This is a genomic window from Mesorhizobium sp. LEGMi-168a, from assembly GCF_058312955.1.
Genome location: NZ_JBZEGV010000001.1, coordinates 56,652 through 110,528, shown reverse-complemented (window position 1 = coordinate 110,528; position 53,877 = coordinate 56,652). Strand labels below are relative to the sequence as shown.

Annotated in this window: 62 protein-coding genes and 1 tRNA gene (2 of these 63 running past the window's edge); 16 read left to right on the top strand and 47 right to left on the bottom strand. The window is 62.9% G+C overall.

Annotation, left to right across the window (positions count from 1 at the left end; all coding sequences use genetic code 11):
• The 4 genes from AC4FWB_RS00565 to AC4FWB_RS00550 all read right to left on the bottom strand — a co-directional run.
• A protein-coding gene (locus AC4FWB_RS00565; RefSeq protein WP_491023856.1) for a DUF1489 family protein crosses the window boundary here: on the bottom strand, positions 1–186 show its start. It extends 252 nt beyond the left edge of the window; 186 of the gene's 438 nt are visible here — the first part of the coding sequence; the start codon lies at positions 184–186; its stop codon lies off the left edge, out of view.
• A 73-nt stretch (positions 187–259) separates the two neighbouring features.
• Complete coding sequence (locus AC4FWB_RS00560) at positions 260–598, bottom strand: type II toxin-antitoxin system HicB family antitoxin (RefSeq protein ID WP_491023854.1); 339 nt, start codon at positions 596–598, stop codon at positions 260–262.
• Positions 595–849 (bottom strand): type II toxin-antitoxin system HicA family toxin, encoded by a 255-nt coding sequence (locus AC4FWB_RS00555; RefSeq protein ID WP_491023852.1) that lies wholly within the window; start codon positions 847–849, stop codon positions 595–597. The genes AC4FWB_RS00560 and AC4FWB_RS00555 overlap by 4 nt, the downstream gene beginning before the upstream one ends.
• 63 nt (positions 850–912) lie before the next feature.
• Positions 913–2,316 (bottom strand): L-serine ammonia-lyase, encoded by a 1,404-nt coding sequence (locus AC4FWB_RS00550; protein WP_491023851.1) that lies wholly within the window; start codon positions 2,314–2,316, stop codon positions 913–915.
• A gap of 175 nt (positions 2,317–2,491) precedes the next feature.
• Between AC4FWB_RS00550 and AC4FWB_RS00545 the strand changes: the two genes are divergently transcribed.
• Positions 2,492–3,235 (top strand): DUF599 domain-containing protein, encoded by a 744-nt coding sequence (locus tag AC4FWB_RS00545; RefSeq protein ID WP_491023850.1) that lies wholly within the window; start codon positions 2,492–2,494, stop codon positions 3,233–3,235.
• On the opposite strand, the gene AC4FWB_RS00540 is transcribed toward AC4FWB_RS00545, so the two are convergent.
• The 6 genes from AC4FWB_RS00540 to AC4FWB_RS00515 form a co-directional block, all read right to left on the bottom strand.
• Entirely contained in the window at positions 3,184–3,981 is a 798-nt protein-coding gene (locus AC4FWB_RS00540; protein WP_491023849.1) for a YdcF family protein, read from the bottom strand. The genes AC4FWB_RS00545 and AC4FWB_RS00540 overlap by 52 nt on opposite strands.
• Before the next feature lie 231 nt (positions 3,982–4,212).
• Positions 4,213–5,778: an amidase gene (locus AC4FWB_RS00535; protein ID WP_491023848.1), complete on the bottom strand. Its 1,566-nt coding sequence runs from the start codon at positions 5,776–5,778 to the stop codon at positions 4,213–4,215.
• Positions 5,778–6,236, bottom strand: a complete 459-nt coding sequence (locus tag AC4FWB_RS00530; protein WP_491023847.1) for a GNAT family N-acetyltransferase — start codon at positions 6,234–6,236, stop codon at positions 5,778–5,780. The genes AC4FWB_RS00535 and AC4FWB_RS00530 overlap by 1 nt, the downstream gene beginning before the upstream one ends.
• Before the next feature lie 3 nt (positions 6,237–6,239).
• Positions 6,240–6,527, bottom strand: a complete 288-nt coding sequence (gatC, locus tag AC4FWB_RS00525) for an Asp-tRNA(Asn)/Glu-tRNA(Gln) amidotransferase subunit GatC (protein ID WP_292299349.1) — start codon at positions 6,525–6,527, stop codon at positions 6,240–6,242.
• Positions 6,528–6,628: 101 nt separating this feature from the next.
• Complete coding sequence (locus AC4FWB_RS00520; RefSeq protein WP_491023846.1) at positions 6,629–7,042, bottom strand: hypothetical protein; 414 nt, start codon at positions 7,040–7,042, stop codon at positions 6,629–6,631.
• Positions 7,043–7,072: 30 nt separating this feature from the next.
• Positions 7,073–7,780 carry a metal-dependent hydrolase gene (locus AC4FWB_RS00515; RefSeq protein ID WP_491023845.1) on the bottom strand — a complete coding sequence of 236 codons (708 nt, stop codon included), beginning with the start codon at positions 7,778–7,780 and terminating at the stop codon, positions 7,073–7,075.
• 107 nt (positions 7,781–7,887) lie between these two features.
• On the opposite strand from AC4FWB_RS00515, the gene ruvX reads away from it, so the two are divergent.
• Positions 7,888–8,370, top strand: a complete 483-nt coding sequence (ruvX, locus tag AC4FWB_RS00510; protein ID WP_491023844.1) for a Holliday junction resolvase RuvX — start codon at positions 7,888–7,890, stop codon at positions 8,368–8,370.
• Here ruvX and AC4FWB_RS00505 read toward each other — a convergent pair.
• The 3 genes from AC4FWB_RS00505 to AC4FWB_RS00495 form a co-directional block, all read right to left on the bottom strand.
• Positions 8,312–8,653, bottom strand: coding sequence for a DUF6105 family protein (locus AC4FWB_RS00505; RefSeq protein ID WP_491023843.1), 342 nt, complete (start codon positions 8,651–8,653; stop codon positions 8,312–8,314). The genes ruvX and AC4FWB_RS00505 overlap by 59 nt on opposite strands.
• On the bottom strand, positions 8,653–9,213 hold the full coding sequence (locus AC4FWB_RS00500; RefSeq protein WP_491023842.1) for a hypothetical protein: 561 nt from the start codon (positions 9,211–9,213) through the stop codon (positions 8,653–8,655). The genes AC4FWB_RS00505 and AC4FWB_RS00500 overlap by 1 nt, the downstream gene beginning before the upstream one ends.
• 155 nt (positions 9,214–9,368) lie before the next feature.
• Positions 9,369–11,033, bottom strand: a complete 1,665-nt coding sequence (locus AC4FWB_RS00495) for a DNA alkylation response protein (protein ID WP_491023841.1) — start codon at positions 11,031–11,033, stop codon at positions 9,369–9,371.
• A 140-nt stretch (positions 11,034–11,173) separates the two neighbouring features.
• Between AC4FWB_RS00495 and AC4FWB_RS00490 the strand changes: the two genes are divergently transcribed.
• The 4 genes from AC4FWB_RS00490 to dprA all read left to right on the top strand — a co-directional run bounded on the left by AC4FWB_RS00490 (position 11,174) and on the right by dprA (position 15,216).
• The gene (locus AC4FWB_RS00490) at positions 11,174–12,139 is read left to right on the top strand and encodes an aspartate carbamoyltransferase catalytic subunit (protein ID WP_491023840.1); all 966 of its coding nucleotides are present in this window, start codon (positions 11,174–11,176) and stop codon (positions 12,137–12,139) included.
• Positions 12,136–13,422, top strand: a complete 1,287-nt coding sequence (locus AC4FWB_RS00485; RefSeq protein ID WP_491023839.1) for a dihydroorotase — start codon at positions 12,136–12,138, stop codon at positions 13,420–13,422. The genes AC4FWB_RS00490 and AC4FWB_RS00485 overlap by 4 nt, the downstream gene beginning before the upstream one ends.
• A gap of 67 nt (positions 13,423–13,489) precedes the next feature.
• Entirely contained in the window at positions 13,490–14,071 is a 582-nt protein-coding gene (gene plsY, locus AC4FWB_RS00480) for a glycerol-3-phosphate 1-O-acyltransferase PlsY (protein ID WP_491023838.1), read from the top strand.
• Positions 14,068–15,216: a DNA-processing protein DprA gene (gene dprA, locus AC4FWB_RS00475; protein ID WP_491023837.1), complete on the top strand. Its 1,149-nt coding sequence runs from the start codon at positions 14,068–14,070 to the stop codon at positions 15,214–15,216. Before plsY ends, dprA begins: the two co-directional genes overlap by 4 nt.
• A gap of 21 nt (positions 15,217–15,237) precedes the next feature.
• Here dprA and AC4FWB_RS00470 read toward each other — a convergent pair whose 3' ends face one another.
• Positions 15,238–16,533 (bottom strand): glycosyltransferase, encoded by a 1,296-nt coding sequence (locus tag AC4FWB_RS00470; protein ID WP_491023836.1) that lies wholly within the window; start codon positions 16,531–16,533, stop codon positions 15,238–15,240.
• 167 nt (positions 16,534–16,700) lie between these two features.
• Between AC4FWB_RS00470 and AC4FWB_RS00465 the strand changes: the two genes are divergently transcribed.
• Positions 16,701–17,435 (top strand): hypothetical protein, encoded by a 735-nt coding sequence (locus AC4FWB_RS00465; RefSeq protein ID WP_491023835.1) that lies wholly within the window; start codon positions 16,701–16,703, stop codon positions 17,433–17,435.
• A 74-nt stretch (positions 17,436–17,509) separates the two neighbouring features.
• On the opposite strand, the gene AC4FWB_RS00460 is transcribed toward AC4FWB_RS00465, so the two are convergent.
• The 3 genes from AC4FWB_RS00460 to AC4FWB_RS00450 all read right to left on the bottom strand — a co-directional run bounded on the left by AC4FWB_RS00460 (position 17,510) and on the right by AC4FWB_RS00450 (position 19,535).
• Positions 17,510–18,652: a hypothetical protein gene (locus AC4FWB_RS00460; RefSeq protein ID WP_491023834.1), complete on the bottom strand. Its 1,143-nt coding sequence runs from the start codon at positions 18,650–18,652 to the stop codon at positions 17,510–17,512.
• A 101-nt stretch (positions 18,653–18,753) separates the two neighbouring features.
• Positions 18,754–18,936, bottom strand: coding sequence for a hypothetical protein (locus AC4FWB_RS00455; RefSeq protein WP_491023832.1), 183 nt, complete (start codon positions 18,934–18,936; stop codon positions 18,754–18,756).
• A gap of 59 nt (positions 18,937–18,995) precedes the next feature.
• On the bottom strand, positions 18,996–19,535 hold the full coding sequence (locus AC4FWB_RS00450) for a DnaJ domain-containing protein (protein ID WP_491023830.1): 540 nt from the start codon (positions 19,533–19,535) through the stop codon (positions 18,996–18,998).
• A 379-nt stretch (positions 19,536–19,914) separates the two neighbouring features.
• On the opposite strand from AC4FWB_RS00450, the gene AC4FWB_RS00445 reads away from it, so the two are divergent.
• Positions 19,915–20,805, top strand: coding sequence for an adenylate/guanylate cyclase domain-containing protein (locus AC4FWB_RS00445; RefSeq protein WP_491023828.1), 891 nt, complete (start codon positions 19,915–19,917; stop codon positions 20,803–20,805).
• 196 nt (positions 20,806–21,001) lie between these two features.
• On the opposite strand, the gene AC4FWB_RS00440 is transcribed toward AC4FWB_RS00445, so the two are convergent.
• Both AC4FWB_RS00440 and AC4FWB_RS00435 read right to left on the bottom strand, forming a co-directional pair.
• Positions 21,002–21,292: a hypothetical protein gene (locus AC4FWB_RS00440; protein WP_491023827.1), complete on the bottom strand. Its 291-nt coding sequence runs from the start codon at positions 21,290–21,292 to the stop codon at positions 21,002–21,004.
• Positions 21,293–21,578: 286 nt separating this feature from the next.
• Positions 21,579–21,654 (bottom strand) — tRNA-Lys (locus AC4FWB_RS00435).
• 284 nt (positions 21,655–21,938) lie between these two features.
• On the opposite strand from AC4FWB_RS00435, the gene AC4FWB_RS00430 reads away from it, so the two are divergent.
• The gene (locus AC4FWB_RS00430; RefSeq protein ID WP_491023826.1) at positions 21,939–22,409 is read left to right on the top strand and encodes a BA14K family protein; all 471 of its coding nucleotides are present in this window, start codon (positions 21,939–21,941) and stop codon (positions 22,407–22,409) included.
• A gap of 127 nt (positions 22,410–22,536) precedes the next feature.
• On the opposite strand, the gene glpK is transcribed toward AC4FWB_RS00430, so the two are convergent.
• The 15 genes from glpK to AC4FWB_RS00355 all read right to left on the bottom strand — a co-directional run bounded on the left by glpK (position 22,537) and on the right by AC4FWB_RS00355 (position 38,990).
• Positions 22,537–24,030: a glycerol kinase GlpK gene (glpK, locus tag AC4FWB_RS00425; RefSeq protein WP_491023825.1), complete on the bottom strand. Its 1,494-nt coding sequence runs from the start codon at positions 24,028–24,030 to the stop codon at positions 22,537–22,539.
• A 93-nt stretch (positions 24,031–24,123) separates the two neighbouring features.
• The gene (locus tag AC4FWB_RS00420) at positions 24,124–25,848 is read right to left on the bottom strand and encodes an ABC transporter substrate-binding protein (protein ID WP_491023824.1); all 1,725 of its coding nucleotides are present in this window, start codon (positions 25,846–25,848) and stop codon (positions 24,124–24,126) included.
• A 76-nt stretch (positions 25,849–25,924) separates the two neighbouring features.
• Positions 25,925–26,212, bottom strand: coding sequence for a DUF2160 domain-containing protein (locus AC4FWB_RS00415; RefSeq protein ID WP_491023823.1), 288 nt, complete (start codon positions 26,210–26,212; stop codon positions 25,925–25,927).
• Positions 26,213–26,215: 3 nt separating this feature from the next.
• Positions 26,216–27,130 (bottom strand): carbohydrate ABC transporter permease, encoded by a 915-nt coding sequence (locus AC4FWB_RS00410; protein WP_491023822.1) that lies wholly within the window; start codon positions 27,128–27,130, stop codon positions 26,216–26,218.
• A 1-nt stretch (position 27,131) separates the two neighbouring features.
• Complete coding sequence (locus AC4FWB_RS00405; RefSeq protein WP_491023821.1) at positions 27,132–27,998, bottom strand: carbohydrate ABC transporter permease; 867 nt, start codon at positions 27,996–27,998, stop codon at positions 27,132–27,134.
• The gene (locus tag AC4FWB_RS00400) at positions 27,999–29,066 is read right to left on the bottom strand and encodes an ABC transporter ATP-binding protein (protein ID WP_491023820.1); all 1,068 of its coding nucleotides are present in this window, start codon (positions 29,064–29,066) and stop codon (positions 27,999–28,001) included.
• A gap of 10 nt (positions 29,067–29,076) precedes the next feature.
• On the bottom strand, positions 29,077–30,156 hold the full coding sequence (locus AC4FWB_RS00395) for an ABC transporter ATP-binding protein (RefSeq protein ID WP_491023819.1): 1,080 nt from the start codon (positions 30,154–30,156) through the stop codon (positions 29,077–29,079).
• 39 nt (positions 30,157–30,195) lie between these two features.
• Positions 30,196–31,716: a glycerol-3-phosphate dehydrogenase gene (glpD, locus tag AC4FWB_RS00390; RefSeq protein WP_491023817.1), complete on the bottom strand. Its 1,521-nt coding sequence runs from the start codon at positions 31,714–31,716 to the stop codon at positions 30,196–30,198.
• Between the two features lie 124 nt (positions 31,717–31,840).
• Positions 31,841–32,611 (bottom strand): DeoR/GlpR family DNA-binding transcription regulator, encoded by a 771-nt coding sequence (locus tag AC4FWB_RS00385; protein WP_491023815.1) that lies wholly within the window; start codon positions 32,609–32,611, stop codon positions 31,841–31,843.
• Between the two features lie 166 nt (positions 32,612–32,777).
• On the bottom strand, positions 32,778–34,406 hold the full coding sequence (locus tag AC4FWB_RS00380; protein ID WP_491024323.1) for a thiamine pyrophosphate-dependent enzyme: 1,629 nt from the start codon (positions 34,404–34,406) through the stop codon (positions 32,778–32,780).
• Between the two features lie 110 nt (positions 34,407–34,516).
• Positions 34,517–35,248 carry a proteasome-type protease gene (locus tag AC4FWB_RS00375; protein ID WP_491023814.1) on the bottom strand — a complete coding sequence of 244 codons (732 nt, stop codon included), beginning with the start codon at positions 35,246–35,248 and terminating at the stop codon, positions 34,517–34,519.
• A 32-nt stretch (positions 35,249–35,280) separates the two neighbouring features.
• Positions 35,281–36,075, bottom strand: coding sequence for a transglutaminase family protein (locus AC4FWB_RS00370; protein ID WP_491023812.1), 795 nt, complete (start codon positions 36,073–36,075; stop codon positions 35,281–35,283).
• A gap of 20 nt (positions 36,076–36,095) precedes the next feature.
• Positions 36,096–37,037 (bottom strand): alpha-E domain-containing protein, encoded by a 942-nt coding sequence (locus AC4FWB_RS00365; RefSeq protein WP_491023811.1) that lies wholly within the window; start codon positions 37,035–37,037, stop codon positions 36,096–36,098.
• A 135-nt stretch (positions 37,038–37,172) separates the two neighbouring features.
• Positions 37,173–38,585 carry a circularly permuted type 2 ATP-grasp protein gene (locus AC4FWB_RS00360; RefSeq protein WP_491023810.1) on the bottom strand — a complete coding sequence of 471 codons (1,413 nt, stop codon included), beginning with the start codon at positions 38,583–38,585 and terminating at the stop codon, positions 37,173–37,175.
• Between the two features lie 168 nt (positions 38,586–38,753).
• Positions 38,754–38,990, bottom strand: a complete 237-nt coding sequence (locus AC4FWB_RS00355) for an Lrp/AsnC ligand binding domain-containing protein (protein ID WP_059185676.1) — start codon at positions 38,988–38,990, stop codon at positions 38,754–38,756.
• A 288-nt stretch (positions 38,991–39,278) separates the two neighbouring features.
• Between AC4FWB_RS00355 and AC4FWB_RS00350 the strand changes: the two genes are divergently transcribed.
• Complete coding sequence (locus tag AC4FWB_RS00350) at positions 39,279–39,698, top strand: DUF4864 domain-containing protein (RefSeq protein WP_491023808.1); 420 nt, start codon at positions 39,279–39,281, stop codon at positions 39,696–39,698.
• 10 nt (positions 39,699–39,708) lie between these two features.
• Here AC4FWB_RS00350 and AC4FWB_RS00345 read toward each other — a convergent pair whose 3' ends face one another.
• From AC4FWB_RS00345 to coaD, 8 genes are all read right to left on the bottom strand, one after another.
• Entirely contained in the window at positions 39,709–40,434 is a 726-nt protein-coding gene (locus AC4FWB_RS00345) for an SDR family NAD(P)-dependent oxidoreductase (RefSeq protein WP_491023807.1), read from the bottom strand.
• 60 nt (positions 40,435–40,494) lie between these two features.
• Positions 40,495–41,625 (bottom strand): tRNA guanosine(34) transglycosylase Tgt, encoded by a 1,131-nt coding sequence (gene tgt / locus AC4FWB_RS00340; RefSeq protein ID WP_491023806.1) that lies wholly within the window; start codon positions 41,623–41,625, stop codon positions 40,495–40,497.
• Positions 41,618–41,887, bottom strand: coding sequence for a hypothetical protein (locus AC4FWB_RS00335; protein ID WP_491023805.1), 270 nt, complete (start codon positions 41,885–41,887; stop codon positions 41,618–41,620). The genes tgt and AC4FWB_RS00335 overlap by 8 nt, the downstream gene beginning before the upstream one ends.
• Entirely contained in the window at positions 41,877–42,965 is a 1,089-nt protein-coding gene (gene queA, locus AC4FWB_RS00330) for a tRNA preQ1(34) S-adenosylmethionine ribosyltransferase-isomerase QueA (RefSeq protein ID WP_491023804.1), read from the bottom strand. The genes AC4FWB_RS00335 and queA overlap by 11 nt, the downstream gene beginning before the upstream one ends.
• Complete coding sequence (locus tag AC4FWB_RS00325; RefSeq protein ID WP_491023803.1) at positions 42,965–43,414, bottom strand: DMT family transporter; 450 nt, start codon at positions 43,412–43,414, stop codon at positions 42,965–42,967. Before AC4FWB_RS00325 ends, queA begins: the two co-directional genes overlap by 1 nt.
• Before the next feature lie 11 nt (positions 43,415–43,425).
• Positions 43,426–43,938, bottom strand: coding sequence for a peptidylprolyl isomerase (locus tag AC4FWB_RS00320; RefSeq protein ID WP_491023802.1), 513 nt, complete (start codon positions 43,936–43,938; stop codon positions 43,426–43,428).
• 29 nt (positions 43,939–43,967) lie between these two features.
• On the bottom strand, positions 43,968–44,558 hold the full coding sequence (locus AC4FWB_RS00315; protein WP_491023801.1) for a peptidylprolyl isomerase: 591 nt from the start codon (positions 44,556–44,558) through the stop codon (positions 43,968–43,970).
• 74 nt (positions 44,559–44,632) lie between these two features.
• Entirely contained in the window at positions 44,633–45,133 is a 501-nt protein-coding gene (gene coaD, locus AC4FWB_RS00310) for a pantetheine-phosphate adenylyltransferase (protein ID WP_491023800.1), read from the bottom strand.
• Positions 45,134–45,325: 192 nt separating this feature from the next.
• Here coaD and AC4FWB_RS00305 point away from each other — a divergent pair, with 192 nt between their 5' ends.
• Positions 45,326–45,478, top strand: a complete 153-nt coding sequence (locus AC4FWB_RS00305; RefSeq protein WP_127301494.1) for a hypothetical protein — start codon at positions 45,326–45,328, stop codon at positions 45,476–45,478.
• Positions 45,479–45,518: 40 nt separating this feature from the next.
• On the opposite strand, the gene gyrA is transcribed toward AC4FWB_RS00305, so the two are convergent.
• Both gyrA and AC4FWB_RS00295 read right to left on the bottom strand, forming a co-directional pair.
• Positions 45,519–48,311 carry a DNA gyrase subunit A gene (gene gyrA / locus AC4FWB_RS00300; protein WP_491023799.1) on the bottom strand — a complete coding sequence of 931 codons (2,793 nt, stop codon included), beginning with the start codon at positions 48,309–48,311 and terminating at the stop codon, positions 45,519–45,521.
• Between the two features lie 192 nt (positions 48,312–48,503).
• Positions 48,504–49,364 carry an AraC family transcriptional regulator gene (locus AC4FWB_RS00295; RefSeq protein ID WP_491024322.1) on the bottom strand — a complete coding sequence of 287 codons (861 nt, stop codon included), beginning with the start codon at positions 49,362–49,364 and terminating at the stop codon, positions 48,504–48,506.
• Between the two features lie 86 nt (positions 49,365–49,450).
• Here AC4FWB_RS00295 and AC4FWB_RS00290 point away from each other — a divergent pair, with 86 nt between their 5' ends.
• Positions 49,451–49,972: a hypothetical protein gene (locus AC4FWB_RS00290; protein WP_491023798.1), complete on the top strand. Its 522-nt coding sequence runs from the start codon at positions 49,451–49,453 to the stop codon at positions 49,970–49,972.
• Positions 49,973–50,303: 331 nt separating this feature from the next.
• Positions 50,304–50,933, top strand: a complete 630-nt coding sequence (locus AC4FWB_RS00285; protein ID WP_491023797.1) for a MarC family protein — start codon at positions 50,304–50,306, stop codon at positions 50,931–50,933.
• Between the two features lie 47 nt (positions 50,934–50,980).
• On the opposite strand, the gene AC4FWB_RS00280 is transcribed toward AC4FWB_RS00285, so the two are convergent.
• From AC4FWB_RS00280 to AC4FWB_RS00270, 3 genes are read right to left on the bottom strand one after another with little or no spacing between them, the layout of a single operon-like run.
• Positions 50,981–51,406: an OsmC family protein gene (locus AC4FWB_RS00280; RefSeq protein WP_491023796.1), complete on the bottom strand. Its 426-nt coding sequence runs from the start codon at positions 51,404–51,406 to the stop codon at positions 50,981–50,983.
• Between the two features lie 30 nt (positions 51,407–51,436).
• Entirely contained in the window at positions 51,437–51,835 is a 399-nt protein-coding gene (locus tag AC4FWB_RS00275) for a DUF2306 domain-containing protein (RefSeq protein WP_491023795.1), read from the bottom strand.
• A 34-nt stretch (positions 51,836–51,869) separates the two neighbouring features.
• A complete protein-coding gene (locus AC4FWB_RS00270; protein WP_491023794.1) occupies positions 51,870–52,394 on the bottom strand; it encodes a single-stranded DNA-binding protein in 525 nt (174 codons plus the stop codon).
• Between the two features lie 236 nt (positions 52,395–52,630).
• Between AC4FWB_RS00270 and AC4FWB_RS00265 the strand changes: the two genes are divergently transcribed.
• The 3 genes in view from AC4FWB_RS00265 to AC4FWB_RS00255 are tightly spaced (at most 25 nt apart) and all read left to right on the top strand, a layout consistent with a single transcriptional unit that may run on beyond the window.
• Positions 52,631–52,945 (top strand): ArsR/SmtB family transcription factor, encoded by a 315-nt coding sequence (locus tag AC4FWB_RS00265; RefSeq protein ID WP_491023793.1) that lies wholly within the window; start codon positions 52,631–52,633, stop codon positions 52,943–52,945.
• Positions 52,942–53,418 carry an SRPBCC family protein gene (locus AC4FWB_RS00260; protein WP_491023791.1) on the top strand — a complete coding sequence of 159 codons (477 nt, stop codon included), beginning with the start codon at positions 52,942–52,944 and terminating at the stop codon, positions 53,416–53,418. Before AC4FWB_RS00265 ends, AC4FWB_RS00260 begins: the two co-directional genes overlap by 4 nt.
• A gap of 25 nt (positions 53,419–53,443) precedes the next feature.
• Positions 53,444–53,877, top strand: partial view of an ATP-dependent Clp protease proteolytic subunit gene (locus AC4FWB_RS00255; RefSeq protein WP_292434080.1) — the 5' portion only. 172 nt of this gene lie beyond the right edge of the window; 434 of the gene's 606 nt are visible here — the first part of the coding sequence; its start codon is at positions 53,444–53,446; its stop codon lies beyond the right edge, outside the window.

The following is a 53,877-nucleotide window of genomic DNA, read 5'->3' as shown; positions in this document are numbered from 1 at the left end:
GATCACCCAATAGAGCGAGCCGCCATCGATGATCTCCTCGCCACGCGTCGGCACCATGCGCGTGGTGTGCCAATGCTCGGCCGGCTCGCCGGCGCGCCGCCGCTCATCGAGACGGAAGGCAATCCATTCTTCCAGATCCTCGACGCTGTCGCAGCCGACACAGAGCTTGATGAGATTGAGAGACATGCCCGCAATCTAGCGACTGCCCCCGGCGCGTTCAACGCCGGGCAACGTTATGCACAGGCCGGTAACTGCACGATCATGAGGCCAGAGCAGCCGTTTCGATTGCTTCGGCAACCCACTCGTTGAGACTTTTGTTCTCGGCTGCGGCAGCGATAACGGCCGCTTCGTGAGTGGCCGGATCAAGCCGAACGTTAAAGCGTCCAGAAAATTCTCGAAAAGGCTTGATGCCTTTCTCTTGGCACATATCGAGGAAAACTCGCAGTGACGTTGCGCCCTCGGCGTAGAGCTGTTCGACATTCTCGGCATAAAAATCGGCCCCCCCAGCCAGTCCGAGAAACTCGCCCCTGAGCATCCCGATCTCCGGGTCGAAAGACACCGATGCCTTGTGTCCGTCGATCTCGATGATGTTCTTCATGGTCTCACCCCGTGGCTTTCCAGCCATTTCCTGACGCTGGTAACCGCGCCCTTGTCAGTTTCCGGCGAAGGATGAGGCCGATGAAAGACCCGAATCTCGCCGAACAGGAACACGCCGACGCGTGATCCCTCGCGTTCACTCACTTCGGCGCCCAATGCCACGAACAAGGCTTCGATATCCGACCATCTGATTGTGCCACTTACCGGCCGCGCGAAAATCTGCGTCAGCGTTGCCTGGTGCTTTCGCTTCATCCCGGCTTAGTACTATAATATGGTATCATTTCGCAAGGATTCAATGAAGAGCTGCGTTCGCGCTCAGCACTCTACAACATTGACCGCCAGCCCGCCGAGGCTGGTTTCCTTGTACTTCTCGTTCATGTCGAGGCCGGTCTGGCGCATGGTTTCGATGGCAGCATCCAGCGGCACGAAATGCGTGCCGTCGCCCTTGATGGCGAGCGAGGCGGCGGTGACCGCTTTGACCGCGCCGAGCGCATTGCGCTCGATGCAAGGCACCTGCACGAGGCCGCCGACCGGATCGCAGGTCATGCCGAGATGATGCTCGAGCGCGATCTCGGCGGCGTTCTCGACCTGCTCGGGCGTGCCGCCCATGACGGCGCAAAGGCCCGCCGCCGCCATCGCCGAGGCGGAGCCCACCTCGCCCTGGCAGCCGACCTCGGCGCCCGAGATCGAGGCGTTGGACTTGATGATGCCGCCGACGGCGGCGGCCGTCAGCAGAAAATCGCGGATGCTCGGCTGGTCGGCTTCGGGGTGGAAATGCAGCCAGTAGCGCAGCACCGCCGGCAGCGTGCCGGCAGCGCCATTGGTCGGCGCGGTCACCACACGCCCGCCGGCCGCGTTCTCCTCGTTGACCGCCATGGCATAGATCGACAGCCAGTCATTGGCGAGCAAGGGATTCGGCCGGTTCTGCTGCCACTGTTCCTGCAGCTTGTCGTGCAGCTGACGCGCGCGGCGACGCACCTTCAGCCCGCCGGGCATGATGCCGTCCTGCGACAGGCCGCGGTCGATGCAGCCCTTCATGGCGCTCCAGATCGCGTCGAGCCCGGCGTCCAGCTCATCGCGCGACATGTGCTTCTCCTCGTTGGCGCGCTTCAACTCGGCGATGGAAAGCCCGCTCTTGGCCGCCATCGCCAGCATCTCGACGGCGTTCTTGAACGGGTACGGCACCTTCTTGCCTTCGGTCGTCACCGAGCCCTTGGTCTTCATGCGCTGCAATTCTTCCTCGGAGACGACGAAGCCGCCGCCGATCGAATAATAAATGCGCTTGAGCAGCAGCCGGTCGGATGCGTCATAGGCATAGAACGCCATGCCGTTGGCGTGACCGGTGAGTGGCGTCTTGCGGTCGAGCACCAGGTCCTTGGCGGGATCGAAGCGATAGGACGGATGCCCAGGCGGCGAAATCCGTCTATCCGCGCCGATGCGGGCAACGATGCCATCCGCCTCGTCCGGATCGACGGTCTGCGGCGTCTGGCCCGCAAGGCCGAGGATGACGGCGCGGTCCGAGCCGTGGCCGATGCCGGTATAGGCGAGCGAGCCATGCAGGCTGGCGCCGATGCGATCGACCTTGGCGCCGGCCGGACGCGGCCAGTCGCCGGCGAGGATTTCGTCGAGGAAGCGGCGAGCGGCCGTCATCGGCCCCATCGTATGCGAGCTCGATGGACCGATGCCGATCTTGAACAGGTCGAAAACCGAAAGGAACACGCGCCGTTGTCTCCTGAAGGCCGCTCAGAAATTACATATAGGAATTCTCGTGATGTTTCCGCTGTTTTGGATGTCGCGGCGCGGCGTCTGCCGACCTTGTTTGCTCCGGCAGCGACATCGCAAGGTGCTTGTCGGCGCCATCGAAGCGCCGCCCCGGCCTGTGGTAGAAGAAGGCATGGGCGATTCCCTCCATCTTTCGGCCGCCGATCTGGCGACTCTTGCCTTCTTCCTGGTCGTCTGGGTGGTGCACACGCTGGCCTCGGACGGCAAGCTCGTCAGCCGCGTGTCGCTGACCACCGCAATGAACGCCCAACGCGAGGCCTGGATGCGCAACATGGCCGAGCGCGAGGTGCGCATCGTCGACACCGCCATCATGACCGGCCTGCAGCAAGGCACGGCCTTCTTCGCCTCGAGCTCGCTGATTGCGCTTGGCGGCTGCTTCGCCCTGCTCGGCGCATCCGACCGCGTGCTCCAGGTGCTGGCCGACCTGCCGTTCGGCGCGGCCTCGTCACGCGAAGCCTTCCAGACCAAGGTGTTCGGCCTGGTGCTGATCCTCGCCTTCGCCTTCTTCAAGTTCGGCTGGGCCTACCGGCTGTTCAACTACTGCTCGATCCTGATCGGGGCCGTGCCGATCCCGCATGGCGCGGCCTCGCGCAACCCGATCAGCGAAACCGCGGTCTGGCGCGCGACGCGCATGAACGTGCTTGCCGGAAAGCACTTCAACTCCGGCCTGCGCGCCGTCTTCTTCTCGATCGGCTATCTCGGCTGGTTCGTCGACCCGGTCGTCTTCGTGTTCTCGACGCTCGTGCTGCTGGCGGTGCTGGTGCGCCGCCAATTCTTCTCGGCCGCGCGCCAGGCTGTGCTCGGTCAGCCGCCCGGCGCCGGGAAAGGCTCATCGATTCGGCCCGACAGCCAGTAGGCGAAGAGCCCGATCCACTCGCGGATTGCCATCGTAGTCGCCTGCAACGAATCGGCCGGGTTGTCGCGGAACAGACCGATCCCCTCCTTGCCCGAGGTGCGGTAGTCGACCGGCCAGGGAAGTGTCGGAAAACCTGCCTTGTCGAACAGCGCCTTGGCGCGCGGCATGTGGAAGGCGGAGGTCACCAGCAGCCAGGTCTCGCCCGGCTTCGGTTCGACCAGCCGGTGGGAGAAGACGGCATTTTCGTAAGTGTTGCGCGACTTGTTCTCGAGGATAAGCCGATCGGGCGTGACACCGAGCGCGCCGAGCAGGCGCGGCGCCGTGTCGGCATCGCCCTCGCCGTCGAGGAAAAGCTCGCCATTGCCGCCTGAGACGACCACTTTCGCCTGCGGGAAGCGCCTGGCGAGGATCGCGGTCTCCACCATGCGGTCGCCGCCGCTGTTGAGCTCATATCCGCCCCGCGCAAGGTTGATGGCGCCCTCGAAGCCGCCGCCAAGGACAACGATGCCGTCGACCTTTTCCGGCAGCGGCGCCTTGGGGAAGCGCTCTTCCAGCGGGTTGAGCATCATAGCGCCAATAGAGGTCCAGGCCGAAAGGGCGAGGATCAAAAAGGCGAGCACGCTGCCGGTGCCGGCCAGTCGCCGGCGGCCGAAAAGCACCGCCACCAGTCCGGCAAGCAGCAGGAAAATCGCCAGGTTGAGCGGCTGGACGAAGAACCAGAGGATTTTGGAAAGATAGTAGAACATCCCTCACCCCATTTCAGCGCCGCGCGTCCTTTGGATGCGCAAAGGACGCTGTAACGCTTTGATTTTGCTCGTGATCCTTCCCGAAATCGATTCCGATTTTCGGGGTCACGAGCTAGAGCAATTCCAGGAAAAGTGTGAAACGGTTTTCCGTTCGGAATTGCGTCAAAACAAAGAGATAGGGCGGTTCGCCGTTTCCGTGAAACGGTGAAACGCCCTAAATGAGGGACGACGCTACCACCACTTTTCCGGCTGGAATTTGCCCGCCGCCTGTTCGATGACATGCGCGGTCTGGAACAGCGTTTCCTCGTCGAACGGACGGCCGATGAGCTGCAGGCCAAGCGGCAGCCCCTTGCCGTCGAGGCCGGCGGGCACCGAGATGCCCGGCAGGCCGGCCATGTTCACCGTCACGGTGAAGATGTCGTTGAGATACATCTTCACCGGATCGGAATTCATGTCCTCGTCTGCCACGCCAAAGGCGGCCGACGGCGTTGCCGGCGTCAGGATAACGTCGACGCCGGCGGCGAAGACGTTCTCGAAGTCGCGCTTGATCAGCGTGCGCACCTTCTGCGCCTGCAGGTAATAGGCATCGTAGTAGCCGGCCGACAGCACATAGGTGCCGATCATGATGCGGCGCTTGACCTCGCGGCCGAAACCGGCGGCGCGCGTCTTCTCATACATGTCGATGATGTCCTTGCCGGGCACGCGCAACCCGTAGCGCACCCCGTCATAGCGCGCCAGGTTGGACGAGGCTTCGGCCGGCGCCACGATGTAGTAGGCCGGCAGCGCGTATTTGGTATGCGGCAGCGAGATGTCGACGATCTCGGCCCCGGCTTCCTTCAGCCAGGCAATGCCCTTCTGCCACAGCGCCTCGATATCTTCCGGCATGCCGTCGACGCGGTATTCCTTCGGAATGCCGACCTTCATGCCCTTGATCGGCTTGCCGATCACCGCTTCGTAATCCGGCACCGGCCGGTCGACCGAGGTCGTGTCCTTCGGGTCGGAGGAGGCCATCGACTTCAACAGGATGGCGGCGTCGCGCACATCGCGCGCGATCGGACCGGCCTGGTCGAGCGAGGAAGCGAAGGCGACCACGCCCCAGCGCGAGCAGCGGCCATAGGTCGGCTTGATGCCGACCGTGCCGGTGAAGGCGGCGGGCTGGCGGATCGAGCCGCCGGTGTCGGTCGCGGTCGCGCCGGCGCAGAGGAAGGCGGCAACGGCCGAAGCCGATCCGCCGGAGGAGCCGCCCGGCACCAACTGCGCATTATCCAGAGTGCGCGCGGTCTTCGCGCCACCGGCCGAGACGAAGCCGCCGTCGCCCTGATGCGTTGTCGGCATCACCACAGTGTCGAGGCGCGAGCGCCGCCACGGGTTGATAACCGGGCCGTAATAGGAGGTCTCGTTGGAGGAGCCCATGGCGAACTCGTCCATGTTGAGCTTGCCGAGCATGACGGCGCCGTCGGCCCAGAGATTGCCGGTGACGGTCGATTCGTAGCGCGGCTGAAAACCGTCCAGCACATGGCTGCAGGCCTGGGTATGGATGCCTTCGGTTGCGAACAGGTCCTTGATGCCGAGCGGAATGCCTTCCAGCGCGCCGCCCTCGCCTTTGGCAAGCTTGGCGTCGGAGGCCTTGGCCATGTCGCGCGCCTTGTCGGCGGTGACCGCGACATAGGCATTGAGCACCGGATTGGCGCGCTCGATCGCCGAGAGATAGGCTTCCGTGATCTCGGCGGCGCTAATTTCCTTGCCACGCAGCTTGGCGCGGGCCTCGGAAATGGTGAGGTGTGTGAGGTCGCTCATCAGGCAAGGCTCTTTTCGTAAAACACCGACCACTCGGAGTCGGGATAATCCAGCACCGGGCCGCAACGCGAAAAACCGGCGCGCTCATAGACGGTCCAGGCGGCGGGGTGGCGGTCGCCGGTTTCGAGAACCAGGCGTTTCAACCCTTCCTGCCGCGCCAGCGACTCGACCCGCGCGACGATTTGCGCGCCGATCTTCTGGCCGCGATGCGAGGGCCGCGTGTACATGCGCTTGACCTCGCCGGTCGCCTCGCCGTGGCGCTTCAACGCGCCGCAGCCGACGGCAAAGCCGCCGTCGCGGGCAATGAACACGGTCGTGTCGTGACCGGCCATCTGCTCGACAGTCAGGTGGTAACAATGTTCCGGCGGCGTCAGCTCGAGCAGCGCGGCGTTGAGCTCCGCGACCAGCGCGCGCACGTCGTCCTGCAAGGGCGTCTCGACGGCGATCTCGATGGCCACGCCTTACTCCACGACCTTGGGAACGAGGAAGAAGTTTTCTTCGGTCGCGGGCGCGTTGGCGACGATGTCGGCCGCCTTGCTGCCGTCGGTGACGACATCCTCCCGCTTCTTCATCTCCATCGGCGTCACCGAGGTCATCGGCTCGACGCCTGAGACGTCGACCTCGTTCAGTTGCTCGACGAAGCCGAGAATGGCGTTCAGTTCGCCGGTCATGCGTTCGGCATCCTCCTCGCTCACCGCAATGCGGGCAAGGTGCGCGACGCGCTTCACGGTCTGAAGATCAACGGACATGTCTATCGCCTCGGGAAAACCAGTGCGGGCTATAGCGGCGCGACGCTTGCGGCGCAACATCGATCATGCCGGACCGATGGCTCGCAGTCGCCCCTCAGCGCTTACTGAGGCAGTGCCACGCCTTCGCAGTGATAGTAGCTGCCGCTGTTGCCGGCTTGCTCGCTATCCGCCGGCCGGACCGACACAAGGTCGATCTGTTTCGGGCTCAACTGGGTGACCGAAAGCACATCCGGGAAGACATAACCCGGTTCCTGGCAGATCGCGGTTACCGCCCAGCTCATGGCGCCGTGTGCCTTGCTGACCTGAAGGAACTCGCAATTGTATTCGACCCCTTGCAAACCATCGGCCGACAACACGATGTTGCCGGCGTCGATAACGGTCTGCAGCGTGTCCTTCTTGGCCTGCGCGCAGAGCTCCTCCGATTGCAGGTAGACGCCCTCGATAAAATCGTCCGCCGCCGGTGCCGGCGTCGCCGCAACCAGCATCGAAACACAAAGAGTCCGCCTCAAGGCCATGATTTAATTCCAATATCCTGATGGAACGACCTAGATCGCGATCGCCTTGCCGATCTCCGGCAGCGCCACCTTGACCCCTGATCCTTCCATCCCGGCCACGAATTTGTCGGCGGTCTGGTCGATGATCGGGAAGGTGCCGAAATGGCAGGGGACGACCGTATCGAAGCTGAAAAAACGACGGCAGGCAAGGGCTGCCACCGCGCCGCCCATGGTGAAGCGGTCGCCGATCGGCACGATGCCGATCTTCGGCTCATGCAATTCGTTGATCAGCCCCATATCGGAGAAGATGTCGGTGTCGCCCATGTGGTAGAGCGTCTTGTCCTGCGGGAAATGCAGCACGAGCCCGCCCGGGTTGCCGAGATAGGTGTTGGTGCCGCCCTGCCCGCCGAACGAGGAAGAATGCAGCGCCTGGACGAAGGTGGTGGTGAAGGGACCGCAATCGACGGTGCCGCCGATATTGCCGGGGTTGATCTTCTTGTCGCTGACGCCCTGGCCGACGAGATACATGCAGATCTCGAAATTGGCGACGAGCATGGCGCCGCTCTTCTTCAGCACCTCGATCGCGCCGCTGACATGGTCGTTGTGGCCATGGGTCAAGAGAACATGCGTCACCCCTTCCGCCGGCCCTTCCCAGCCGCCCGTCCAGGACGGATTGCCGACCAGATAGGGGTCGATGAGGATGTTGGCGTCCTTTGTCTCGATGCGGAATGCCGAATGGCCGTACCAGGTCAGTTTCATGAATGCGTTCCTCGATTTTCTCGCTTTCAAAGGATAGAACGCCAACGGCAAATTGAAAGTCCTGCGGCCTATCAAAAAGCCGCGCGGGGAAAGACCGGGGTGGGCTGTTGAGCATCATCAGCATTGAGGAATTGCCGGCGCGACTCGCGGGCGGCCGCACGCTCGCCGGCCTCGATCTCGGCGACAAGACGATCGGGGTCGCGGTGTCGGACCGTGGCCTGTCCTTTGCCCATCCGCGCCCGGTCATCCTGCGCAGGAAGTTTTCGCTCGATGCCGCCCAGTTGCTGGCTCAACTCGAGAAGGACAATGTCGGGGCGATCGTGCTCGGCCTTCCCGTCAACATGGATGGGTCGGAAGGGCCGCGCGCACAGAAATCCCGCGCCTTCGCGCGCAACATGGCGAGCCTGTCCGACCTGCCCTTCGTGCTATGGGACGAGCGGCTGTCGACGGTCGCCGCCGAACGGACGCTGATCGAGATGGATTTCTCGCGCAAGAAGCGCGCCGGCAAGATCGATTCGGCGGCGGCGGCGTTTATTCTGCAGGGAGCCTTGGACCGGCTTCAGTCGCTCGGCCGAGCCGGTCCGGACTGACCGGGCCTTCCTGGCGCCGCCTGATCCATTCGGCGATCTGGCGCCGGCGGCGGAACGCCACCAGTCCCATGAGCAGGAAACTGTCGAACACGCAGGCCCGCGCGACCATGCCAGGAATGATCGCCGGATCGATACCAAGCATCTGGCCGTAGAGCTGGAAGACCAGGTCATGCAGTTGGCGGCTGAGCATCACGTAGCCGAAATTCATGTCGTTGAGCGACAGGAAGAACCAGCCCCAGAACAGGACCAGCGGCGCCGCCCAGAATACGAACAGAGCGCGCATCAGCGGCGACCTCCGGGTTTGGTCTCCGGCCGGTTGGAGATGCGGGAGAGCAGCGAGCTGTGCGCGGCGCCCGTCGCCATGCGATGAGCGGTCAGGCGGGCGTCGGCCTCATGCAAGGTCATCGCGGCAAGCGTCGAGCGCCGCTCGGCGAGCACCGCGACATAGGAGGCGAGCAGCGCCGTCATCTGGATGGCGACCACCATGAACAGCCCGTTGATGCCTTGCGCGGCGCCGCCGACGAGGATGACCGAAAGCAGGAACGAGGCTGAGATGAAGGCGATCCGCACCACGGCGTCGCCGGCATCCGGCCTTGTCGCGATGTTGAGCAGCGTTTCGACGAAAGCCCAGCAGAACAGCAGCGCCACAGTCAGCAGCGCGACCGAAAGCGGCGCCACGACAACGGCATGCTCGAGACCCGGGAAGCGGCCGCTTTGCACGGACACGCCAAGCACGCCGAGCGCCGACGCGATGCCGCGGTTCCCATCCATGCAGATATAGGCCAGCAGGGCGAACACGACCGCCCAGTGCAAGGCCAGAAATGATGTCAACACGTGCCGCATGCGCTTCCTGCCTGGCGGAGCACGGGATGCTCATGGTTAACACTTCCCTACTCCGGTGGTCAGAGTGGGCTCTGCGAAGGCTCCCCGCAACGGAAACCATTTGTTAAGGTTAACGGCCGTCCACAGGCCGGTGACGGATCGCGTTTCAGGCCTGTTCAGGTCAGGGGCGGATAGAGCGTGTCGATGATCATGCGCGCGTCATGGCGCGAATCGAGCATGCCGTAGGTGGTGCGCCATTGACCGCCGAGCCTTGTTTCGACGAAGGCGTCGGCAATGCGCCCTGCCCCCAGCCGGCGCAGTTCCGCTGCCGCCGCCGACAGCGCCAGCTGTTCGGTCAGCAAACGCGCCGAACCCTGGTCGGTCGAAGCCACCTGCATGGCCGCCTTGAGCACGCCTATGGTGCCCCGGCCGCCGGTGCCGAGGTCGCGGTCGATGCCGGCCAGCACCTCCTCGAACAGGCCGGGCGCGCGGCCGAGCACGCGCAGCACGTCCAGCGCCATCACATTGCCCGAACCTTCCCAGATCGCGTTGACCGGAGCCTCGCGATAATAGCGGGCAAGCGGCGCTTCCTCGACGTAGCCGTTGCCGCCGAGGCACTCCATCGCCTCGTAAAGCAGCTGCGGCGCGATCTTGCAGACCCAGTATTTGACCACTGGCGTCATGGCGCGGGCAAAGGCAGCCTCGCCGCGATCGCTCGCGGCCTCGTCGAAGGACCGCGCAAGGCGGAACGACAACGCCGTCGCGGCGGCGACGTCGAGCGCCATGTCGGCCAGCACGCGCTGCATCAGCGGCTGGTCGACCAGATTGGCGCCGAACACCTGGCGATGGCGCGTGTGGTGGACGGCTTCGGCGAGCCCCGCCCGCATGAGTGCCGAAGACGCCACCGCGCAGTCGAGCCGGGTCAGCGTCACCATGTCCATGATCGTCTTGATGCCGGCGCCAGGCTCGCCAACCATCTCGCCGATGGCATTGACGAACTCCACTTCCGACGAGGCGTTCGAGCGGTTGCCGAGCTTGTCCTTCAGGCGCTGGAAGCGAAAACCGTTGCCGGATCCGTCACCCAGGATGCGCGGGACGAGGAAACAGGAAAGCCCTTCGGACGCCTGGGCAAGCACCAGGAAGGCATCCGACATCGGCGCCGACATGAACCATTTGTGGCCGGTGAGCCGATAGAAACCGCTGCCAGTGCGCTCGGCCCTGGTGACGTTGGCGCGCACGTCGGTGCCGCCCTGCTTCTCGGTCATGCCCATGCCGAGCGTCAGCCCGGTCTTTTGCACCGGCGGCTTCTGGCTCTGGTCGTATTTGCGCGTCGTCACGCGCGGCGCCCATTCGCGGAACAGTTTCGGGCTCGCCATCAGCGCCGCCAGCGAAGCGCTGGTCATGGTGATGGGGCAGAGATGCCCGGTCTCCAGCTCGGCGGTCAGGTAGAAGCGGGCCGCCCTCACCTGGTGCCGGCGGCCGATCTCGGCGTCGCCGTTTTCCCAGACCGAGGAATGCAGGCCGCCGGCGATCGAGCGGCGCATCAAGGCGTGATAGGCCGGATGGAACTCGACCAGATCGATGCGGCGGCCCTGGCGGTCATGCGTCCTGAGCTTCGGCGTGTCGGTGTTGGCGAGACGGGCAAGCTCGTGCGCCTCCTGCGTCATGACGAACCGGCCGAGCCCGTCGATATCCTTGCGCACTGGATCGGAAAAACGCTCGGCAAGCTGGATGAGCAACGGATCGCCCCGCCATGCATTGCCGCCCGTCAGCGGCGGCGGCTGGTTGATCACGTCGTCGGTCACGCCCTGTCCTTCAATTGTCAGAAAAGCCCTTACCATCTGAAGGCCGCGGTCGCGAATCCGAAGCCATTTGCTGCGTTATAGCCCAAGCCACGCAACGAAAATACCGGGGAGAAAGCCCGCAATCCAAAGCTGGCGCTTGCGGCTTTTCAGACCGCACCCTATAGCAGCGCCTTGAGATGACCGACGCTTCGTCCCTGCCGCTCTTCCCCCACCGCCATCTTCTGGGCATCCGTGATCTTTCCCCCGCCGACATCGAGCTTTTGCTCGACCGGGCGGACCAGGCCGTGGCGATCTCGCGGCAATCGGAAAAGAAGACCTCGACGCTGCGCGGCCGCACCCAGATCAACCTCTTCTACGAGGCCTCGACCCGCACGCAATCGTCCTTCGAGCTCGCGGGAAAGAGGCTCGGCGCCGATGTCATGAACATGTCGGTGGCGAGCTCTTCGGTGAAGAAGGGCGAGACGCTGATCGACACCGCCATGACGCTCAACGCCATGCGGCCGGATATCCTGATCATCCGTCACCAGTCGGCAGGAGCCGCGGCGCTTCTGGCGCAGAAGGTCGGATGCTCGGTGGTCAATGCCGGCGACGGCGCGCATGAGCATCCGACGCAGGCGCTGCTCGACGCTCTGACCATACGCCGCGCCAAGGGACCGCTGTCGAAGCTGATCGTGGCGATCTGCGGCGATATCCTGCATTCGCGCGTCGCCCGCTCCAACATCATGCTCTTGAACGCGCTCGGCGCGCAGGTACGGGTCGTCGCGCCCTCGACGCTGCTGCCGGCGGGCATCGACAGGATGGGCGTGATCGTCTCGCGCTCGATGGCCGAAGGGCTCAAGGACGCCGATGTGGTGATGATGCTGCGCCTGCAGCGCGAGCGCATGGAAGGTGCCTTCGTGCCGTCGATCCGCGAATATTTCCACTATTTCGGCCTCGACGCCGAGAAGCTGAAAGCCGCCAAGGAGGATGCGCTGGTCATGCATCCGGGCCCGATGAACCGCGGCGTCGAGATCGCCTCGGAAATCGCCGACGGACCGCAAAGCGTCATCCAGGAACAGGTCGAGATGGGCGTTGCCGTGCGCATGGCGGTCATGGAAGCGCTGCTCGATCCGCGCCGCAACCACGAGGGACGCAGCGCATGAGCGTGACGGTCCTCAGCAAGGCGCACATCGTCGACCCCTCGCGCGGCATCGACGAGATTGGCACCGTCATTGTCGACGGAAAGAAGATCGCCGCCGCCAGCAAGGCGGCGCTGAACCAGGGCGCTCCTGAAGGCGCCGTTGTCGTCGATTGCGCCGGCAAGGCGATCATCCCGGGTTTGATCGATAGCCGTGTCTTCATCGGCGAACCCGGTGGTGAGCACCGCGAAACCATCGCTTCGGCAAGCGTCGCGGCCGCGGCCGGCGGCGTCACCTCCATCGTCATGATGCCCGACACCAATCCGGTGATCGACAATGTGGCGCTGGTCGAGTTCGTGCTGCGCACGGCGAGGGACACGGCGAGCGTCAATATTTTTCCGGCAGCGGCGATCACCAAGGGTCTCGACGGCCGCGAGATGACCGAGTTCGGCCTGCTGCGCGAAGCCGGCGCCGTCGCCTTCACCGACGGCCGCCACACGATCGCCAACGCGCTGGTGATGCGCCGGGCGCTGACCTATGCGCGCGATTTCGGCGGTGTGATCGCGCACGAGACGCAGGATGCCGACCTCGCCTCGGCCGGCGTGATGAACGAAGGCCTCTATGCGAGCTGGCTCGGCCTTTCAGGCATCCCGCGCGAGGCCGAGCTCATCCCCTTGGAGCGGGACCTTGCCCTGGCACGACTGACAGGCGGCGCCTATCACGCCGCCAAGATCTCGACCGCGATGGCGGTTGGAGCGGTGGGCCGGGCCAAGACGGACGGCGCCAATGTCACGGCGGGCGTCGCCATCCACAATCTGTCGCTCAACGAGAACGATGTCGGCGAATACCGCACCTTCTTTCGGCTGACCCCGCCCTTGCGGGCCGAGGACGACCGGCTGGCGATGATCGAGGCGATCAAGGACGGCACCATCGACATCATCGTCTCCTCGCACGACCCCCAGGATGTCGACACCAAGCGCCTGCCCTTCGCCGATGCCGCCGCCGGCGCGATCGGGCTGGAGACGCTGCTTGGCGCGGCACTTCGGCTTTACCACAATGGCGACGTGCCGCTGCTGAGGCTGATTGAGACGCTTTCGACCGCTCCGGCAAGATTGTTCGGCCTGCCCGGCGGCACGCTGAAGCCGGGCGCGTCGGCTGACCTCGCCGTGGTCGATCTCGACGAGCCGTGGATCGTCAGCGAGAGCGGCCTGCGCTCGCGCTCGAAAAACACCTGCTTCGAAGGTGCACGCCTGCAGGGCAAGGTCTTGCAAACCATGGTGGCGGGCCGCACAGTGTTTTCAGCCTGAGCCTCGTCCGACAAGGCGGGACGGTATCGCGATCCAGACACTGAAAATAGGAAATGCGGGGGAAACAATGGGTTACGCGATCGCGCTCATCTTCGGCTATCTGCTTGGCTCGATCCCGTTTGGACTCTTGATCACCCGCGCGGCAGGTCTGGGCGATGTGCGCAACATCGGCTCCGGCAACATCGGCGCGACCAATGTGCTGCGCACCGGCAACAAGGGGCTCGCCGCGGCGACGCTGCTGCTCGATGCGCTGAAAGGCACGGCGGCGGCCTTGATTGCCGGACATTTCTCGCCGGACTTCGGCCTTCTCGCCGGCTTTGCCGCCTTCCTTGGCCATCTCTTCCCGGTCTGGCTCGGCTTCAAGGGCGGCAAGGGCGTGGCCACCTATCTCGGCGTTCTGCTCGGCCTTGCCTGGCAGGGTATGCTTGTCTTCGCCGTCGTCTGGCTCGCGATGGCTTTCCTGTTCCGTTACTCCTCCCTGGCGGCGCTGGTGGCTGCGGTCGTGGTGCCGATCGCGCTCTATTTCATCAGCACGTCGCAGATTGCCGGCCTGTTCGCGCTGATGAGCCTGATCGTCTTCATCAAGCATCGCGCCAACATCTCGCGGTTGCTTGCCGGCACCGAGGGTAAGATCGGGGCGAAGGGATGAGCGGACCTGCCGCCGGCCCGCGCCTCAGCGACCGGCAGCGGCTGAGCTGGCTTCGCCTGATCCGCACGCCCAATGTCGGCCCGGCCTCTTTTCGCGAATTGATCAATCGCTTCGGCTCGGCGGAAGCCGCGCTCGAGATGCTGCCCGAGCTGATGATCTCGGGCGGTGCGAACCGTATCGTCCGCATCCCGTCAATCGCCGAAGCCGAGGCTGAGCTGGAGGCGGCGCGTCGCGCCGGCGCCCGTTTCGTCGGCATCGGTGAAGCCGACTATCCTGCCTTGCTGAAGACCATGGACAATCCGCCGCCGCTGCTGGCGGTGAAAGGCGAAGGCGCGGTGTTCCGCCTGCCGGCGGTAGCGATCGTCGGCGCCCGCAACGCCTCGCTCGCCGGCATCAAGATGGCGCGCATGCTGGCGGGAGACCTCGGCCGTGACGGCTACGCTATAGTGTCGGGCCTTGCACGCGGCATCGACACCGCGGCGCATCAGGGCAGTCTCTCGACCGGCACCGTCGGCGTGCTGGCCGGCGGGCTCGATGTCCCCTACCCGCCCGAAAATGTCGGCCTGTGCGATGAGATCGCCGAACGCGGCGGCGCCATCGTTTCGGAAATGCCGTTCGGCTGGCAGCCGCGCGCGCAGGATTTTCCACGCCGCAACCGCCTGGTCGCCGGCATGGCGCTGGGGCTGGTCGTGGTAGAGGCCGCGCAACGCTCCGGCTCGCTGATCAGCGCTCGTCTGGCCAACGAGATGGGCCGGCTGGTCTTCGCCGTGCCGGGCTCGCCGCTCGATCCGCGCGCCGCCGGCTGCAACGCCCTGCTCAAGGACGGCGCCACGCTCGTCACCGAAGCGGCCGATGTTTTGGGCGCGCTGGCGCCCCTTGCCGGCACCCGCTCGCCGAGGACCGTGCCGCTCGCCGAAGCGCCCGACCTGTCGGCAATGCCGCCGCCCGGCGAGAACGAGCGCACCGACGTGCTGGAAGCGCTCGGCCCCACACCGGTCGGCGTGGACGAGATCATCCGCCACACAGGCCTGAGCGCCGCGCAGATCGCCATGGTGCTCCTGGAACTCGACCTTGCCGGACGGCTGGAACGCCACGCTGGAGGGAATGTCTCGCTGGTTTGGGGAGGAACTGAGCTCGGCGGTTAATGCCGGCGGAGCACGGGGCGGTCAGCCTCTCTTCCGGATTCTCAGCAACCCTTTGCGGATGAACAGCGGCACCATTCCGTTATAGAGACGGCTCATCTCGTCGATAAAGCGCGAGAGCCTGGAGACGCGGTCATCGATCCTGTGTAGGATTGCCTTATTGTCCTGCCCGTCCTGCATCGAGCAGCCAGTCCATTTGCCAAGTGCCGTCAACGAGGCGGAATTCGCTTCCAACGTCTTCCTGTTCGCGTGCAGCAGCTCCATCATCGTCAGCTGGTCGATCGCACCCGGCCAGCCATGCATCTCCCTGACGACTTGAAACCATTTGCGCTGCTGGATGGAGACGGCGATTTCCTCGATCCAGGATGCGGTTGCCAGGCGTACTTCGTCAGGCGAGGCCGGAGGATCCATGCGCAGCACCTGATCATAAATGCGAAGGTGTTCCTCGATGAAACGTGCCGAGCCGGCTACCTCGCGAAAATGGGCTGAAACAGCGGTAGCGTCGTCGGCATCATAGCTTGAAATTGCAGCGATCAGGTTCTCGACCGTGACCGGCCTTGTCAGCAGCCCCACGCCAAGGTTCATCGGCCGCCAGCTCTCCATATTGCTGGTGTCGAGCATTCCCGCGAAACCACGTGCATCACAGACCACGACCGAACATCCCACGACCGCGGATTCTATGGCCATGCGCGCGGTGGCGAACACGATATCGTATCCAAGCAGATCCTTCTCGATCTGATCTGAATACCGGTTCGTCGCCGGACCCAATTCGTCGAGCTGGATACCTGTTCTAGCGCAGGCCTCGCGCACAGCCTGCTGATGTTCAAAGTTTTTGGTCAGCAACAGACCGCGCTTGGGCCTGGCCGGAAGCGGTGAGCGCGGCCTGAAGCGATTAAGATCAACAGCATTGTAGATAAGATCAAGCCGGTCTTCAGGAATGCCTCGCGACAGGCACTTGGCCTTGCATGCCTCGTCCACCGCGATCCAATGGCGTATTTGGGGATGAGGCATGGGCGCCTCGATTTCGTAGAAGGAGCTGTGGCAGGAAAAGACCGCGGGCACGTCAGGGAATCTCGCCAGGGCGGTCAAGCAGGGCGTCAGATGCTGTGCGTGGATGATATCCGGTTTGTCGACGATCTCGGCAATCCTGTCGACGACATGATGGCCCCGCTGGCGCATTCTGTCTGACATGCCACCGAGGTTCGTGGTGAGGAGCATCGTTTGATGGCCGGCACTTCGCAGGCCGTCGGCAAGCAGTTCGACAACCGATTCGGATCCACTGTTTTGCGCCACCGACAGGTTCGTGATGAGTATCCTCAAGACAAGCTTCCTTGCCGGTTGTGGGGTGGCTATCGCAGGCAAAAAACTGCTCGCGCAGATAGTGTCTTAGTGAGAACAATTCAGCCAAACAAGTTCCCCCCATGGCGTGCCGCTGGTACAGAGGCCCCGGCGCCGATGCATTGTGGCAACAAAAATTGGAGCGACACATGGATAGCGGACTCCAAAATGTGCTGATCCTCGCGCATCCGGGACATGAACTCAGAATCCATCACTGGCTGGAGCTTGCCAAGCCGAGGGTCTATATTCTGACCGACGGTTCCGGCGGCCATCAAATCGCAAGAACCGAATATTCCCGCCATATTGTGCAGGCCACCGGCGCAACGCCGGGCTCGGTCTTCGGCGAAATACCCGACGCCGCCTGGTACGAAGCTCTTTTGGTCGGCGACCAGACATTTTTCCTCGACGTGTTTGCTAGGATCAGCACGGATATTGGCAGCGCCCAGGAAGTCCAGGTCGTGTCGGATGCCGTTGACGGCTACAACCCGGTGCACGACCTGGCTTTTGTGTTCGGCAGCGCTGTGACCACGCTGGTGCAAAAGACACGCAAGGGACATCAGCAGCTTTGCTCGGCCGCTGTGCCCAATGTGCCCGGCACGGTCCAGGTGGAAATCGAGTTGGATCAAGCTGCTCAAGCAAGAAAGAAAGCCGCGATCGAGGTCTATGCGCCATTGGCCGATGAAGCGCGTCTGATCCTGGCGCGCGACCCCGACTGTCTCAACCGGGAGCGCCTCATCACCCAGGAGCCCGACTGGACCGCGCAGACGCCAGAATGGGAACGGATCGGACAGGATCGGGTGTCAAAGGGCCTCTATGATCGATGCATTACCTATGAGGACAATGTTCAGCCGATCGTACGCCTTCTGATGGCGCAACCTGATTGACAATTGATCGGCTCAGCCGATGCGGCGCGTGGATGCCCACAAGGAAAACGCTACGCGCTTTCCCGATGATGCATCTACCGGAACAGATACCGCGACACTTCGGGATTGCCGCGGCGCCACATCACGTTGTCCAGGAAATAGTGGTGTACGTTGATGAAGATCAACACGATAAAGAAGAATAGCGAGGACCCGAGAACCTGCTTGTCGTACGGGATCAACGCAGTCATCACGAATGGGATCAGCCAGAAACCGAGATAGCCAAGCGCACCGCCTCCGACGACAAATCCCAGGACCCGAAGCCTGTAGAGAGGTCCGAGAAAGGACAGTGTCGTCGGTTGCGGATTTCTTGCGGCATCCGCGACGTCGCGCTCGACATTGGTCTGGTAGCGCCAGACCACGGCCAGGTATTGCAGCGAGTGGAGCGCCGGCACCACAAGCAGCCAGAGCGGGTTTACCCTCGCGATCAGGATCCAAAGATAGAGCGACGCGACATAGGCCACGATGCCGTTATACGGCAGGGCGCGGCCATTCCTCCGCCAGCGATTGATCAGCATCGAAACGGTGACCGTCGTCGATGCGATGGCTGCCAGCAGGGCAATGTTGGCGATCCAGGAAGGGGCGGCGAATGTATAGTATTCCAGGCCGTAATATTTCCCTTGCGTCACCGCCGTGTTCGTCTGCAGCCATGCCAGGATCCACACGGCGTAGCTGTTGACCAGCAGCACCTTCTTGTCCCGATCGTCGAAGAATTTGCGCTTCAGCACGGCGTCCACCATCAGCATGCCGTAGCCTTGCTTGACGTAGTGCCAACCCACGAAGAAGAACATCGCGTTTGCCGCATATCCGAGCAGGCGGGTGTTCGCCGTTGCCGCGCCATAGGCAAAGAACGCGCCCATGATGAGGGGAACGACGATGCCCGCGAAAATGTAGCGAAGCTGGAGGCTCCGGTCGTAGCCGTTGCCGCTCACCTTGCGCCCGAAATTGCGGTAGAAAATCTGGTAGGAATGGGCAAAGTGCGGATAGTTCACCAGGTAGGCCACGACGACCATTGTCGCGGCGACGATACCTTCGTACTCGAGCGGCACAAGGAACAGAATTGGCAGAATGAGAAACGCGCTGCCGCCGAGCATGAGGAAATCGGCGACCGGGCCGAAGAGATATTTGCCGGGTGCCGCCGCTTTAGCAGCTGAAGCATCTACCGAAAGGTCAAGTGCCATGGTCGAACTCTCCTTCGGGGGGTCGACCTTAACCGCCACCCCTTCTGGCGACAAGGTTGTGGCTGCTTCTCCAGCTTGCGGCCACGACGTCGATGTCCTCGCTAGATGGACTGGACGCGCTTCGGCGACTGCAGCTCGCGTCCCATCTTTGCTGCCTGAAAGATGGTCATCAAGACCAGGACCGGCTCTCCGTCAGTCGGGTTGATCATCAAGGCTACGCGGCCAAGCTCGTCGCTCATGACGCAGGTCCAGTCTTTGACGGCGATCACCTTTTTCTCGGACAATGTGCCCTCCCCTTGGACGCCCTCTATCGGCGGGCAACCGAGAACCCCGGCGATGTCCTTCAGCTTGTATGGTCCAGCAACCTGGTCGCAGCGGTTTCACGACGATGTTCGGAATTGGCGCGATCGATACCATCCACGGTGATGGCGAACATCCCGTTCTCGATCCGTGCTATCCAGCCCTTTGCCTTGAGATACCAGAGATGAAATTCCAGATGCTCTCGCGGGCAGCCTGACAGGCGTTCGAGTTCTTCATCGCCGATGCCAGGATTGTTGACGTCTTGCCGGCGTTTTACATAGAGAAGCGACAGCAGTTTGGCCTGAATGACAACGTCCCTTTCAAGACCTTTAGCATTGCTGGCTTCCTCGCTCAGCTCGCGGCGAAGGCTCAAATGGTCTTTATACTGTACGTCGTATTGAGCGCGCTTGACCGGATCTTTGAGCGTGTTGTGGGCTTCTACGATTTCGCTGAAGCGTGATTCATCGCCGGTGTCCCGATTGTCGGGATGGTAGCGCATGGCAAAATAACGAAATATCCGTTCAATCGTTTCCGAATTCGCGTTCGGACTGATTTCCAGAAGTTCGTAGTAATCAATGAACATAGTGGTGCTTTCACAGAATCGACATTGCGAACACCACTCCCCAACGGCAGCATCGCCCAACCCTTCTGCCCATGCAAGCCGGCTTCCCACGTCATCGTAAACAACCACTCCGGATGGCCTTGCCGATCGCCGGGGACCATAATTCTCGTTGAATTTCTTCGACAGGAGAGCAGGCCCACACGATCCGTTTCCGGCGCCTAGTGCAGATCCGGTGAGAGAAGTGTGTGGTTTGGTGCGATGAGTGAAGGCAGACGCCTGTCCGTCCAAAACGATCGCGCCGAAGCCACCGCCCCGACCCCCAGACGCGCAAGTAGATAAGTTAAAGGCACCTTGATGTGTTATATACATACGCTGCGCTCTCGGCGCGGATACGAGATCGATGGATCAGGAAACAGTTCTAGCCGCAGTCCTGTTAGCTGATGTCGTGGGCAGCACGCCTCTCTATGAGCGCATCGGCGACGATGCCGCTCTGCAGCAGATCTCGGATTGCCTGGACACGATGCGCGATATCGTCGCCCGGCACGGCGGTGATTTCATTCACTCGAAGGGCGATGACGTGCTCAGCCTGTTCGAGAGTCCGGAGGGGGCGCTGAGGGCCGTCTGCCAAATCAGCAGCCAACTGACGAAAGGGCCGTTGAGCGCCCGGATCGGATTGCATTTCGGGGCGGTCATTCGCGCGCGGGGCGCGGTATTTGGCGACGTTGTCAATGTCACCGCAAGGCTGTCCACCACGGCCAACCCTGGGGAGGTGCTGATCAGCCAGAGCTTCTTCGAAGCGCTTCCTGCGGGCAGCCGCAGTGCCTTGCGGCTCCTCGACAAAATGGCCTTCAAGGGGAAGCAGGAACTCTTCGATGTCTATACCCTGGGGAGCGACGATGGGGCCCGCAGTACGCACATCGCCAGCCAGGGCACCATTATCGACAGGCGCTCCGCCCCGCCGCGGCAGATCAATCTGGTCATCCGCTATGGAGATCAGTTGCGATCCTGCCGAAACAACGAATTCGTGACGATCGGCCGATCTCCGGAATGCAATATCGTCGTCCAGCGGCCCTGGGTCTCAAGGCACCACGCGACCTTCACTATTTCGAACGGCAAGGCCCGGCTTATCGAGCGAAGCTCGTCGGGCACATTTGTGTCGATGGGACCCGGCCATGAAATATTCGTACGCCGCGAAGATATTCTCCTCTTCGGCTCCGGCGTCATCTCGCCTGGACTGAGGTCGTCCCTCCGCGACGCCCAGGTTCTTCACTACGAAATTGTCTCAGACTGACCCGGACGGACTCGTTAGCCGCGACCGGCTTCAGGCGGCCGCGACGATCTCTTGGGCAATTCTGCATGCCCGCAGCGCTGGCTCGCTGACGCCGTCAATGTTCGCGTTGAACCTTTTCTCTGGCGTCTCGTCCGGCAGCATGCGCAGTGATCAAGCCCTGCGGCCCGGCTGCCTGGCCCAGCAATATGCCTGCGCTCTAGCGTACGCTAAAGAAGCCGCTCTCACGCGCTGCATCGAAACAGAGTTTACTTGGCCGGGGCCCTTTTAGAGCGGCCCTAAAGGCCTCAAAGCCGCGATTATATTCTTTTGTGCCCTGGTATTTGATAAATTTGCTCATGCTGCCAAATATGGCTGTAACGGGGCACAAACCAAAAGCCGCCATTATGTAACCGCCTTCGTATGCAGCGGATTTGGTTTCAGCGTTCGCAGCCATTTGCAAACTACCACTGAAAGCAATTGCCAAAATAATAGTGCTGCCGACTTTCACTTTTGTGCCCCACCAATTCGCCCTAGATGACGCCGTCTATTGCACATTCATCCATACTGCCGGTCAAGGGGTCTATTAGCGCAAAAGCAACGTATGCGCTCAGGCCGACTATGACCAAACTCGCCGCCATCCCGATCATATCGCGCTGCCGGTAGCGCCAGACATTGCCGTGACGCCACACAAGCGACGGCGCCAACCAGCCAGCACGCGACAAGGGCAATTCCCACGCCGATCGCAAGGCCGCGATGGCGCATGAGTTACGTCGGTTTTTGATGCTTGATTTTATTGGTGAGCGCGATGGGATTCGAACCCATGACCTACTGATTAAAAGTCAGTTGCTCTACCGGCTGAGCTACGCGCTCCCGCGGGCAGGAAACGCCGCCCTCGAAATTGCGCGGAACATAGGGAGAGTGCATCAACCGGTCAACCGGAAAAAGATGGCTCGCAGGCCGGGCTTTTCCACACTCTCCCGGCGACTGTTCGAACCGCTTTTGCGAAGCCTCGGGCCGGAACCGAAATGGTTCCTCATGGCAGGACCAGCGGCACGATTGCAAAACAGCAGCCTAGTGCTCTCCCGGAACAATTGCATAGGCCGTCCGTTTTTCCTCCCACAGGTGACGGCAACCAACCCTGCGAGGAGAAAGTCATGAACAGAATCACAACCGGCCTGCTGGCGAGCGTGCTGTCGGTTTCGTTCGCCGCGGCGGAGATCGTGCCGGTCAACGCGCAGCCAAGCTACGCGCCGCTCGGCCAAGGTCTCTCATCGGACGTTCAGACCGTGCAATACCAGGATTGGCGTAGGCACCGCAGTTTCAATCGCAGTTTTTCCCGTGACCGGGTTTATTCGCGCAACGGTGACGTGTATTGGCGCGGTCATCGCGGCTATCGCGAATATCACCGCGGCCATCGCCGCCATGGCGACTTCTGGTTCCCGCTGGCGGCCTTCGCCACGGGCGCGCTGATCACCGGCGCAATCGTCAACAGCCAGAACCGGGTCTACCGCGGTGGCGATGCGCATGTGCAGTGGTGCTATGACCGCTATCGCTCCTATCGCGCCTCGGACAACACCTTCCAACCCAACAGCGGTCCGCGTCGGCAGTGCGTTTCGCCCTACTGACGACCTCCAGTCGGTACAAGGCGATTCCAGAAAAGGTGCGCAGCTGTTTTCCAGGAATTGCGTAAAAACAAATATTTCGTCGCTGACCGAGCCCGTGCCGCAAAGGCATGGGCTCCCTGTTTGAGCCTTAATGTGTACTCAGCGTCCTGCGCACAGCGTCGCGCCACCCCGCCAGCTTGGTGGACCGTGTAGCAGCCTCCATATCCGGCTTGAAGCGGCGATCGAGCGCCCAGGTCTTGGCGAATTCCTTCGCCTTCGGCCACACGCCGGCCTTCGATCCGGCAAGCCAGGCGGCGCCCAGCGCGGTCGTCTCCAGGATGGTGGGGCGATCCACCGGCGCGTCGAGAATGTCGGCCAGCCGCTGCATGGTCCAGTCCGATGCCACCATGCCGCCGTCGACCCGCAGCACGGTCTTGGCGGAAGCGCCTTTCCAGTCCTTGCGCATGGCGTCGAGCAGGTCGCGCGTCTGGAAGGCGACGGATTCGAGCGCCGCGCTCGCGAACTCCGCCGGACCTGAATTGCGCGTCAAGCCGAAGATCGCGCCGCGCGCATCGGCGTCCCAATGCGGCGCGCCGAGCCCGACGAAAGCCGGCACCAGATAGACCTGTTGCGCCGGATCGGCGGTCGCGGCGAGCGCGCCGCTCTGCTCGGCCTTGCCGATCACCTTGATGCCGTCGCGCAGCCATTGCACAGCGGCCCCCGCAATGAAGATCGAGCCTTCCAGGGCATAGGTGGTCTTGCCATTCAGCCGGTAGGCAATGGTGGTCAAGAGCCGGTTCTTCGAGCGCACCAGATCGGTGCCGGTGTTGAGCAGCGCGAAGCAGCCTGTGCCGTAGGTGGATTTCATCATGCCGGGCTCGAAACAAGCCTGGCCGATGGTCGCCGCATGCTGGTCGCCGGCAACCCCGAGAATTCTTATCTCCGCACCGAAGAGGTTTTTCTCTGTGATTCCATAATCATCGGCGCAATCCTTGACCTCAGGCAGCATCGCGGCCGGTATGTTCAGGATGGACAGCAGCTCGTCGTCCCAAACGTTCTTCTCGATGTTGTAGACCAGCGTGCGCGAGGCGTTTGTCGCATCGGTGGCGTGCACTTGGCCAGCGGTCAGCCGCCAGATGAGAAAACTGTCGATGGTGCCGGCGAGCAATTCGCCCTTCTCGGCGCGTCTTCTGGCGCCCTTCACCTTGTCCAGCATCCAGGCGATCTTGGTGCCGGAGAAATAGGGATCGAGCAGCAGCCCGGTCTTGCGCGTGAATGTCTTCTCCAACCCCTGCTTCCGGAGTTTTTGGCACAGCGGCGCGGTGCGGCGGTCCTGCCAGACGATGGCATTATGGATCGGCTTGCCGGTCGCCTTATCCCAGATGACGACCGTCTCGCGCTGATTGGTGATGCCGATCGCAGCCACGTCCGATGCCGCACGGCCGGCAGCCTTCAGCGCCGCCTTCACCGTCGCGACCACACTTTCCCAGATGTCTTCCGGGTCATGCTCGACCCAGCCGGAGGCCGGATAATGCTGCGTGAATTCCTGCTGGCCCGTGCCCGCGACCTTCATCTCGCCGTCGAACAGGATCGCTCGCGTCGATGTCGTCCCCTGGTCGATGGCCAGCACAAAACCGCTCATTCCGCATCCCTCCACTTCTCATGCAACAGGGGAGACGGCAAAGCCGCCTCCCCTGCATTTCCTAACATGGGCACACACGCCCACGTCATGCAGTTACTTCTGCCAGCTCTTCACCAGCTCGTCGTAGTTGACGGTGACCGGCTTGTCCTTCTCGTTCTCGACCTTGAGCTGCGGCGCAAGGTTGCCCTTCGCGACGGCATCCTTGTTCCAGTAGTCGAGGTCGTGCTCCTCGGCCATCTTCGGGCCGATGTCACCCTGCACGCCCGCCTTCTCGAGACGCTCGAGCACCTTCTCCTGGTCGGCGCAGAGCGAGTCCATCGCTTCCTGCGGGCTTTTGGCGCCCGAAGAAGCGTCGCCGATGTTCTGCCACCAGAGCTGCGCCAGCTTCGGATAATCCGGAACGTTGGTGCCGGTCGGGGTCCACTGCACGCGTGCCGGCGAGCGGTAGAACTCGACTAGGCCGCCGAGCTTCGGTGCCCGTTCGGTGAAGCTCTTGTCGTGGATGGTGGAGTCGCGGATGAAGGTGAGACCGACTTGGCTCTTCTTCACGTCGACGGTCTTCGACACCACGAACTGCGCATAGAGCCAGGCGGCCTTGGCGCGGTCGGTCGGCGTCGACTTCATCAGCGTCCAGGAACCCGCGTCCTGGTAGCCGAGCTTCATGCCGTCCTTCCAGTAGACGCCATGCGGCGACGGCGCGACGCGCCATTTCGGCGTGCCGTCTTCGTTCACGACCGGCAGGCCGGGCTTGGCCATGTCGGCGGTGAAGGCGGTGTACCAGAAGATCTGCTGGGCGATCGTGCCCTGCGAGGGCACCGGACCCGATTCGGAGAAGGTCATGCCTTGCGCTTCCGGCGGCGCATAGGCCTTCAGCCAGTCGAGATACTTCTGGATGGCATAGACCGAGGCCGGGCCATTGGTGTCGCCGCCGCGGGCAACGCATGAGCCGACGGGACGCGAATTCTCATCGACCTTGATGCCCCATTCGTCGACCGGCTTGCCGTTCGGAATGCCCTTGTCGCCATTGCCGGCCATGGAGAGCCAGGCGTCGGTGAACCGCCAGCCCAGCGACGGGTCCTTCTTGCCGTAGTCCATGTGGCCGAAGACCTTCTTGCCGTCGATCTCGCGGCCGGTGAAGAAGGCGGCGATGTCCTCATAGGCCGACCAATTGACGGGAACGCCGAGGTCGTAGCCGTACTTGGCCTTGAAGTCCGCCTTGTTCTTCTCGTCGTTGAACCAGTCGTAGCGGAACCAATAGAGGTTCGCGAACTGCTGGTCGGGAAGCTGGTAGAGCTTGCCGTCCGGCGCGGTGGTGAACGACTTGCCGATGAAGTCGTCGACGTCGAGCATCGGATCGGTGACGTCCTTGCCCTCGCCCGCCATCCAGTCCGTCAGGTTGCGCACCTGCTGGTAGCGCCAATGGGTGCCGATCAGGTCGGAGTCGTTGACCCAGCCGTCATAAAGGTTCTGGCCGGTCTGCATCTGGGTCTGGATCTTTTCGACGACGTCGCCTTCCTGGATGACGTCATGCGTGACCTTGATGCCGGTGATGGCGGAGAAGGCCGGCGCCAGCACCTGCGATTCATAGGAATGGGTGGCGATGGTTTCCGACACGACCTTGATGTCCATGCCGGCGAACGGCTTGGCTGCGTCGATGAACCACTGCATTTCCTTTTCCTGATCGGCGCGCGAAAGCGTCGACAGTGGGCCTATCTCCTTGTCGAGAAAGGCTTTTGCCTCATCCATTCCGGCATAGGCGTGGCCCGCTCCCAGCAATAGGACAAGGGCGGTCGTAGATGTTAGAAATTGCCGTCGCATGTGTCTCCTCCAGTCTTAGGTTGCAAGTGCGATCTGGGGCGGTCGCCAGCACGCGGCCGCTCCAACATTTCCCCCTCTATACGTATCGGAATACGCCAATCGCGTAGACCACGGAGAGAGCGAGAGCCCACCACAGGTTGGGTCCAACCAGACCCAGCCAAGCGAGATGGATAAAGGCGCTGCCGAGCAGCGAAACGAAGAGGCGGTCGCCGCGCGTCGTCTCGAAGCGCAGCACGCCGACGCGCGGATTGCCGCCGGGCGAGACATATTCCCACACACCCATGCCGAAAAGCATCAGCACGATGACGAGGAAGAAGGCGGCCGTCGGCCAGGTCCACGCCATCCAGGAGAAGTCGAGGTTCATGGATCAGACCCTCCCCAGGGCGAAGCCCTTGGCGATATAGTTGCGGACGAACCAGATCACGAGCGCGCCGGGGATCAGCGTCAGCACGCCGGCTGCCGCCAGCAGTCCCCAGTCCATGCCGGCGGCCGAGACCGTGCGGGTCATGGTGGCCGCGATCGGCTTGGCGTCGGTCGTCGTCAGCGTACGGGCGATCAAGAGTTCCACCCACGAGAACATGAAGCAGAAGAAGCAGGCCACACCGATGCCGCTCGCGATCAGCGGCATGAAGATTTTCACGAAGAAGCGCGGGAAGGAGTAGCCGTCGATATAGGCGGTCTCGTCGATCTCCTTCGGCACCCCGGACATGAAGCCCTCCAGGATCCACACCGCCAGCGGCACGTTGAACAGGCAGTGGGCCAGCGCCACCGCGATATGGGTATCGATCAGGCCGAAGGCCGAATAGAGCTGGAAGAAAGGCAGCGCGAACACCGCCGGTGGTGCCATGCGATTGGTGAGCAGCCAGAAAAACAGGTGCTTGTCGCCAAGGAAGCGATAGCGCGAGAAAGCGTAGGCCGCCGGCAACGCCACGGCCACCGATATCACCATGTTCATCACCACATAGGTGATCGAGTTGATATAACCCGAATACCAGGACGGATCGGTGAAGATGATCTTGTAATTGCGCAGCGTCGGCTCGTGCGGAAAGAGCGTCAGCGAGGAGATGATCTCCTGGTTGGTCTTGAAGCTCATGTTGATGAGCCAGTAGATCGGCAGCAGCAGCACGATGATGTAGATCGTCGGCACGACCCACCACCAGCGCGATTCCTCGCCGCGGCGGCGCATCAGCCTCGCCACTTCGTCCTGCGACAGCGTGCTGCCCACGCCTTCGGTGATGGCGGTCTCGCTCACTCTGGTCGTTCTCTCGTTTGCGCCCTCCATCTCAGCGCTCCGCGTCGTAGTTGGTCATCACGGTGTAGAACACCCACGACAACAACAGGATGATCAGGAAGTAGACCAGCGACATCGCCGCCGCCGGACCGAGATCGAACTGCCCAAGTGCGGTCTTGACGAGGTCGATCGACAGGAACGTGGTCGAATTGCCGGGGCCGCCGCCGGTGACGACGAAGGGCTCGGTATAGATCATGAAGCTATCCATGAAGCGCAAAAGCACCGCGATCAGCAGCACGCGCTGCATCTTCGGCAGCTGGATGTAGCGGAACACCGCCCAGCGCGAGGCGCCGTCGATCTTGGCCGCCTGGTAGAAGGCGTCCGGGATCGAGACCAGGCCGGCATAGCAAAGCAGCACGACCAGGCTCGTCCAGTGCCAGACATCCATGATGATGACGGTAACCCAGGCGTCGAACGGATCCTGGACGTAGTTGTAGTCGAGGCCGAGCGCGTTGACGTAATAGCCGAGCAGGCCGATGTCATTGCGGCCGAAGACCTGCCAGATCGTGCCGACGACGTTCCATGGGATGAGCAGCGGCAGCGCCATCAGCACCAGGCAGACCGGCACGCCCCAGCCCTTCTTGGGCATGTTGAGCGCGATGAAGATGCCGAGCGGCACTTCGATCGCCAGGATGATAAAGGAGAAGATCAGGTTGCGCACCATCGCTTCCCAGAAGCGGTCGGAGGCGAGCAGCTCCTCGAACCACTCGGTGCCAGCCCAGAAGAAGACGTTGTTGCCGAACGTGTCCTGCACCGAATAGTTGACGACGGTCATCAGCGGGATGACGGCCGAGAACGCCACCAGCACCAGCACCGGCAGGACAAGGAACCAGGCCCTGTTATTCCAGGTCTTTTCCATCTAGGCCCCCATCTCGACGCGCCATGAATCGGCATAGATGTTGATGCCGGCAGGCTCGAAGCGAACCTTGGGTTCGGCAGGCACCTCGTCGTCCTCGCCAATGACGGCGGCAATTTCCCTGCCCTCGAGATTGGCGCGGACCACCTTGTGGCGGCCGACATCCTCGACCTTGCTGACGGAAACGGCCATGCCGTCGCGGCCGAGCCGCACATATTCGGGACGGATGCCGAGCTCGACGGGGCCGGCTTGAGCCTTCGGCGTGCCAGGCAGCTCGATGCGCTGCGAGCCGAGCATCGCCGTCCTGCCTTCGAGCGCGACCGGCAGGACGTTCATGCCCGGCGAGCCGATGAAATAGCCGACGAAAGTGTGGCGCGGCCGCTCGAACAGCTCGGCCGGCGTGCCGATCTGAACGATCTCGCCGTCATACATGACCACGACCCTGTCGGCGAAAGTCAGCGCTTCGGTCTGGTCGTGCGTGACATAGACCATGGTGTAGCCGAAGCGGCGATGCAGTTGCTTGAGCTGCGAGCGCAGCACCCATTTCATATGCGGGTCGATGACGGTGAGCGGCTCGTCGAACAGGATGGCGTTGACGTCCGAGCGCACCAGACCGCGTCCGAGCGAGATTTTTTGCTTCTGGTCGGCTGTCAGCCGGCGCGCCTTCCGGTTGGCCATCGAGGCGAGATCGATCATGTCGAGCGTCTCGCGCACCTTGCGGTCGACATCGACTTCCGGCACGCGCCGGTTGCGCAGCGGGAAGGCCAGATTGTCGTAGACGGTCATGGTGTCGTAGATGACCGGGAACTGGAACACCTGGGCGATGTTGCGCTCCTGCGTCGACAGCCTGGTCACGTCCCGGCCGTTGAACAGAAGCTTCCCGTGCGAGGGGTGGAGCAGCCCCGAAATGATGTTGAGCAAGGTGGTCTTGCCGCAGCCCGAGGGTCCGAGCAGCGCATAGGCGCCGCCGTCCTCGAAAATATGGTGCACTTCCTTCAGCGCGAAATCCGAATCTTTCTTCGGGTTAGGCAGGTAGGAGTGACGGATGTGGTTGACGTCGATGCGCGCCATCGCTTCCTCCTCAGGCCGCCAGCTTCGACGCCGTCACGGCGCGGCCGTTCTGGTCGAACGCCATGATGTGGCGCGGGTCGATGAAGACCTCGACCTCGTCGTCTGTTTCGAAATCGAGAATGCCGTGCGCCAGCATGACCCAGCGCGCATCGGCGAAGTCGAGATGGACGAAGCTTTCCGAGCCGGTGATCTCGGTGATGGTGACCTTGGCCCGCACCGGCACGGCGCTGGCGTTGGGACGCTCGAGCGACAGATGGTGCGGCTGGAAGCCGATCGTGTAGCTGGCGTCCGGAATGCCGAGCAGTTCCGGCGGCACAGGCAGCTTGACGCCGCCTTCGAGCAGGAAATCCGAGCCCTTCTTGGCCAGCACGATGGTGTTGAGCGGCGGGTCGGCGAAGGTCCTTGCCGTCACCAGGTCGACCGGCCTGCGGAACACTTCGACGGTCGGCCCGAATTGCGTGACCCGGCCTTCCGACAGCGTCGCCGTGTTGCCGCCGAGCAAAAGCGCTTCGTGCGGCTCGGTCGTGGCGTAGACGAAAATGGTACCGGAGGCGGCAAAGATCTTCGGCAGCTCGGCCCGCAACTCCTCGCGCAGCTTGTAATCGAGATTGGCGAGCGGCTCGTCGAGCAGGACCAGGCTGGCGTTCTTGACGATGGCGCGGGCAAGCGCGGTGCGCTGCTGCTGGCCGCCCGACAGGCTTAGCGGCGTGCGGTCGAGATAGGGCGTGAGCTTCAGCAGCGCCGCCGCATTGCGCACTTCCTTGTCGATCTTCCCCTGCTCGACGCCGGCAACCCGAAGCGGTGAGGCGATATTCTCGTAGACGGTCATCGCCGGATAGTTGATGAACTGCTGGTAGACCATCGCAACGTTGCGCTTCTGCACCGGCTGCCCGGTGACGTCCTTGCCGTCGAACCAGACCGAGCCGGAGGTCGGCGCATCGAGGCCGGCCATCAGCCGCATCAGGCTGGTCTTGCCTGAAAGCGTCGGCCCGAGGAGGACATTCAGCGAGCCGTGCTGAAGCGTCAGCGACACGTCGCGGATATGCTCCTGCGCGCCGACCATCTTCGTCACGTTCCTCAATTCCAGCATCACGCCTCCTCCCAGGCCCTGTATGTCATTGGGCGGCTATCATTCCGCCGCCGCGACATGGCGTCGGCCACGCATGAATTCTTCGAGTGTCGCGATCTGCTCGCGGCTGAAATGCAGGCCGCGCTTGGTCCTGCGCCACAGCACGTCTTCGGCGGTGACCGCCCATTCGTTCTCGACGAGGTAGCGCACCTCGGCCTCGTAGAGGTCGGCGCCGAAGTTGCGGCCGAGATCGGCATTCGACTTGGCCAGCCCAAGCAGCTTCTCGGCACGCGTTCCGTAGAGCCGGGTGAGCCTGCGCGCCAGCCGCTGGTCGAGGAACGGATAGGCGTTCTTGAGCCTTGCAACCTGCGCGTCGAAGCCGGTCGCCGGGAAATCGCCGCCGGGCAGCGGCGCGTTGGCGGTCCAAGGCTTGCCGCGCTTGCCAAGAAAGCCTTCGATCTTCTCCAGCATCGATTCCGACAGCCGGCGGAACGTCGTGATCTTGCCGCCAAACGAATTGAGCAAGGGGGCCGCGCCCTCCCCGCCTTCGGCCTTCAGCACATAGTCGCGCGTCGCCTCCTGCGCCTTCGAGGCGCCGTCGTCATAGAGTGGGCGCACCGCCGAATAGGTCCAGACGATGTCCGAGCGCTTGACGGGCTGCGCGAAATATTCGCTTGCCGCGGCGCAGAGATAGTCGATCTCGGCATCGCTGATCTTCACGTCATGCGGATCGCCGGGATAGTCGCGATCGGTGGTGCCGATCAGCGTGAATTCTTCCTCATAGGGAATGGCGAAGATGATGCGCCCGTCCTTGTTCTGGAAGAAATAGGCGCGCGGATCGTCGAACTTCTTGGCGATGACGATGTGGCTGCCCTGCACCAGCCGGACATTGTGCACGTCGTTCTGGCCGACCGCCTTTGCCAGCACCTGGTCGACCCAGGGCCCGGCGGCGTTGACGAGCAGGCGGGCGCGGATCTCCTCGGTCTCGCCGGTCAACACATTCTGGATCTTGATCGTCCACAGGGCGCCGTCGCGGCGTGCGCTGACCACTTTCGTGCGCGTGCGGATGATGGCACCGCGGTCGGCCGCGTCGCGAGCATTGAGCGCCACCAGGCGGGCATCGTTGACCCAGCCGTCCGAATATTCGAAGGCCTTGCGGAAGAGCGGCTTCAGCGGCTTGCCGGCCGGATCGGTGGCCATGTCCAGCGTCTTCGTCGCCGGCAAGAGCTTGCGCCCGCCGATATGGTCGTAGAGGAACAGGCCGAGCCTGATCAGCCAGGCCGGACGCAGGCCCTTGGCATAGGGCAGCACGAAACGCATCGGCCAGATGATGTGCGGCGCGTTCTTCCACAGAACCTCGCGCTCCATCAACGCTTCGCGCACCAGGCGGAATTCGTAGAATTCGAGATAGCGCAGGCCGCCATGGATCAGCTTGGTCGAACCGGAGGACGTCCCGCTGGCCAGATCGTTCATTTCGGCCAGGAAAACCGAAAATCCACGGCCAACGGCGTCACGGGCGATGCCGCAGCCATTGATGCCGCCGCCTATGACGAAAATGTCATGGATCGGTGATGCGTTCACAGGTTTCCTCCACGATTTCGCATTGCACCATTTTTGTGTTTCGCGAAACCGTGGCGAGATTATTTCGAACTCAGAACGAATGTCAAACGAAATATCACAGGCGTGTGAGAAGCCCTTGATATGCTCATTGGCCGAGCGCCGTCTCGATCAAACGAACCTCTGTTTCCTCGCAGATCCTGCGCACAGAGGGGATGTCGCAACGGTCGGTGATGAAGGTGTTGACCTGCGATAGATGGCCGATGCGGACCGGCGCCGTGCGCTCGAATTTGGTCTGGTCGGAGACGAGAATCACATGGCGCGCATTGGCGATGATGGCCTGCGCCACCTTCACTTCGCGAAAATCGAAGTCGAGCAGCGCGCCGTCATGGTCGATGGCCGAGGCGCCGATGACGGCGTAGTCGACTTTGAACTGGCGGATGAAATCGACGGCCGCCTCGCCGACGACGCCGCCGTCCGAGCCGCGCACCACGCCGCCGGCGATCACCACCTCGATCGAAGGATAGATGCGCATCCTATTGGCAACATTGATGTTATTTGTGATGACCATAAGTCCGCTGTGGTCGAGAAGCGCCTTTGAAACGGCTTCCGTCGTGGTGCCGATATTGATGAACAGCGAAGCATTGTCGGGGATCAGCCTGGCCGCGGCGCGCCCGATCGCCTCCTTCTCGTCGGCGGCGATCTTGCGCCGCGCTTCATATTCCATGTTCTCGATGCCGGAGGGAAACAGCGCCCCGCCATGAATGCGCGTCAGCAACCGCTGATCGCAGAGGTCGTTGAGGTCCTTGCGGATGGTCTGCGGCGTCACGCTGAAATGCGTGGCAAGATCGTCGACCAGAACCCGGCCATGGTCCTTCGCCATCTGGATGATCTCGGCATGACGTGGCGAAAGAAACATCCGGCATCCTCCCGTTTTCGTTTTTTCCGTCTATATCGGAAAACGAAACCAATGAAAAGGTGTAAGCCGGCTAACGAACCTTCCGCGACCGCGAAGGCAACGCGATCCGCAATCGGCTTTCAGGCTTCAGGCGTGCCGGCGCGACGCATCCATGGTCGCGGTTCGGTCAATCCGGATGGGGAGCGGGATGGAGATAGGTCCAAGGACTCGCTTCGGATCCTCTGTCCACCGGCACCTCGATCAACACCGGGCTATCCAGGGTCGCGGAAGCCGTAATCAAACGCTCGAGATCCTCGGCGGTCGTCGCTCTGAATGCCGGGATCTTGAAGCTATCGGCAAGCTTCACAAAGTCCGGATTCGTCAACTCCGACCCCAAGTACCGCCCGTCATACGTTTGCCTCTGATCTCTCAGTACATTCCCATAAGAACCGTTGTTGAACACGATCGCTATCACGTTGATGCGATGTTGAACCGCGGTCGCCAGTTCCTGGAGACCGAACATGAAACCGCCGTCGCCGGAGACGGAAACCACCATCTTGTCCGGGTGAGCGACCTTAACGCCCAATGCGGTATTGAAACCGAAACCGAGGTTGTCCTGATAGCCGCATGTCACGTATTGCCGGGGAGCGAAAACCGGGAATGCGAACCTGGCGGCGAAGCCCACTTGGCTGATCTCCTCGACGAAGAAACCGTCCTTCGGTAATGCGCGCCTGATCGCGTTCAGGTAGGAAACCTGCGGCTCCACGCCAGCGAAGCGTTCCCTCGCGGCATTGTTCAGTCGAGCAAAATCTTCCAGGCGCTTATCGATTGAAGATCGAGGCGACTGTTCGAGAAGGGCGGCGACACCGTCGGCCGCATCCGCCACGATCGCGACGTCAGGGCGGAGGCGAACCATTTCCTTCGGGTCGATATCGATCCGGATGATTTTCAGGTTCTTTGGAACGTATCGCCAGCGCATGAACTGCAATTCAAGGCGGCTGCCGATGCCGATAAGAAGATCGGTATCTTTCCAGTAATCGTACGCAGCGACCAGATTGAGGGTATTGGGGTGATCATCAGGGAGCACGCCTTTGCCCGACCGATGAGCTGTTACAGGCGCGCCAAGCCGCTCGGCAAGTTCCAGCACCTGCTTGTGCGCATCAACTGCTCCGCCGCCAACCATTATGAGTGGACGTTTGGCATTTGAAATCAGCTGGATGGCCTGCTCGACCGCCACCGGATCGGGCCGGGTATTCTCGGATCGCGCGGCCGAAACAATCTGTACTTCCGGACCCTTTTGGCCGAAGACGTCCCAAGGTGCCTCGATAGAGCCGGGCCCCTTTCGACCCGAGGTCATCTTGGCGATAACCTCGCTCATGACGTGGCCGGCCTGCGACTGATGATCAATGCGTTCGGCGACTTTCGTAAGGCCACGCAGGGTCGCCAGTTGATCCGGCAACTCGTGAAGCTGTCCTCGGCCTCTGCCGATCAAGTGAGACATGATGTTGCCCGTGATGCAAAGCACCGGCGCGTTCGCACCCAAGGCGGTGCAGAGAGCCGCTCCCGCGTTCAGCACGCCCGGCCCTGGAACCACGGTAAACGCCCCGATCCGACCTGTCGCTTTGGCATAGCCATATGCCATGTAGGCCGCACCCTGTTCGTGCCTTGTATGGATGAATTTGATCTTGTCACTTGCACGATGGAGCGCGTCGTTGAAATCGTACATGTGAGCCCCGGGTATGCCGAACACCGTGTCGATGTCGTGTTCAACCAGAGCTCGCGTGATCGCTTCCGCGGTCGTTTCAGACTTTACAATTTGACCAATCATCATTCCTCCCAGCGGCCGCCCCTGCCGGTCAGTTCAGCCTCGCTATTTTGCTTAACATGTTAAATAAACAAAGGCAATGTGCAGCAGCATTGCCTACCCTACCCCGGGAAATCCGGCAGGCTGGCGAAGGCCGCCTTCAGCGCGCTCGACCAGCCGTCCGAGATGGTGCGGTAATATTGATCGTCCTGGCCGATCCGCCTCATGAGGCCGATCTTGAAGGCGCCCTTCTCCAGGAAGAGCAGATCGAGCGGCAGGCCGACCGACAGGTTCGACTTCAGCGTCGAGTCGAAGGACACCAGCAGCAGCTTCACCGTCTCGGCCAGGCTCATCGCGCGGTCATAGGCGCGGATGATGATCGGCTTGCCGTATTTCGTCTCGCCGATCTGGAAGAATGGCGTGTCTTCGGTCGACTCGATGAAATTGCCTTCCGGATAGATCATGAACAGCCGTGGCGGGCTGCCCTTGATCTGGCCGCCGAGGATGAAGGAGGCGTTGAAATAAGAATCGGCCTTGTCGCCGCTTGGCGACGAATAGGCGATCACTTCCTTCACTGTGTCGCCGACCAGCCGCACAGTCTGGTACATGGATGGCGTTTCGAGCAGCTTCCCGTGGCGGTCGCCGACCGCCTTGGTGCGCTCGTCGAGCAGGCTGACCACGGCTTGCGTGGTGGCCAGATTGCCCGCCGACATCAGCACGATGACGCGCTCGCCGGGCTCTTCCCAGACATGCATCTTCTTGAAGGTCGAGATCGAATCCATGCCGGCATTGGTGCGCGTGTCCGACATGAACACGAGCCCGCGGTCGATCTTGAGGCCGACGCAATAGGTCATGGTCGCTCTTCTGCTGCCAAATCTTGCGGAGATTACTGCTCTACCGTGACGGTGACGGCAAGCTTCTCCTCCGCTTGCCCGAGCAGTATCCCGGAAACCGGCGAGGCATCGCGATAATCGCGCCCCGTCGCCACCCTCACATAGCGTTCGTCGGGAGAGATACCGTTGGCGGGATCAAAGGCGACCCAGCCGAGACCCGCAACATGCGCCTCGGCCCAGGCATGGCTCGCCGCCTGCTCGACCGAAGCGTCCATCATCAGGTAGCCGCTGACATAGCGCGCGGGAAAACCCATGGCGCGCGCGGTGGCGGTGAAGATGTGGCTGTGATCCTGACAGACGCCGCTCTTCAGCGTCAGCGCTTCTTCCGCCGGCGTGACAGTGCTGGTCGTGCCCGGCTTGTAGGCGACACGTTCGCGGATCGTACCCATCAACCTGTGCAGCCGGTCGATATCGGTCCCCTCGCCGAGAGATGCGGCCAACTCGCGGATGCCGCCACCGGCAGCGGTGAGCTGCGTTTCCTGGGCGAACAGCCAAAGCTGCGCGAAACCATGGTGCGGACCGGACACGCCGGCCGTGTCGCGCGTCGTCACCTCGCCCTGAGCCTCGACCGTGATGGTGTGGTGGCCGCCTTCGGCGCTCACCAGCCGCGTGTCATTGCCGAAATGGTCGGTGAAGCGCACCTCCTCGCGCGCGCCGTCGATCTTGATCGCCCAGGACACAACCGTCTGTGTCGGTCCGCTCACCGGCAGAAGGCGCAGCCGCTGCAGCAGGTATTGCACCGGTGCGTCGTAGCGGTATTCGGTGCGGTGGGTGATCTTGAGCCGCATGGCGCCTGCCCCTCCAGCGCTCAGTAGAACCGGTAGTCCTGGGCGATCTCGTCGCCCAGCCTGGTGTTGTCGCGGATGAATTCCACCAGGAACTCGTGCAGGCCGTGGTCGAAAATATCCTTGATCGACCCCTTCTTCAGCATCGCCTGGATCTTCTCGGCCGTCGCGTGGCAGGCGTGGCGCTCGCCATAATCGTCGGCAAGGAATCTCAGATGCTCGCCGAGGAAGCGGTAGCAGAAGGTCAGCGAGCGCGGCATGCGGACATTGAGGATCAGGTAGTCGGCGATATTGGTCGGCTTGTACTCGGCGTCGTAGACCCAGCGATAGGAGCGGTGCGCCGACACCGAGCGCAGGATCGATTCCCACTGATAATTATCGAGCGTCGAGCCGACCCAGGAGATCGACGGCAAGAGCACGTAGTATTTCACGTCGAGGATGCGAGCCGTGTTGTCGGCGCGCTCGACATAGGTGCCGAGCTGCGAGAAGTCGAAGATCTCGTTGCGCAGCATGGTGCCGTAGAACGAGCCGCGGATCAGCGCCGTCTCGCGCTTGATGGCATCGAGCACGGTCGGCAGGTCGCGCTCGTCGATCGGCCTCGCCAGCATGCGCTTCAGCGACATCCAGGCCTCGTTGATGCTCTCCCAGGTCTCGCGGGTCAGCGCGGTGCGCACCATGCGCGCATTGTTGCGCGCCGTCTCAATCGACGACATCGTGCTCGACGGGTTCGAGGTGTCGCGCAGCAGGAAATCGGAAACGTTGGCGACGGTGTAGTCCTGGTATTTCTGAGAGAACGCATAGTCGGAGCCGGCGCTGAGCAGCACCGAGTTCCATTCCTCGGACGCGTTCTGGGTGCGCGTCAGCGCCATGCGCAGGCCGGCATCGACCAGGCGCGCCATGTTTTCGGCCCGCTCGATGTAGCGGTTCATCCAGTAGAGACCGTTGGCGGTGCGGCCGAGAAGCATGTCGGGCCCTTCGGGCTAGCGAATAGGGAATGGTGAGTAGTGAGTAGTGAAAGTTCGAGTTTCGATTGAATGCGGCATTGGCCTGTCCCCTCTGATACGCACTACTGACTACTCACTATTCCCTACCCACTCACTTCAATCATCCAGCACCCAAGTATCCTTCGTCCCGCCACCCTGCGATGAGTTCACAACCAGCGAGCCTTCCTTGAGCGCCACCCGCGTCAGGCCGCCTGGCACGATCTGGATGCGGTCGGAGACGAGCACGTAGGGCCTGAGATCGACGTGGCGCGGCGACAGGCCTTTCTCGGTCAGGATCGGGCAGGTGGACAGCGCCAACGTCGGCTGGGCGATGTAGTTGCCGGGCTTTGCCTGCAGCTTCTTGGCGAAATCCTGGCACTCTTTCTTGGTCGCCGCCGGCCCGACCAGCATGCCGTAGCCGCCGGAGCCGTGCACTTCCTTGATGACCAGCTCGCCGATGTGCTCCAGCACGTATTTCAGGCTGTCCGGCTCCGAGCAGCGCCAGGTCGGGATGTTGCCGAGGATCGCCTTGCGGCCGGTGTAGAACTCGACGATCTCGGGCATATAGGAATAGATCGCCTTGTCGTCGGCGATGCCGGTTCCCGGCGCGTTGGCGATGGTGATGTTGCCGGCGCGATAGACATCCATGATGCCCGGCACGCCGAGCGCGGAATCCGGCCGGAAGGTCAGCGGATCGAGGAAGGCGTCGTCGACGCGCCGGTAGAGCACGTCGATCTGCTTATAGCCTTCGGTGGTGCGCATCGTGACATGGCCGTCGACGACGCGCAGATCCTGCCCCTCGACCAGTTGCACCCCCATCTGGTCGGCAAGGAAGGCGTGCTCGAAATAGGCGGAGTTGTAGGAACCCGGCGTCAGCACGGCGATGGTCGGCGCGCCCTTCGCGCTTTGCGGCCGCACCGCCGCCAGCGACTGGCGCAAAAGCTGCGGATAATTCTCGACCGGCCGCACCTTGATCTGCTGGAACAGCTCCGGGAAGAGTTGCATCATCGTCTCGCGGTTCTCCAGCATGTAGGAGACGCCGGACGGCGTGCGGGCATTGTCTTCCAGCACGTAGAATTCGTTCTCGCTGATGCGGACGATGTCGACGCCGATGATGTGGGTGTAGACGCCCGCCGGCGGTCTTACCCCGATCATCTCGGGCAGGAAGGCTTCATTCTTTGCGATAAGATCCTTGGGAACGCGGCCGGCGCGCAGGATCTCTTGCCTGTGGTAGATATCGTCGAGGAAGGCGTTCAGCGCCTGCACGCGCTGCTCGATGCCTTGGGTGAGCCGGCGCCACTCCTGGCCGGAAATGATGCGCGGGACGATGTCGAAAGGGATCAGCCGCTCGGAGGCTTCCTGCTCGCCATAGACGGCGAAGGTGATGCCAGTCTTGCGGAAGACGCGCTCGGCGTCCTGCATTTTCTCGGTGAGCCTGGCCGGGTCCTGTTCCTTCAGCCAGCGATCGTAAGCCTGATATGGTCTTCTCAATCCGGAGACTTCCGGAAGCATTTCGTCGAACGCTGCCAATCGCGTACTCCCCTCTGAAGCCATTTCACTGGCCCGGCCGGAGAAAAGCAAGCGCAATCGGTGATTTGAGAGGCGGCGGCGGCCGCTCTATGCAAATTGCCTAAGATTAGGGCAGCGCGGGCGATGCCGGGTCAGGCCCTGCCTCGCGGGCGGGCATTGCCAGGACGATCAAAACGCCCGGAAGGTGACAATGGTGAAGGTGTCCTTGATTCCGGGCAGAATCTGCACCCTCTCATTGACGAAGTGGCCGATGTCTTCCTCGTCATCGACGTAGAATTTGGCGAGCAGGTCGTAATTGCCGGCGGTCGAGTAGATTTCGGAGGCGATCTCGGCATCGGCGAGCGCGCTGGCGACCTCATAGGCTTTGCCCAGATCGCACTTTATCTGCACGAAAAATGCCTTCATTGCCGATCCTGTAAGCTTCTACGCGAATAAGCGGCCCTTGTGGCAGACTGGCGACGGGCTTTCAAGCATCAGGCTGCACGCGCCTTGGCGACCGCTCGCCGCAATTCCGCGGGTCCGTGTGCCGCTCCGGTACAAGCTGCCGCCGGTAACGAGCATCGGAGTGCTCCTTGGCCGAGCATCGGTCTGGCTATCGGTAGGACCAAGAATCTTCCGGCAGCGATGAAACCGCGGCGCACCGATGCGCGTATGTTAGATTGCGTCAGCAAAGCGAATTCCGGGAGACAGGCCGTGCGCCGCTTATTGTTCGCATTCGCTCTCATTCCAATGCTCATAGCTTCGATGGCCTTCCCCGGCGACGCCGAGATCAAAGCGGCGCAGACGGTCATCGACAGCCAGCTCAAAGCTTTCCTCGCCGATGACGGCGCCACCGCCTACAGCTTCGCGGCGCCGAACGTGAAGCGCATCTTCCCGACAGTCGACACCTTCATGAACATGGTGACCAACGGCTATGCGCCGGTGCGCAGGCCGCAGAGCTACTCCTTCGGCAAGGTCGAGCAGACCGGTCCGGCCTCTATCATCCAGCAGGTGCTGATCGTCGGCCCAGACGGCAAGGACTATGAGGCGGTCTATACGCTGGAGCAGCAGCCGGACGGCAGCTTCAAGATCACCGGCTGCAGCCTGCGGGCATCGACTTCGGTCAGCACCTGAAGCCATTACGTCAATACCGTGCCCTACCGCCCGACATGTCAAACACCGCGCCGGTGTTGAAGCTTGAGGCATCGGAACAGAGCCACAGAACCAGCGCCGCAACCTCTTCCACCGCCCCAAGCCGCTTTAGCGGACTGGTATCGATCATGTCGCTGACGACCTCGTTTCCAAGACGCCGGATAAGATCGGTGTCGATCGGACCAGGAGCGACGCAGTTGACGCGGATGTCGGTGTCGCAGACCTCGCGCGACAACGCTTTGGTGAAGGCTATGATGCCCGCGCTTGCCGCCGAATAGGCCGCGAGGTACGGCAATCCCTCCTTGCCGGCGAGCGACCCCATGTTGACGATGCGGCCGCTGCCTGTCTTGCGCATGATCGGCAAAACTCGATGCGTGACCTCGAACGTTCCAACGAGGTTCACGCCGACGATACGCTGCCACTCGGCCGGATCGAAGGCCTCGAAGCCAAGATAGGGACCAAGATAGCCCGCATTGTTGACCAGAATGTCGACCCGCCCCGTCCTGGCGACGACCTCGCCGAGGGCATTGCTTATGTCCTGCGCCTTGGTCACGTCGACGGTCTGGCTGCGGGTTTCATCGGCCGGCGCAGGATCGACGTCCCATACCCAGACGTCGGCGCCCGATCGTGCCAATTGCGTGGCAACGGCCCTGCCAATGCCCCTTGAGCCACCGGTCACGATCGCCGTCTTGCCGGCAAAGTCGTATGTCACGGTCATAGCTGGTCCCCAGAGGAACTCTGCTCCCGGGCAGCTGGTCCGTCAATCATGGCGGTGGGACTAGATGGCCGGAATGTCGCCCCTCGCCCAGCCTTCCGAGAGCTCCGCCGCGCGCTCCTCGAAGGCTTTGGCCTCGATCGCGGCGCGGATGTCCTGCATCAGCCTCTGGTAGTAGGACAGGTTATTCCAGGTGAGCAGCATCGCACCGAGCGACTCCTGCGAACGCACGAGATGGTGCAGATAGGCGCGCGAATAGTCGCGCGCGGCGGGACAGTCGCTTTCTTCGTCCAGCGGACGCGGATCGTCGGCGTGGCGGGCGTTGCGCAGGTTGATCTTGCCGCGGCGCGTATAGGCGAGGCCATGGCGGCCGGCGCGCGTCGGCATCACGCAGTCGAACATGTCGATGCCGCGCGCCACCGATTTCAAGATGTCGTCCGGCGTGCCGACGCCCATCAGATAGCGCGGCCTGTCGGCCGGCAGTTCCGGGCAGGTTATCTCCAGCATCTCCAGCATCACCGGCTGCGGCTCGCCGACCGCCAGCCCGCCGACGGCATAGCCTTTGAGGTCCATCGCCTTCAGCGCCTGCGCCGAGCGCACGCGCATGACCGCGCTGTCGCCGCCCTGCACGATACCGAACATCGCCTTGCCCGGCTGGTCGCCGAACGCCGTCTTGCAGCGCTCGGCCCAGCGCAGCGACAGTTCCATGGCGCGCTCGATCTCCGTCGGCTTGGCCGGAAGTGCGGTACATTCGTCGAGCTGCATCTGGATGTCGGAATCGAGCAGCCCCTGGATCTCGATCGACCGCTCCGGCGACATCTCGTAAGGCGCGCCGTCGACATGCGAGCGGAAGGTCACGCCCTTCTCCGTGAGCTTCCTCAGCTTCGACAGCGACATGACCTGGAAGCCGCCGCTGTCGGTCAGGATCGGGTGCGGCCAGCGCGCGAACTCATGCAGGCCGCCAAGCTTCGCCACGCGCTCCGCGCCTGGCCGCAGCATCAGATGATAGGTGTTGCCGAGGATGATGTCGGCGCCGACGCCGCGCACCTGGTCCATATACATGGCCTTGACGGTGCCGCCGGTGCCGACCGGCATGAAGGCCGGCGTGCGGATCTCGCCGCGCGGCATCGAAATCACGCCGCGCCTTGCCTTGCCGTCGGTGGCGATGAGCTTGAAAGAGAACGTCTCAGCCATCGAATTCCTTGTCGTGCACCGGCGCGCCGGGTGCTTGTCGGTCGAGCGACTGCCGGTAGCGGATGCATCCGCCCATGAATTTCGGCCAGGGCGGCACAGCGATCGCCGGCTCGGTCCTTTCCGGCAGCAGGTCCCAGAGGTCGGGGTGATGCCAGCACAGATCATGGCCGGTCGCATCGCGGTGGGTGCGGATGCCGGCGCGCAGCTTCTTCACCTCCGCGATCAAAGTGTCGCGGTCCATCGTGTCGAGATCATCGTCCATCGTTCGTCTCCGCTCGGAAAAGCAGGCTGGAGTCGCCGTAGGAGTAGAACCTGTAGCGGCTCTCGATGGCATGCGCATAGGCCGAACGCATCGTCTCCAGCCCGCTGAAGGCCGAGACCAGCATGAACAGCGTCGAGCGCGGCAGATGGAAATTGGTCATCAGCATGTCGGCTGTCCGGAAACGGTAGCCGGGCGTGATGAAGATATCGGTCGGTCCGGACCAGGCCTCGATCCTGCCATCGTCGCGCGCAGCGCTTTCCAGGAGGCGCAGCGACGTCGTTCCGACGGCGACGATCCGCCCCCCCCGCGCTCTTGCTGCGTTGAGCGCATCCGCCGTCTCGCGGCTCACCGCCCCGGTCTCGGCATGCATCTTGTGGTCGGCGGTGTCGTCGGCCTTCACCGGCAGAAAGGTGCCGGCGCCGACATGCAACGTGACGAAGCGGCGCTCGACACCCTTGGCGTCGAGGGCCGCAAACAGCTCCGGCGTGAAATGCAGCCCGGCGGTGGGTGCGGCGACCGCGCCTTCTTCCCTTGCATAGATGGTCTGGTAATCGCTGCGGTCGCGCTCGTCATCATCGCGTTTCGAGGCGATATAGGGCGGCAGCGGAACATGGCCGACCGCGTGCATTGCCTCGTCGAGGAACGACCCTGAAAGATCGAAGCCGAGCAGCGCCTCGCCCGCCTCGCCCTTCTCGATCACCGTCGCATCGAGCTGGCCGAGGAAGCAGGAATTCTGGTCATGGCCGAAATGGATGCGGTCGCCCACGGCGATGCGCTTGCCCGGCCGCATGAAGGCCTGCCAGCGGTCGGGCGCCATCCGCATGTGCAACGTCGCCTCGACCTGCGCCATCGCCTCGCCGCGCCTGCGGATGCCTTTCAGCTGCGCCGGGATGACCTTGGTGTCGTTGAACACCAGCACGTCGCCGTCCTTAAGCAGCGACGGCAGGTCGCGCACGAACCGATCTTCCAAGCCTTCGCCAGGCCCGACGACCAGCATCCTGGCGCTGTCGCGCGGTTCGGCCGGGCGCAGCGCGATGCGCTCTTCCGGCAGATCGAAGTCGAACAGGTCGACGCGCATCAGTAGAGCCGGATGAGCAGCGCTCCGGCGAGCAGCAACACGGCCCCGGCGACGCGGCCAAGCGAGATTTCGCGGACGGCAACACCGAGGAAACCGGCGCGGTCGACCAGCATGCCGGCGATCAGCTGGCCGGCGACCAGGAAGGCCATCAGCGCGGCAGCACCGATACGCGGCGTGAGGATGGTGGAGAGCGTGACATAGAAGCCGCCGAGCATGCCGCCGGCAACGAACAGCCACGGCGCCGGCGCCTTCCAGTCGAGCGAGATGCCCTGCAGCCTGATCACCGCGACCGCGATGATGCCCAGCACGATCGCGCCCGACAGGAACGAAAACGCTGCGGCCGCGACCGGAAGGCCGAGGCCGCGCGCCAGTTGCGAGTTGATCGGCGCCTGGATGGCGATGAAGGCGCCGGACAGGATGCCAAGCAGGGACCAGACAGCGCCCATCATCTCATTCTGCCTTACTTGACGTCGGCCGCGACCTTCAGCGACACGATCTTGTCGGGATCCTGCACCGGCTCGCCGCGCTTGATCTTGTCGACATTCTCCATGCCTTCGATCACCTGGCCCCAGACCGTATACTGGCGGTTCAGGAAGGCGGCGTCGTCGAAGCAGATGAAGAACTGCGAATTCGCCGAGTTCGGGTTCTGGGCGCGGGCCATCGAGCAGGTGCCGCGGCCGTGGTTGGCGTTGGAGAATTCGGCCTTGAGGTCCGGCTTGTCGGAGCCGCCCATGCCCGCGCGGGACGGGGCAAAGGTGGGCTTCGAGGAGTTGCCGAACTTGACGTCGCCGGTCTGCGCCATGAAGCCGTCGATCACACGGTGGAACACCACGCCGTCATAGGCGCCTTCCCGTGCCAGCTCCTTGATGCGGGCGACGTGACCGGGCGCCAGGTCCGGATACATCTCGATGACGACCTGGCCCTTGGTCGTTTCCATGATGAGCGCGTTCTCGCGGTCCTTGATCTCAGCCATGTCAGAAAATCCTTTGAAAATTGAGGGAGTTATTTGCCGTCGGCGGCGATGCGAACCTTGATCATGCGGTCGGGGTCGGTGACCGTGCCGTTATCCGCCTCGTCGCCCTTCTTGATCTTGTCGACCAGTTCCATGCCGCTCTCGACCTTGCCGACGATGGTGTATTGGCCGTCGAGGTTCGGCGCCGGCGCGAACATGATGAAGAACTGGGAATTGGCCGAATTCGGGTCCTGCGAGCGGGCCATGCCGACCACGCCGCGCGTGAATTGCTCGCTCTGCGAGAACTCGGCCGGCAGGTCGGGAAGCTCGGAACCGCCGGTGCCGACGGCCTCAGGGTTGAAGCCCTTCTTCATGTTGCCGAACTTGACGTCGCCGGTCTGCGCCATGAAGCCGTCGATGACGCGGTGGAAGGCGACATTGTTATAGGCGCCCTCACGCACCAGCTTCTTGATCTGCGCGACGTGCTTGGGCGCCAAGTCGGGACGCAGCGCGATGGTCACATCGCCGTCCTTCAGCGTGATGACCACGGTGTTTTCCTTGTCGGCGGCGAAGGCCGGAAAGGATGCCGCCACAAGGCCGGCAAGCACGACAAGGAACGAAGCGAGCTTTTTCAGCTGCATGGTGATCTCCGAAAGTCTTTGTTTGGGTACATGTCGTTACCCCAAAACCGGCATCCACTTTTGGGCGACATGCACTATTTCGCGAATTTGGCGGTGAGCGCGCCGGCAACCGCCGCCGGCACGAACGGGCGGATATCGCCGCCCATCGACGCAATCTGGCGCACAAGTGTGGCGGTAATGGTGCGCACCGAAGGGCTGGCCGGCAGGAAAACCGTCTGCAGCTCGGGCGCCATGGTCTCGTTCATGCCGGCCATCTGCATCTCATAGTCGAGATCGGTGCCGTCGCGCAGGCCGCGGATGATGATCGAGGCGCCGTGCTTCCTGGTGGCGTCGATGACGAGGCCATCGAACGAGACCACCTTGATGCGATCGCTATCGCGGCCGAACTCCGCCTTGGTCGCGGTCTCGATCAGCTTCACGCGTTCCTCGAAGGAAAACAACGGCGTCTTGCCGGGATGGATGCCGATTGCCGCGTAGACGGTATCGGCCACAGCCAGCGAAGCCTTCAAGACATCGAGATGGCCGTTGGTCAGCGGGTCGAAGGAGCCGGCGTAGAGGGCGGTGCGTTCGGTCATGGCAGGCTTCTAGCGAGCCTCTCAAACAAAGGCAAATCCCATTGATGTGCCCGCTCGTGAACCTTTTCACGGACGTGAACGACAGATGAATGCGACGATCACGAACACTTCACGCAGCGTTCACTAGGTTGCCGCTTCAGGAGATGAAACCAAAACACCATCTTATTGTTGTGAGTGCAGGAGAACACGCAAATGCTGATCTACATGCTTGCCACTGCAATGACCATCGTAATGCTCATCGCAACCGCATTCGGGCTGCATCAGGAGGCAGCGCGGGTGCGCGTCAAGGCCAACACCAAGCGGCTCGATGGCTTCGTCGCCCGCAACGTCTACCGCCGCTTCTGATTCCCAGCAACGACCGCACCGGCCCTAAGGCCGGTGACGCTTATTCGGGGCTTCCCTGGCCCGGATCTTCGGCGCCTGCCTCGCCCGACGATGCCTCGTCGGCTTCCTCGTCTGACTGCGGCTCCGAAATCCGCTCCACCGACACCACCTTCTCGCCTTCAGCCGTGTTGAAGATGGTCACGCCCTTGGTGGCGCGGCTGGCGAAGCGTATGCCATTGACCGGCACGCGGATGACCGTGCCTCCGTCCGACACCAGCATGATCTGATCGTCATTGCCGACCGGGAAGGTCGCGACAAGCCGTCCGATCTCGGCCGTCTTGGACACGTCGGTGGCGCGGATGCCCTTGCCTCCGCGCCCCGTCAGACGGAAATCATAGGACGAAGAGCGCTTGCCGTAGCCGTACTCGGTCACCGTCAGCACGTATTGCTCATGCGCCTTGAGCTCTTCGTAACGGCTGTCGGAAAGCTCGGTTTCCTCGCCGATCTCCTCATTGGTCAGCGCGATCTCTTCCTCTTCGCCAGCCGTGCCGGCGGCAAGGCGGCGCTCGGCCGCGGCGCGCTTCAGGTAAGCGGCGCGTTCGGCGGGCGAAGCGTCGACATGCTCGATGATAGACATCGAGATCACGCGATCGGTCTCAGCCATGGCGATACCGCGCACGCCGACGGAATTGCGGCTCTGGAAGACGCGCACGTCGCCGACCGAGAAGCGGATGCACTGGCCGGAATTCGCGGTCAGAAGCACGTCGTCATTGTCGGTGCAGGTCTCGACGCCGAGGATCTCGTCGCCCTCTTCCTCCAGCTTCATCGCGATCTTGCCGTTGCGGTTGACCTGGACGAAGTCGGACAGCTTGTTGCGGCGCACCGTGCCGCGCGTGGTGGCGAACATCACGTCGAGCTCGCCCCAGCTTGTTTCGTCCTCGGGCAGCGGCATGATGGTGGTGATGCGCTCGCCCTGCTCGAGCGGCAGCATGTTGATCAGCGCCTTGCCGCGCGACTGCGGATTGCCGACCGGCAGCCGCCACACCTTTTCCTTGTAGACGATGCCGCGCGAGGAGAAGAACAGCACCGGCGTGTGCGTGTTGGCCACGAACAGCCGGGTGACGAAATCCTCTTCTTTAGTCGACATGCCGGAGCGGCCCTTGCCGCCGCGGCGCTGCGCCCGGTAGAGCGACAGCGGCACGCGCTTGATGTAGCCGGAATGGCTGACGGTGACGACCATGTCCTCGCGCTGGATCAGGTCCTCGTCTTCCATGTCCGCCCCGCCTTCGGCGAGCTCGGTGCGGCGCGGCGTGCCGAACTCGTCGCGCACTGCGATCAGCTCGTCCTTGACGATCTGCTGGATGCGCGCGCGAGACGACAAAATGTCAAGGAAATCAACTATTTCGACGCCGATCTTGTTCAACTCGTCGGCGATCTCGTCGCGGCCGAGCGCGGTCAGGCGCTGCAGGCGCAGGTCGAGGATGGCGCGCGCCTGCTCCTCGGAGAGATTGTAAGTGCCGTCCTCGTTGATGCGATGGCGCGGATCGTCAATCAGCTGGATCAGCGGAGCGACGTCATGGGACGGCCAGCGCCGCTCCATCAACTGCTCACGCGCCGTCTGCGGATCGGGCGCGGTGCGGATCAGCTTGATCACTTCGTCGATATTGGCGACAGCAATCGCAAGGCCAACCAAGACGTGGGCCCGCTCGCGCGCCTTGCGCAACAGGTATTTCGTGCGCCGGCTGATCACCTCCTCGCGGAAGCCGACAAAGGCCTTCAGCATGTCGATCAGCGTCAGCACTTCCGGCTTGCCGCCGTTGAGCGCCACCATGTTGGCGCCGAAGGAGGTTTGCAGCGGCGTGAAGCGGTAGAGCTGGTTGAGGATGACGTCGGCGACGGCATCGCGCTTCAATTCGATGACGACACGGTAGCCCTGGCGGTCGCTCTCGTCGCGAATGTCGGAGATGCCCTCGATACGCTTCTCGCGCACCAGCTCGGCCATCTTCTCGATCATCGCCGCCTTGTTCACCTGATAGGGAATCTCGGTGACGACGATCGATTCACGATCGTTGCCGCGCGCCTCGATATTGACGCGGCCGCGCATGACGATCGAGCCACGGCCGGTCGAATAGGCGTTGTAGATGCCGGACCGGCCGAGCACGATGCCGCCGGTCGGGAAATCCGGGCCGGGCACGATTTCCATCAGCGACGGCAGGTCGATCGCCGGATTGTCGATGATGGCGATGGCGCCGTTGCAGACTTCGGCCAGATTGTGCGGCGGAATGTTGGTGGCCATGCCGACGGCGATGCCGCCGGAGCCGTTGACGAGAAGATTGGGGAAACGCGCCGGCAGCACTTTCGGCTCGCTGCCTGAAGCATCGTAAGTGTCCTGGAAATCGACGGTTTCCTTGTCGATATCCTCCAGCAGCTCATGCGCGACCTTGGTGAGCCGCGACTCGGTGTAGCGCATCGCCGCCGGCGGATCGCCGTCGATCGAGCCGAAATTGCCTTGACCGTCGATCAGCGGCACACGCAGCGACCAGTCCTGCGCCATGCGGACCAGCGCGTCATAGATCGATGCATCGCCATGCGGATGGTATTTACCCATCACGTCGGCGACCGGGCGCGCCGATTTCACATATTTGCGGTTCCAGTGGTAGCCGCTTTCGTGCGAGGCGTAGAGGATGCGGCGGTGCACGGGCTTCAGGCCGTCGCGCACGTCGGGCAGCGCGCGGCTGACGATCACGCTCATGGCGTAATCGAGATAGGAGCGCTGCATCTCCTCGATGATCGAAATCGGCTCGATGCCGGTGGGGCCGCCCTCCGGCCCGCGCGGTGTCTTCTGGTCGGTCAAATCAGGTCACAATCCTGTCGGGAATCACTCACCGCTTATATAGGAAGCCGGGCCGAAACTCCAATGGCGGCCGCACTTTTCCAGAGACAATTTCGGTGGCAATTTCAAATGGATACCGCTGATTGCGACGATTTGGCCAGAAGCCCTTCAGGGGCCGACGCCGTCAGCTTGCGCCTTTGGGCGACCTTTGCCTCACAGGCTCTGACCAGCCGCCGAACCGGACGATTTCGCGCTCGACCGGCAGGCGCGATATGTTCCCGGCGTCTCTCCCATCTCGCGCTTGAATCGGCGGTTGAAGGTCGACAGATCGTTGAAACCAGCATCGAACGCGATCGCCGAGATCGCCTCGTCCGATGCGCGCAGCCGCACCGCGGCCCGGTGCAGCCTGGTCCTCAACAGGAATTGGTATGGCGTCATGCCGGCGACATGCCGGAATGTGCGCAGAAAATGAAACGGGCTGGTCGCCGCGCTGTCGGCAAGCTCGGTCAGCGATAGCGGCTGTTCGGCGTTGAGCTCGATCAGGCGCACCGCCTCGGCGACGCGTTTCTGGTCGCGGCGGCTGGGTGCCGGTGCGATCCCGGGAGAGCCGGTTGTAGCCGCAACCACCGCGCCGGCAATGCGCAGCCCGATCTCCCCGAACGCTTCGCTATCGCCCGTTTCCCGGGCCGCCTCCGCCTGCGCCAGCAACGGCGCCAGCGCCGGCAAGGGCGGCAGGCGTGGGCCGGCGAAGCCGAGCCGCTTTGCACCAGGCATATCGGCGACGATGCGCTCCATATAGGCCGGGGTAAAATGAAAGGAGAGGCAGCGGTCGCCCGCGCCATGCTCATGCCCGCATTCGTAACAGGCACCCGGATTGCCGAGCAGGATGGCGCCGGGCGCAAGCATCGCCGTGCCTTGGTTCGTCCGGTAGCGGAACGTGCCCCTGGTCACGGCGGCGATGCAAAAACTGCGGTGCTCTTCCTCGAACGGCCTGTCGCCGGCAACGGCGGTGCAGATCACGTCGGACACCTGCCAGCCTCGACCCGACGCCAGGTTTTTCGCGGTCGTTGTCATCACGTGAAAGATAGCAATTTTTCCCAAGCGCAGAACCCCGCCCTGCGCCTATTGCTCGCCCTCTCCTGACAAACGAGGCAGCAGCCATGACCGATACTTTTGCCGAAGCCCTCCACAGCAACGCGCCCAAGCCGGACCTCGCCGAGAAGCTGAACCTCTATGGACGTTTCATAGGTGCATGGACATTCGACGCCACGCGCATTCTCGAGGACGGCACCAAGCTGACGGGACGCGGCGAAGTGCATTTCGGCTGGGTTCTGGAAGGCAAGGCAGTGCAGGACGTCTGGATCCTGCCCGCGCGCGATGCCGGCCCCTCGCCGTCACTCGGACCATGGACCTTCTACGGCACGACGCTGCGTGTCTACGATCCCGGCGCGGACGCCTGGCACATTTTCTGGAGCGATCCTCGCAACCAGTACTACAGCCGGCAGCTCGGCCGCGCCGAGGGCGACACGATTGTCCAGATCGGTGCCGACGACAGCGGCTCGTCGGTGCGCTGGAGCTTTTCGCGCATCACCAAGAACTCGTTCCGCTGGCTGGGCGAGCGTTCGCATGACGGCGGCGCGACCTGGCGCATCGAGGTCGAGTTCCTGGCCCGCCGCGGATGAATGGATCTCGATAGCCGTCGACAAATCGTTCGGAATGAAAGGTCGCGATCCTTCGCGCCCCCCTCTGCCCTGCCGGGCATCTCCCCCACTTGGGGGGAGATTGGCAGTTTCGGCGACGGCGCTCTCTCTGCAACGTCGGAGATTGGCGAAAGCCGGCGCGACATCTGATCTCCCCCCTTGTGGGGGAGATGTCCGGCAGGACAGAGGGGGGCGCTGTCCCGCCTGCTTTCATAGCTCCGCGCACCATTCCCCTTCCGCCTGTTTCCAGGGCCCCGGCTTTGCTCTACCAATTGCAGAGCTTGGGCGTCGCCCGGCGGGAGGGGAACCAGCGATGCCGAGCTTCGACAGCCTGTTCAACGCCTTCGTCACCATCCTGGTGACCATCGACCCGCCCGGGCTGGCGCCGCTTTTCCTCGCCGTGACGCGCGGCATGAACCGCGAGGAGCGCCAGCAGGTTTCGGTGCGCGCTTCGGTGATCGGCTTCCTGGTGATGGCGCTGTTCGCCGTCGCCGGTGCTTCGATCCTGTCCGTGTTCGGCATAACGCTGCCGGCCTTCCGCGTCGCCGGCGGCTTCCTGCTCTTCTTCATCGCCTTCGAAATGGTGTTCGAGCGCCGCCAGGACCGCAAGGAGAAGATCGGCGACGTCGCCATCACCAAGGACATGATCCACAACATCGCCGCCTTCCCGCTGGCGATACCGCTGATCGCCGGCCCCGGCGCGATTTCGGCGACCGTGCTGCTGTCGGGACACTTCGAGGGCTTTGGCGCTCAAGCCGCGCTGGTCGGCATCATCGCGATCTGCCTTGTCCTCACCTATCTGGTGTTCGTGCTGGCCGAGCGCATCGACCGCATCCTCGGCCAGACCGGCCGCTCGATCCTGACGAGGTTGCTCGGGGTCATCCTGGCGGCGCTGGCAGTGCAGTTCGTGGCGGATGGCGTCAGGGCGCTAATGGCGACCTGAGCAGCATCCCTACTGCCTACTGCCTACTGCCTACTGCCCTCTCTCCCTTATTTCTCAGCCGTATCAACGACTTCGAAATCATGCGTGACTGTGGCGGTCTTGGCCATCATAGCGGTCGCCGAGCAGTATTTTTCGGCCGACAGATCAATCGCCCGTTTCACCTTGTCGCGCGAGAGCGCCCGGCCCTTGACGATGAAATGCATGTGGATGCGGGTGAACACGCGCGGCTCGGTCTCGGCCCGGTCGGCATCGAGCTCGACCACGCAGTCCTCGACCGCCTCGCGGCCTTTCTCGAGGATATGGACGACGTCATAGGCCGAGCAGCCGCCGGTGCCGATCAGCACCAGCTCCATCGGGCTCGGCCCCGGCGTCCGGCCCTCCGGCCCATGCGCCGTGCCCAGCACCACCTTGTGACCGCTGCCGGACTCGCCGACGAAGGTGCGTTCCTCGACCCACTTTACGCGTGCTTTCACTGTAGTCTTCCTTGTGAGGTTATGATCGCCCTACTGGCCGAACACGACGGCGTGCATGACGCGGCCTGGCAGCAGCGTGAAGATGCCGGCGCCGATCAGCGCGAACAGATAGAGCTTTATCATGGCGCCGCGATGCGCGGCCACCTTATGGGTGTGCGCGTACCACACCGCCAGCGGCGCGGTGACGATCACCAGGATCGACAAGATATGGATCGGACCGAACGGCCCGATCAGGCGTATCTGCCGGATCCAGAAGCTCGAGATGGCGACGACCAGCATCAGCGCGGCCCAGACATAGCCGAGCACGCGGTGGCGCGGCGTGCCTTTCGGCAGAGCCAGTTGCGCTCCGCCTATCGCCAGCGCGGCAAAGGCGGCAAACGCGTGCCACGGAATAGGGGGCGGCGCCGACAGCAGCGGTCCGAGCGACATCGCGCCTACCCCTTAAATGGTCATGTCGTGAGGCTTAGAACGGGATCTCGTCGTCCAGCTCGCGCGACGAGCCGCCGCCGCCACCGCCCCTTGAGCCGCCACCGCCGCCGCGGCTAAACCCTTCATTCGGGCCGGACTGGCCGAAATCGGAGCCGCGGCTGCTGCCGCCGCCGCCGGCATAGTTGCCGACCTGGCCGCCGCCCTCGCCGCGTGCGTCGAGCATCTGCAGTTCGCCGCGGAATTTCTGCAGCACGACCTCGGTCGTATAACGGTCGTTGCCGGTCTGGTCCTGCCATTTGCGCGTCTGCAACTGGCCCTCGACATAGACCTTCATGCCCTTCTTCAGATACTGCTCGGCCACCTTGGCGAGCTGGTCGTTGAAGATGACGACATTGTGCCACTCGGTCTTTTCCTTGCGCTCGCCCGAGTTCTTGTCGCGCCAGCTTTCCGACGTGGCGATGCGGATGTTGACGACCGGATCACCCGAATTCAGGCGGCGGATTTCAGGGTCCGCCCCGAGATTGCCGACCAGAATGACCTTGTTGACGCTACCCGCCATCGTACTTCTCCGCGCTCATCCGAAACAAATTTTAAGTCGCTCACCTTACAGCCTGTGGGTGGCCCATGCCCGCAAAGGCTGGCTTTTCCCACAAGGTTTTTGTTCTCTTTTCGTTCTAGTCGCAACCGCCGGTTCTGTCAAGGAATGTCAGCAAGGTAAGGCGCGGCCAGCATATCTCGATATGGCGATCAAATAGCCGCTTGCCAAATCGATAAGTATCGACTTATGCTTTTGTCATGATCGAAACAGAGATTTTCCGGGCGCTGGCCGATCCGACTCGGCGCGCCGTCTATGAGCGGCTGGCAGCCGGCGAGATGACGGTGTCGGAGCTGCGCGCCGGCATGACCGTGTCGCAACCCGCGGTCTCGCAGCACCTTGCCGTGCTGCGCGGCGCCGGCCTCGTGGCGGAGCGACGCGCCGGCCGCAACGCCTATTACCGCGCCGAGCCGCAAGGGCTCGATCCGCTGCTCGGCTGGATCGAACGCTACCGCGCCTTCTGGCCGGAGCGCATCGAGAAACTGAAGACGGTTCTGAAGGGAATGGACCAATGACGGCGACAAAACACCCGAAAGCGACCGACGCGCCGCTCAGCTTCGAATGCGAGCTTCCCGATCCGCCGGAAAAGGTCTGGCGGGCACTGACCGAGCCGGAACTGCTCGCCGCCTGGATGATGCCGAACGACATGAAGCCGGAAACCGGCAAGCGCTTCGCCTTTGCCGGACCGGACGCGCCGATCGAATGCGAGGTGCTCGAGGCCGAGCCCGGCAAGCTGCTGCGGTATTCCTGGCGCGAGCGGCCGAGTGCAGAGGATGCCGACCGGTTGCCGGCCTTCGACAGCTTCGTCACCTTCACGCTGGCGCGCGCGGCCTCCGGCGGCACGCATCTTCGCATCGTCCATGACGGCTTCGTATCGGCGGCGCAACCTGTCCTCGCCGTTGCAGGCGCAGGCTGCAGGCTCTCGCTAAATGCACGCAAGAATCCAACCGCCGCCAATACGCCATGCATGATGCTGCGCGCGGCTTGACCAACGAGAACCAAGGAGACCTGCCATGAGCGCCCTGGCCAATCTGGTGCCGATGGTGATCGAACAGTCGAGCCGCGGCGAGCGCGCCTTCGACATTTTCTCGCGGCTGCTGCGAGAGCGCATCGTCTTCATCAACGGCGAGATCAATGACGGCGTGTCGGCGCTGGTCTGCGCGCAGCTTCTGTCGCTGGAATCGGACCATCCCGACAAGGAGATATCGATCTACATCAACTCGCCGGGCGGCGTGGTGACCAGCGGCTTCGCTATCTACGACACGATGCAATACATCTCCTGCCCGGTGTCGACGGTCTGCATGGGTTTTGCCGCCTCGATGGGCTCTTTCCTTTTGATGGCCGGCTCGCCCGGCCGGCGCATCGCGCTGCCCAACACCAGGATCGTGCTGCATCAGCCGCTGGGCGGCTTTCAAGGTCAGGCTTCCGACATCCAGCGTCATGCCGA

What these genes read in the sequence shown, in the direction of transcription:
- AC4FWB_RS00465 (WP_491023835.1), top strand. Translation starts at nt 16,701, where the DNA reads ATGGATAGCGGACTCCAAAATGTGCTGATCCTCGCGCATCCGGGACAT.
- coaD (WP_491023800.1), bottom strand. Translation starts at nt 45,133, where the DNA reads ATGACCGAACGCACCGCCCTCTACGCCGGCTCCTTCGACCCGCTGACC.
- AC4FWB_RS00495 (WP_491023841.1), bottom strand. Translation starts at nt 11,033, where the DNA reads ATGGTAAGGGCTTTTCTGACAATTGAAGGACAGGGCGTGACCGACGAC.
- AC4FWB_RS00305 (WP_127301494.1), top strand. Translation starts at nt 45,326, where the DNA reads ATGCTGATCTACATGCTTGCCACTGCAATGACCATCGTAATGCTCATC.
- dprA (WP_491023837.1), top strand. Translation starts at nt 14,068, where the DNA reads ATGAGCGGACCTGCCGCCGGCCCGCGCCTCAGCGACCGGCAGCGGCTG.
- AC4FWB_RS00335 (WP_491023805.1), bottom strand. Translation starts at nt 41,887, where the DNA reads ATGGACGATGATCTCGACACGATGGACCGCGACACTTTGATCGCGGAG.
- AC4FWB_RS00345 (WP_491023807.1), bottom strand. Translation starts at nt 40,434, where the DNA reads ATGACCGTGACATACGACTTTGCCGGCAAGACGGCGATCGTGACCGGT.
- AC4FWB_RS00545 (WP_491023850.1), top strand. Translation starts at nt 2,492, where the DNA reads ATGGGCGATTCCCTCCATCTTTCGGCCGCCGATCTGGCGACTCTTGCC.
- AC4FWB_RS00275 (WP_491023795.1), bottom strand. Translation starts at nt 51,835, where the DNA reads ATGTCGCTCGGACCGCTGCTGTCGGCGCCGCCCCCTATTCCGTGGCAC.
- AC4FWB_RS00375 (WP_491023814.1), bottom strand. Translation starts at nt 35,248, where the DNA reads ATGACCTATTGCGTCGGCCTCAAGATCGACCGCGGGCTCGTGTTCATG.
- AC4FWB_RS00370 (WP_491023812.1), bottom strand. Translation starts at nt 36,075, where the DNA reads ATGCGGCTCAAGATCACCCACCGCACCGAATACCGCTACGACGCACCG.
- AC4FWB_RS00520 (WP_491023846.1), bottom strand. Translation starts at nt 7,042, where the DNA reads ATGGCCTTGAGGCGGACTCTTTGTGTTTCGATGCTGGTTGCGGCGACG.
- AC4FWB_RS00395 (WP_491023819.1), bottom strand. Translation starts at nt 30,156, where the DNA reads ATGCTGGAATTGAGGAACGTGACGAAGATGGTCGGCGCGCAGGAGCAT.
- AC4FWB_RS00540 (WP_491023849.1), bottom strand. Translation starts at nt 3,981, where the DNA reads ATGTTCTACTATCTTTCCAAAATCCTCTGGTTCTTCGTCCAGCCGCTC.
- AC4FWB_RS00430 (WP_491023826.1), top strand. Translation starts at nt 21,939, where the DNA reads ATGAACAGAATCACAACCGGCCTGCTGGCGAGCGTGCTGTCGGTTTCG.
- AC4FWB_RS00460 (WP_491023834.1), bottom strand. Translation starts at nt 18,652, where the DNA reads ATGGCACTTGACCTTTCGGTAGATGCTTCAGCTGCTAAAGCGGCGGCA.
- AC4FWB_RS00320 (WP_491023802.1), bottom strand. Translation starts at nt 43,938, where the DNA reads ATGGCTGAGATCAAGGACCGCGAGAACGCGCTCATCATGGAAACGACC.
- AC4FWB_RS00410 (WP_491023822.1), bottom strand. Translation starts at nt 27,130, where the DNA reads ATGGAGGGCGCAAACGAGAGAACGACCAGAGTGAGCGAGACCGCCATC.
- AC4FWB_RS00445 (WP_491023828.1), top strand. Translation starts at nt 19,915, where the DNA reads ATGGATCAGGAAACAGTTCTAGCCGCAGTCCTGTTAGCTGATGTCGTG.
- AC4FWB_RS00265 (WP_491023793.1), top strand. Translation starts at nt 52,631, where the DNA reads ATGATCGAAACAGAGATTTTCCGGGCGCTGGCCGATCCGACTCGGCGC.
- AC4FWB_RS00365 (WP_491023811.1), bottom strand. Translation starts at nt 37,037, where the DNA reads ATGCTTCTCGGCCGCACCGCCAACGGTCTCTACTGGATGAACCGCTAC.
- AC4FWB_RS00325 (WP_491023803.1), bottom strand. Translation starts at nt 43,414, where the DNA reads ATGATGGGCGCTGTCTGGTCCCTGCTTGGCATCCTGTCCGGCGCCTTC.
- AC4FWB_RS00505 (WP_491023843.1), bottom strand. Translation starts at nt 8,653, where the DNA reads ATGCGCGCTCTGTTCGTATTCTGGGCGGCGCCGCTGGTCCTGTTCTGG.
- plsY (WP_491023838.1), top strand. Translation starts at nt 13,490, where the DNA reads ATGGGTTACGCGATCGCGCTCATCTTCGGCTATCTGCTTGGCTCGATC.
- gatC (WP_292299349.1), bottom strand. Translation starts at nt 6,527, where the DNA reads ATGTCCGTTGATCTTCAGACCGTGAAGCGCGTCGCGCACCTTGCCCGC.
- AC4FWB_RS00490 (WP_491023840.1), top strand. Translation starts at nt 11,174, where the DNA reads ATGACCGACGCTTCGTCCCTGCCGCTCTTCCCCCACCGCCATCTTCTG.
- AC4FWB_RS00315 (WP_491023801.1), bottom strand. Translation starts at nt 44,558, where the DNA reads ATGCAGCTGAAAAAGCTCGCTTCGTTCCTTGTCGTGCTTGCCGGCCTT.
- AC4FWB_RS00450 (WP_491023830.1), bottom strand. Translation starts at nt 19,535, where the DNA reads ATGTTCATTGATTACTACGAACTTCTGGAAATCAGTCCGAACGCGAAT.
- AC4FWB_RS00405 (WP_491023821.1), bottom strand. Translation starts at nt 27,998, where the DNA reads ATGGAAAAGACCTGGAATAACAGGGCCTGGTTCCTTGTCCTGCCGGTG.
- AC4FWB_RS00285 (WP_491023797.1), top strand. Translation starts at nt 50,304, where the DNA reads ATGCCGAGCTTCGACAGCCTGTTCAACGCCTTCGTCACCATCCTGGTG.
- AC4FWB_RS00295 (WP_491024322.1), bottom strand. Translation starts at nt 49,364, where the DNA reads ATGACAACGACCGCGAAAAACCTGGCGTCGGGTCGAGGCTGGCAGGTG.
- AC4FWB_RS00270 (WP_491023794.1), bottom strand. Translation starts at nt 52,394, where the DNA reads ATGGCGGGTAGCGTCAACAAGGTCATTCTGGTCGGCAATCTCGGGGCG.
- AC4FWB_RS00560 (WP_491023854.1), bottom strand. Translation starts at nt 598, where the DNA reads ATGAAGAACATCATCGAGATCGACGGACACAAGGCATCGGTGTCTTTC.
- AC4FWB_RS00555 (WP_491023852.1), bottom strand. Translation starts at nt 849, where the DNA reads ATGAAGCGAAAGCACCAGGCAACGCTGACGCAGATTTTCGCGCGGCCG.
- AC4FWB_RS00500 (WP_491023842.1), bottom strand. Translation starts at nt 9,213, where the DNA reads ATGCGGCACGTGTTGACATCATTTCTGGCCTTGCACTGGGCGGTCGTG.
- queA (WP_491023804.1), bottom strand. Translation starts at nt 42,965, where the DNA reads ATGCGCGTCGACCTGTTCGACTTCGATCTGCCGGAAGAGCGCATCGCG.
- AC4FWB_RS00355 (WP_059185676.1), bottom strand. Translation starts at nt 38,990, where the DNA reads ATGAAGGCATTTTTCGTGCAGATAAAGTGCGATCTGGGCAAAGCCTAT.
- AC4FWB_RS00290 (WP_491023798.1), top strand. Translation starts at nt 49,451, where the DNA reads ATGACCGATACTTTTGCCGAAGCCCTCCACAGCAACGCGCCCAAGCCG.
- AC4FWB_RS00385 (WP_491023815.1), bottom strand. Translation starts at nt 32,611, where the DNA reads ATGTTTCTTTCGCCACGTCATGCCGAGATCATCCAGATGGCGAAGGAC.
- AC4FWB_RS00535 (WP_491023848.1), bottom strand. Translation starts at nt 5,778, where the DNA reads ATGAGCGACCTCACACACCTCACCATTTCCGAGGCCCGCGCCAAGCTG.
- AC4FWB_RS00415 (WP_491023823.1), bottom strand. Translation starts at nt 26,212, where the DNA reads ATGAACCTCGACTTCTCCTGGATGGCGTGGACCTGGCCGACGGCCGCC.
- tgt (WP_491023806.1), bottom strand. Translation starts at nt 41,625, where the DNA reads ATGGCTGAGACGTTCTCTTTCAAGCTCATCGCCACCGACGGCAAGGCA.
- AC4FWB_RS00400 (WP_491023820.1), bottom strand. Translation starts at nt 29,066, where the DNA reads ATGGCGCGCATCGACGTCAACCACATCCGTCACTCCTACCTGCCTAAC.
- AC4FWB_RS00485 (WP_491023839.1), top strand. Translation starts at nt 12,136, where the DNA reads ATGAGCGTGACGGTCCTCAGCAAGGCGCACATCGTCGACCCCTCGCGC.
- AC4FWB_RS00260 (WP_491023791.1), top strand. Translation starts at nt 52,942, where the DNA reads ATGACGGCGACAAAACACCCGAAAGCGACCGACGCGCCGCTCAGCTTC.
- AC4FWB_RS00515 (WP_491023845.1), bottom strand. Translation starts at nt 7,780, where the DNA reads ATGAAACTGACCTGGTACGGCCATTCGGCATTCCGCATCGAGACAAAG.
- AC4FWB_RS00420 (WP_491023824.1), bottom strand. Translation starts at nt 25,848, where the DNA reads ATGCGACGGCAATTTCTAACATCTACGACCGCCCTTGTCCTATTGCTG.
- glpK (WP_491023825.1), bottom strand. Translation starts at nt 24,030, where the DNA reads ATGAGCGGTTTTGTGCTGGCCATCGACCAGGGGACGACATCGACGCGA.